This window comes from Streptomyces sp. NPDC040718, from assembly GCF_055593565.1.
Genome location: NZ_JBVIXO010000016.1, coordinates 57548 through 113780 on the forward strand (window position 1 = coordinate 57548; position 56233 = coordinate 113780).

Below are 56233 nucleotides of genomic sequence, written 5' to 3' on the forward strand. Positions count from 1 at the left end.
AATCCGCCGCGAGGCGGGCGCCGACGCCGCCGCGCTGCGCATCGAACGCACCCCAGGCAAGCTGACCAAGCTGCTCTCCGGCGGCGACGCCATCTACGCCAGCAGCTGGCGCTGCTCCCTCGGCTTCAACGTCCGCAGCGGGAGCAACTACTACATCCTGACCGCCGGCCACTGCACCGAGGGCGCCGGCACCTGGTGGACCAACTCCTCCCACACCACCGTCGTCGGCAGCACCGCCGGCTCCAGCTTCCCGACCAACGACTACGGGCTCATCAAGTACGCCAGCAACAGCCCGGTCCCGCCCGGCACCGTCGGCGGCCAGGACATCACCAGCGCCGTCAACGCCACCACCGGCATGTCCGTCACCCGGCGCGGCTCCACCACCGGTACCCACAGCGGCTCCGTGACCGGCCTCAACGCCACCGTGAACTACGGCGGCGGCGACGTCGTCTACGGCATGATCAGGACCAACGTCTGCGCCGAACCCGGCGACAGCGGCGGCCCCCTCTACTCCGGCAGCCGTGCCGTCGGCCTCACCTCCGGCGGCAGCGGCAACTGCTCCTCGGGCGGAACCACCTTCTTCCAGCCCGTCGTCGAAGCCCTGAACGCCTACGGCGTCAGCGTCTACTGACACCGCCGTCCCCCGGCGCAGGCACCCTGGACGTCCTCCCTCCTTCTGGGAGGATGTCCAGGATGTCCAGGGCGCCCACGGGGGAGGAGCTCGTATGAAGCGCATCGGAGTGACCGGCCACCGGTCGATTCCCGATGAGGTGCTCGGCCACGTGCAGGAGGGCCTGCGGGCCGCGCTCGCGGGCCACCAGGGCCCCCTGGAGGCCCTCTCCAGCCTCGCCGACGGAGCCGACCAGCTCTTCGCGGACATCGCCCTGGAACACGGCGCCGACCTCACCGTCGTGATCCCCAGCGGGGACTACGAGGACACCTTCGAGGACCCCGACGCCCTCGCCGGCTACCGGCGGCTCAGGCGCCGCGCCGCCCAGGAGGTCCGGCTGGACTTCGCCCGCTCCACCGACGAGGCCTACTACGCCGCCGGCACCTACATCGCCGACTGCTGCGACCGGCTCGTCGCCGTCTGGGACGGCCTCCCCGCGCGCGGGCACGGCGGCACCGGCGAGATCGTCGCCTACGCCCGGGCCCTCGGCAAACCCGTCACCGTCATCTGGCGCGAGGGCGTGACCCGAGCCTGAGCCACACCCCCTGCCGCCCCTGCCTCAACTGCTGTGCCGCGCCAGCCAGTCCGTGTGCTGCGGCGACACGTACCGCTCCGTCTCGTACACGGCGGACGGCCACTGCGACTCCGTGATGGTCGTCTGCATCACCACCATCATCGCCGCCAGGTCCTGCTCGATCAGCGTGTGCGCCTCGATCAGCGGATGGCGGCGGCGCACCTCGTTCCAGGCGATCCCCGCCGCCGCGGCCGCGCTCAGCAGCCCCGCCGCCCCCGCACCCGACCCCGAGCCGAAGGCACCCAGCACCGCCAGCAGCAGCGCCAGGCAGGTCAGCAGCACGATCGTCCACGACCACAGCGCCGTCGTCCGCCGCGCCCCCTCCGTCCTGCGCCGGTACCAGTTGCGCTGCTCGATCAGCCGGTCCCGGACGTACGTCTCCCGGCGCACCTGGTAGTCCAGCCCGCGCAGCCGCTGCATCGCCCCGGTGATCTCACCGCCCTCCGGCACCAGGCCCGCCGTCCGGGGATCCTCCCAGCCCATCTTGCGCAGTTCGTCCAGCCCCTTCTCCAGTCGCGCCCGGTACACCCCCTCCGGCCCGGCGACCTCGGATCCGAACGGCGCCCCGTGCACGGCGTAACGCCACGACAGGGACTTGATGAACTCGGCCGCGCTGCGGTTGAGCTGCCACTGCGGACGGGCCCGCCGGCTGCCCGCCCGTACGCCCACGGCCAGCACCCCCGCGTACGCCAGCGCGCTCAACGCCGCGAACACGTGCAGCCCGCCCACCGCCGGCCCGGACGGCAGGGCCGCGGCCCCGGCCGCCGCGACCAGCAGCAGCAGCTGCGCGCGGGTGGCCTGCGTCGACTCCCGCTGCCGGGAGACCGCCGCCTGATCGGTGTGGTGGAAGAGGACCGGCAGGTCCTCGTTGCGAAAGGTCATGCTGTCGGTCACGGCGCCCCCTGCGCTCGCTCCCGGGCGGCGGGGACGCGAAGCCCCGCCACCCGATGTCGGATCACACCGCGAGCGGCTCCAGGTCCCGGTGGACCCGCCGCTCGTCGCGGGCGTACCGGGTCAGACCGTGGTCCTCCCCGAGCAGCCGCGTCAGCTCGGACACCGCCTCCGCCCGCACCCGCGCCGCCTCCTCCTTGCGGCCCAGCATGTCCAGGCTGACGGCCATGTTCGACGCGCTCGCCAGGGTCTCCGGATGGTGCGCGCCCAGCGCCTCGCGCAGCCGCACCACCGCGATCCGCTCCAGCTCCAGAGCCCCCTCCGGGTCACCCAGGTCCGCCCGCGCGTTCGCCAGGTTCAGGTGCGCGAAGATCGTGTGCGGATGGTTGTCGCCCAGCACCTCGCGCATGCTGCGGATCGTCTGCCGCAGCATCGGATCCGCCGTCTCCGCGGCGCCCGTGCCCCAGTGGAAGACCGCCAGGTTGTTGACGGCCGCCAGGGTGTACGGGTGCTTCTCGCCCGGCACCTTCATGTACTCGTCCACCACCTCCTGGGCCAGGTCCCGCGCCGCCCCCGGATCACCCGTCGCGAACAGGTCCGACGCCAGGTTCAGCTCACAGGCCAGCAGGTCGGGATTGACCGAGGTGTACTTGGCCCGGTACCGGTTGCGGGTCGCCGTCGTCAGCCGCAGCGCGTTCTCCAGCTCCCCGGCCCGCCGCAGCGACACCGCCAGGTTCTTCGCCGCCGACAGCGTGCCCGGGAAGGCCCGGCCCAGCTGCCGCTTGTAGATCTCGTACGTCCGGCTCAGCAGCTGCACCGAATCGTCGTACCGGCCCACCTCGCGCAGGTCCCGGGCCAGGTTCTGCGCCGAGGACAGGGTGTACGGGTGGTCCGGGCCCAGCACCTCGGTGCGCCGGTCGAAGACCTCCTGGTCGATCTCCCGGGCCCGCGCGTACTGCCCGACCATGCGCAGGTTCAGCGCCAGGTTGTTCGCCGCCGCCAGGGTGCGCGGGTGCGCGTCGTGGAAGATCTGCCCGAAGCCCTCGTGCGCGGCCGTCGCCAGCTCCATCGCCTCCCCGTACCGGCCCAGCGCGCCCAGGTCCATCGCCAGACCGCTGGTGGTCATGTACGTGTGCGGGTGCGAGGGGCCCAGCGCGGCCCGCTGCCGCTCCAGCGTCACCTCGTCCAGCTCCTTCGCCTCCACGAACCGGCCCTGCGAGCGAAGGATGTTCGACAGGTGGAACCGCAGGTACAGGTACTGGAGGTCGTCGCTGCCCAGCATCTCCCGCCAGGACTCGCGCAGTTCCTCGCCCAGCGCGTACGCCGCCTTGAAGTCACCGCGCTTCCACAGGTAGCGCACCCGGTCGATCAGCAGCCGACGGGTCTCCGGCTCCGTGCAGAACCGGGCCTCGGACGGGCTCAGGTGCGGCCAGATCGTGTTGAACTTCGGCCAGGTCTCCGGGTTGTCTATCGGCTCGTCGTCGTCCGGCCGCGCCCCCGCCAGGATCCGGTGCACCGCGTGCCGCGCCTCGCGCTGCTCCTCCTCCGACAGCTGCGCCCGGATCACCGCCTGGACCAGCCGGTGCACCTGGATGCTGTTGCCGACCTGGTCGACCTTGGCCATGGCGAACCGGCCGATCTCCCGGATCACCCGGCCCAGCACCAGCTTCTCCTGGAGCGAGGCGTCGTACGGCTTGAGCGCGTCGATCATCTCCTTGCTGTAGAGGAGGTTCGCCGATATCGGCTCCGGCGCGAAGAAGGCGCACAGCTGGAGCAGCCGCACCGCGGCGGGGGAGCGGGACTGGAGCCGCTCGATCGACACGTTCCACGTCGCCGCCACCGGCTGCGGGTACCCGGCCGGCTGGTTCAGGCTCAGCACCCGCGCCGTCTGCTCGGCGAGCTGCTCCAGGTACGCGGACACCGGCGTCGCGGTCTCCGCGATCCAGGCGCCCGCCTGCTCGACGGCGAGCGGCAGGTCGCCCACCGCCACGGCCACCTGCTCGGCGTCCTCCTTGGCCAGCCCGGGAGCGCGCCGCTGGAGGTGCTCGATGGACTCCTCGCGCAGGAACACGTCCACCGGCAGCGAGTCCCCGTACTGGGACCACGACTGGTTGCGCGAGGTCACCAGCACGTGCCCCGGGCCGCCCGGCGGGAAGAACCGCTTGAGGGTCTCGGGATCGTCGGCGTTGTCGAAGACCAGCAGCCAGCGCGAGGAGGGCACGCCGCGCCGCAGCAGGTCGATCGCCTCCTGGGAGGCGGCCGCCATGTCCTCGCCGGTCTGCGCGCCCAGCCGTACGGCCAGCTCCGCGAGTGCCGCGACCACGTCGTCCGTCTGCTCCGAGGAGATCCACCAGACCAGGTCGTAGTCCGCCATGAACCGGTGCACGTACTCCAGCGCCACCTGGGTCTTGCCCACGCCGCCGAGCCCGTACAAGGTCTGCGGCTGCGGCAGCACCACGGCCATGCCGCCGCCGAGCTGGTCGCGCATCCGCTCCAGCACGATGGACCGGCCGGTGAAGCCGGGGTTGCGCGGCGGCGCGTTCCAGATCTTCGGGACCGTGCCCGGGAAGCGGGGGCCGGGCTGGGAGGCGCCGGCGACGGTGTCCGGCAGCGCCATCGGCCGCTCCACCGCGCGCAGCAGGGCGGCGGTCGCGTGCACCTCGTCGAGCCGGAACAGGTCCACCGGGTTCCGGTCGATGTAGGGCGTGGCCAGGCGTACGTCACCCACCCGCAGCGGCACCAGGTGGCGCCGGCCCCCGGTCGGGTCCTCGGCGGCGGCCCGGTTCCAGACGTCCACGGCGCGGGCCGACTTGAGATAGGCGCTGGAGAGCAGCACCACGGTCCGGGCGGCGGTGTCCACGCTGAGCCCCGCCCCGCCCAGGGTGTCGCCGGCGGCCGCGTCGGGCGCGCGCTCGGCGGACACGTCCTTGGGGACGACCCGGAAGCCGGCCCGGGTGAGCACCGATTCGATCCAGTCGGCCCACATCCGGTTCTCGGCGACGTAGGAGAGGAACAGGTCGGCGGGCAGCGCCGGGCGGCGCCGGGTGAAGGCGTCCCGGATCCGCAGCCGCACCTCCTCGCCGATCACCGGCATGGAGGTGACCTCACCGCCGGTGACCACCGTGGTGAGCCGTTCGAAGGCGGAGAGCAGGGAGTTGGTCAGCCCGGCCTCGTCGCCGAAGGTGGCCAGCGTCTCCTCGTACGCGTAGTAGGGGCGGTACGGGATCTCCACCGCACCCCAGTAGGAGGTCAGCTCGTCCCCGACGAGCCCGTTGGGGAAGCGGTCGAACCTCAGGCGGGCCAGGGCGCGGCCCGCGTCGGCCTTCTCCTTCTCGCCCTCGTCGATGCGCATGGGCACCGGGTAGATCTTGATGCCGCGGTCGTTGAACCGCTCGTCGATCTGCCGGGCCACCGAGGCGGCGCCGTCGATGGACTGGTCGGACAGCGTGAAGCAGTCGACCAGGACGTCGGGGAGGTGGACGGTGCAGATGTCGGCGATGTCGGACAGGCCGGTGCGGCTGTCGATCAGGACGTAGTCGTAGTTGGCCTTCATGTCGGCGCGCAGGGCGTCGAAGAAGAGGCCGCCGCCGAGCCGGTCGTAGAAGTTGTCCCAGTCGAAGGTGGACACGGTCGCCGAGTACTCGCGGTTCTGCCGGCCCGCCGAGACGAAGTCGAGGGTGCCGCCGTCCGGGAACTCCCACCCGTGGGTCTCCGGGGTGAGGGAGACCGCGTGCGGCTGGATCCGCGCGTAGTCCTTGTGCCAGTCGGCGGCGCGCTGCACGGGGCTGGTGGCGGCCCAGGCGTACTCGCTGATCAGGTCGATGACACCGGTGGTGGCCCCCAGGGTGGAGGGGTCCAGGAAGGGGTGGAAGAAGCGGTGCAGGCCCGGAGCCTCCAGGTCCCAGTCCACGGCGAGGACCCGCTTGCCGTTGGCGGCGAGGATCCAGGCGGTGTTGGCGAGGGCCATCGTGCGGCCGGTACCGCCCTTGTACGAGTAGAAGGTGACGATGCGTCCGTCTCGGCTGTCACGACTGGCTGTCATCCGCGTCCCCCCGGGTCTGTGTCGGTGCCTTCGCCGTACTCGTCGGGGTCGCCGTCCGGGCCGCTCCCGTCGTCGTGCCGCCGCGCGAGCGGGAAGGGGGCCGGCGGGGGTAACGGCGGCGGCCCGCCCATCCCCATCGGTCCCAGCAGCCGCGGGCGTTCGGTGGAGGTGTTCCCGGCGGGCAGGTACACCTGCGCGTGTCTGAGGTACTGCTGCGCGGCCGCCTCGACCACCTGCGGCAGGATCTGGCCGAGCGTCTCCATGCTGGCCACGCCGTTGGCCGCGGCCCGGCAGGCGGCCCGGCCCTGGCTCATCTTGACCGGAAGGGTCTCCTCCAGCCGTCGCGCGAGCTCCGCCTCCCTGGCCCGGCTCTGCTGGTCGTACCGGTTCCACGGCACGACCACGTTGATCCACGGGCGGTGCTCCTGGTCGAAGGCGGCCAGCCGCTGGCGGCGCTGCTCGTCCTCCACCGCCCAGCGGTCGACGATCAGGATCTCGGGGCGGGTGGGCGGCTGCTTGCTGTCGAAGTGGCCCGCCTCGTCGTCGAAGGAGGACATGGTCGTCTGGTAGTTGAGGTTCCTGACCAGGTCCTCGGCCACGTACGCGACGGGCCGCTGCGAGGCCGGGTGGTAGGGGTTCCAGTCCAGCGCGCTCTCCCCGTAGTACTCGGCGCTGCGGCCGTCCGGCAGGTCGTGGCGGGAGGCGGCGGCCACGGTCACGTGGAGGGTGCGGCTGGGGCTGCCGCCGGGAGCGGGGCCCTGGCCGCCGCTGTGACCGAAGGCGCTGGGCACCACCCGGTAGTCCAGCGGGCGCACCGGGTGCAGGCGCACGGTCTCGGCGACCCGGACGATCCGCCGGGCCAGTTCGTACACGGCCTGCTCGTACTGTTCGGCGTACCCGCGCAGTTTGATCAGCCCGTACAGCCCGTCGGTGACGTAGCGCTCGCCGAAGGTGTTGTGGTTGAACTGCAACCGCTCGGCCGGGCCCGGCAGTTGGGAGGGCGGTACCGGCACCCACAGGGCCGGGACGATGGCCTCGGCGGCCGGCTGGTTGCTGACCGCACCGTGCTGGATGGTGCGCTGCGCGAAGGCGAACCACTCCTTCCCGCACATCTCACTGGCGAAGTAGCGCGGCGAGAACAGGGGGACGAAGACCCGGCAGGTGGCGAGCGCCGCCCCGAGCCGTTCCGACCAGCCCTCGCCGCTGCGTATCTCCCGGTCCATGAAGCCGGCCTCGGACCCGGCGGGCAGGTCCGTGAGCGCCATGATGTGACTGCACAGGTCACGGAAGAGGCGCTCCACCCACATGTCGGGATCGGGTCCTCCAGGCCCGAACCTCGGTGTGTGGGCATAACTGAGAAAAAAGTACGGCTGCACTGATGCGGGCACACGACCCCCGTCCCGAAGCTGCGAGCGAAGAAACATCATTCCGGAGCTGCTTCGCCACATCCCCTCATCGTTCAGTCAATCAGCGTCTGTTTTCGGTCATCCAGGCCTGGGCGTGGTCCACGGCGTGCGGAATCGAGAAGAACGCGGCGGACACCCCTCCCACTCGTCCCCCGCGCACCAGCCGATCCGGGAACGCCCGGCCGATCTCCTCGAAATCCCCGTCGTCCAGCGCGACGTCCTCGTACGTCGTCCACTCACCCGCGCCGGAGCGCCCTCCCCGCCCCTCGTGCCCGCCCGGAAGGTTCACCTTCACCACGCAGTCGTACATACGCAAGGGGGGCTTCGGAATTCGATACTCCGCGAGATGGAAAGCAGTACAGGCCGAAAAGCCCACATTGATCATGAGTACCTGTCCTCCCTCCCAGCACAGCTTTCCCAGCGGGGAATCCTCACCCAGGTGGCTTTCGGTGCGGTGCCCCGCGCACAGCCGGTGCGCGTCCGCGCCGAGCGCGGCGAAGGAGGTCTGCGGGTGGCCGCTGCGGGCGGCGCCCGGGGTGGTGCGGACCACCTCGGCGAAGACGCCCACGCCCTGGCTCGGGGTGAGGCCCGGGTCGAAGGGCGGCATCCGCGCCCGGAAGGCCGCCGTCTCCGCCTCGCCGAGACCGGCGACGCGGGCCAGGTGGGCGGTGGAGGTGAGGGAGTTCTCCGCGGTGAAGGCCGGGACGAGCAGGGTGCCGCGCGGGCCGAGGACCCCGAGCAGGGCGTCGCGCAGCGTCTCGGCGCGCAGGCCGGTGCCGCCGAGGGCGGCGTGCACCAGCAGGCGCTGCCCGGGGCGCACGCCGATCAGCCGGAGCTGGGCGGCGAGCTGGTAGCGGCCAGGCGGGGCGGTAGGGGCGGGTGGGGCTGTCGGAGCGGCTGCCGGGGGCGGTGGGGCCGCCGGAGCGGCTGCCGGGCCGGGCTCCGGGCCGGGTGGGGCCGGTGGGGCGGCTGCCGGGGCCGGTGGGGCGGTCATGCGTCGACCGCCTTCAGCTCCCAGCGCAGCTCCTCCACCAGCCGCTTGCCGCTCACCGTCAGCTCCGCCGCCTCCGCCAGCCGGTCCAGCGCCCGGTGGATCCGGTCCGTGCCGCCCGGCTCCTGCGTGCCCGTGCCCCGGCGGTACGCCTCCACCACGACCCGCTCGTGCACGTCGGCCAGCAGCCGCGACACCGGCACCGGCCGGGTCCGCCAGGGCGAGGGGTGCTGCCAGGCCCCGTCCAGCGCGTAGAGGTCGGCCACCTCGGTCAGTTCCCGCAGCCGGGCCCGCCGCCGCCCCGTCAGCAGGGCCAGCGCGGTCTCCTTGACCCCGGCCGCGTACGGGACCCCGAGCGCGCCCGGCCCGTGCCGCCCGGCCTCGCCCCAGCCCCCGGCCCGCGGGCCGCCGGCGAGCGGGGTGAGGGTGCCCAGCCCGGCGGCGGCCGCCCGCGCGAACCCGGGGACGGTGCGCAGCAGCAGTGCCCGGGCCGCGTCGAGCCGGCCCCGCCACTCGTCGGCCTCCCCGGCGCCGAGCCGCAGCCGGGGCGGGCGGGCGAAGCAGTTGCGGTACGGGTCCAGGTCCTCCAGCGCCACCGCCGGCTCACCCGGCCCGGGCGACCAGGTCCGTACGGGCAGCCAGCGCGCGTCCCCCGCCGCCGGCCCGAAGCGGTGCTCGGTGCGCCCAGCCCGGACGACCGCGTACCCCTCGCCGGTGGCGTGCAGCAGGGCGCGGCCCCGGGTGCCGGGCTCCCCGAGGCGCAGCAGCCCCAGCGTCGGCAGGTACACCTCCCCGTCCCGGTAGGCCACCTCGGCCGGCAGCTCCAGCCCGCCCCGCAGCACGGCGGCGGCCGTCAGCGCGGCGAGCCGGCGAGCCGCGGCCGGGCCGTCCGGGCGCCCCTCCCGCACGGCGTCCAGGGCCTCCAGCACCCAGGTCCGGGTGAACGGGTGGCCCAGTACGGCGTCCAGCGCGTCCGCGCCCGCCTCGCCGGCCCCCTCCACCCCGGCCAGCAGCTCCCAGGCCCGCGCCCAGGCGGAGTCCCCCGCGAGGTCCCCGTGCAGCCGGGCCAGCAGGACCCGGGTCAGCTCCTCCTGGGACCGGGCCAGTTCGGCCGGGTCGCCCAGCTCCGGAGCGGTCTGCCGGTCGGCGGTCCGCCCCTCGACCCCCTCCACCAGTTCGCGCAGGTCGGAGCAGTACACGGAGGGGTTGTCGAAGCCGTTGCCCTCCCGGTAGCGGTGCGTGTAGAGGCCGCCGCCGCACGAACGTACGACAGGGCAGCGGCGGCACGTGCCGCTGACACCCGCGAGCCCGAGCTGCCGGGCCCGGACCCCGGGGTGCGCGGCGACCTGGTCGAAGGCGTGCTCGAAGACGTCGAACCCGGTGGCGGCGGCGCCGTCGAAGGCGCTCTTGAGGGAGTCGACCTGTTCCAGCGTTCCGTCCGTCTCCACCACGACGAGGTCGGTCGGGGCCAGCCCCAGGGACTCCGTCAGGCTGGGTCCGCCGCGCAGCGTGGACAGCAGGGACTCGAAGAGCCGTACGGGCACCGGCCGTTCCAGCTGCTCCCAGCGGTCGAAGACCCGCAGCAGCCAGCGCGCGTACGCGTCGGGCGCGCCCTCGGGGCGCTCCGGCGGGACCTCCCAGGTGGCGTGGGGGAGCAGGAAGTCCACCCGGGGCGGCTCCAGCGCGACCAGCGCGTCCAGTACGGCGACCGGGTCGTTCGCCACGTCCACGGTGCACAACAGGCCCTGGTAGAGGTGGCGGTAGGGCGCCGAGCGCAGCAGTTCCAGGGCGGCCAGGACCAGCGGGTGGCTGGAGCGGCCGTCGGCGAAGCGGCGGTGGCGGTCGTTGGCCGCGCGGTCCCCGTCGAGGGATACGCCGACCCGGACGCCGTACTCGGCGAAGAGGTCCAGGTAACGGCGGCTGAGCTGGAGCCCGTTGGTGTGGATCCGCAGATCGAGGTCGGCCGTGCCGGCGAGCGCGCGGGTGAACTCCTCGCACACGAGCCGCAGTCGGTCGGGGCCGGCCAGCAGGGGTTCCCCTCCGTGGAGGATCACCGTGACGGAGGGGAGTGCATGGTCACGGGCATGTTCGGCGAGCCGCGACGCGGTCTGGGAAATGACCTTGGGGGAGATCACCTTCGGCCGGGCTCGCCAGCTCTGATCTGCGTGTTCGTAGACATAGCAATGATCACAAGCAAGATCGCATCTGCTGTGAACCTTCAGGACGATCTCGCGGAAAGCGATCGTGCGGGTCATTCCACCAGTCTAGAGCTCATAACTGATCGTCAGAGCGCGGAGTTGAAGATCGGTGCCTGAACGCGACGACCGGATTCCGACGGGAGGACGCGCTCGAGCGCCGCGGCCGCGGAAGCGCTGCGGACGTCGATCTTCGCGAGGGGAACACGACGGTCCTTGACCGTGCTGGTCGGGGGGGTTGCGGAAGTGTTCACGACACCGTCCTCGGGGAGGCCATGTGAAATGGGAGGGAATGACATCAGCGCATCACTGCTGTCAAGCGTGGACTTTACTCGTCCACACCCCATTGGCAACCGAGGCATGACGCCTGGTCAAGCGTTCTATAGAAAGCGTGGTGCATTTATCGAGGGCCCGCATTCGGCCGTTCGCCGCAGCGCAAGCTCCAGTTTTCCGGGACCCGCCCCGGCCCGCGTCCGCGCAGGTGGGTAGCTTGGGCGGATGCCCGCCACACCCGTCGTCCTGCTGCTGTCCGGGAGCCTGCGCGCAGGCTCCTCCAACGAGGCCGTGCTGCGCACCGCGCGCTCCGTGGCGGCCGAGGCCGACCCGCCGCTGCGCGCCGTCCTCTACGAGGGCCTGGGGGACCTCCCGCACTTCAACCCCGATGACGACAAGGACCCGTTGCCGGCCCCGGTGGCCGCGCTGCGCGAGGCGATCGCACGGGCGTCGGCGGTGCTGGTCTGCGCCCCGGAGTACGCGGGCGGCCTGCCCGGCTCGTTCAAGAACCTGCTGGACTGGACGGTGGGCGGCACCGAGATCTGCGACAAGCCCGTGGCCTGGGTCAACGCCGCCGCCCCCGGCCGCGGCGGCGGCGCCGAGGCGGCGCTGAGGACGGTCCTGGGCTACACGGGCGCCACCGTCGTGGAGCCCGCGTGCGTACGGATCGGGCCGGTCCCCGGGCCGGCCGGCGCCGACGGGCTGATCGCCGACCCCGCCGTCCGCGAGCGCCTCGCCGAGGTGCTCGCGCTGCTCGTGGAGGCGGCCGCGGCGGACGCCTAAGCCGGCTGCTGCTCCCCCAGGGGCTCGCGCAGCAGCCAGGTGAGTACGTCGGGCAGCGCGCGCAGCGCCGCGAAGTGCGCGGCGTCCGGGTCGATGGCCGTCGTGGCGCCGGGGATGCGGCGGCCCAGCCAGCGTGCGTGGCCCACGGGGGAGAAGACGTCGAGCTCACCGTGCCAGATCAGCACGGGACAGCGGATGTCGGCGGGGTCGAAGCCCCAGGGGCTGCTGAAGGCGAGGATGTCGTCGATCCAGCCGTACGCCGAAGTGCGCACTCCCTCACGGTAGTTGCGCAGCAGCATCGACCGCAGGCCCGCGTCCGAGACGATCATGCGGTCGCTGGCGGTCAGCTCCCGGCGCAGCTCGTCCAGGAGCCGGCCGGGGTCCCTGGCGATGCCGGCGGCGCGCGGGATCAGCCGGGCCGCCAGCTCCTCCGGGTCGTCGGTGGCGGTGGTGTACTCCCGCACGTTCGAGGCGGCCATCCCGGCGAACCAGTCCAGGTCCTCCGCGTCCCGGGGGGCGAGGGGTACCAGGGCGGCGGTCCGCGTGACCCGCTCCGGCAGCAGGGCGGCGCAGGCCAGGGCGCCGGGGGCGCCGCCCGAGCGGCCGGCCACGGCGAAGGTGTCCAGCCCGAAGGCGTCGGCGATCGCCGCCACGTCCTGGGCCACGTCGGCGACGGAGCGGCCCGGGTGGCGTTCGGAGCCGCCGTAGCCGGGCCGGTCGTAGGCGATGAGCTGCATCCGCCGCTGGTAGAGGACCATGCCGCGGGGTGCCGGTCCCAGTCTGCTGCCGGGCATCCCGTGGAGCAGGAGGACGGGTTTGCCGTCCGGGTCCCCCCACTGCTGGGCCGTCAGGGCGCGGCCGTCCGCGGTGCGCACCTGTTTGCGCACGCGCTCCCTCCCTCACGTCCGACGCGGGTAGTCAGGCCGATTGTGCTCCCCGGCGGGGGAGCACGGTAGGGCGCACTCGGAGGGAAATCCTTCAGAAGGTTTCCACAAGCGCGTGGGTTCAGCGGTGCTCGATCAGCAGGGCAGCCGCCGAGCGCGCCCGCTCCAGGGCCCGTACCCGGTCCGCGTCCCGCTGGCCCAGCACCACCCGGGTGCTCAGCCCGTCGAGCAGGGCGAGCAGCTCCGAGGCGCGGGCGGCCGTGTCGGTCGGGGCGAACCGGCCCTGTTCGACGCCCTTCGCCAGCAGGGCGCCCAGGTCCTCGTGCCAGCCCGCGTCGATCTCCTCCTGGGCGGCGCGCAGGTCCTCGTTGGACGGCGTACGGGCCCACAGCTCGATCCACAGGGTCCAGCGCGGGTCGCGGGGGCCCCGGGGCAGGTACAGCTCCAGGAAGAGCTCCAGCTTGCGGGCGGCGGTGACCCGGCGGCGCAGCAGGGCCGCGCGTTCGGCCGCGAGCCGCTGCTCGCTCCAGCGCAGCGCCTCCAGCAGCAGCCGGTCCTTGCTGCCGTAGTAGTACAGGATGTGGCCGCCGCTGGTGCCGAGGCGGTCGGCGAGCTTGGACATGGTCAGCGCCGCGAGCCCGTCCTCGGCGATCGCCGTCATGGCCTCTTCCAGCATCCGCTCCTGGGCGATCTGCCCGTCGCGCCGCCGTGCCGCTCCTGCCACCGCTGCCGCCTCCCGATCTTCGTGGGCCGACCTTATCCCGGACAGGGTCTTGACGGGGGTCGGAAGCACCCCTCATCTTGAATGCCATTCAAGAACTTAGAACGCCATTCAAGATCAAGGGTGCGTGCACGATGAGTGACGAGATCTTCAGAGTCGAGACGCGCGGCATCGATCCGATCCCGGACGCCGAACGCCACGGCGGCGCGCGTGACCTCTTCTGGCTCTGGTTCGGCTCCAACCTGACCTTCACCTACGTGATCAACGGAGCCCTGGCCGTCGCCTTCGGCCTCACCTTCTGGCAGGCCACCGCCGTCGTCGTGGTCAGCGGACTGGCCTTCTTCGCCATCAGCGCCGCCGGACTGTCCGGCATCCGCACCGGCACCGCCACCCTGGTCATCTCCCGCGCCGCCTTCGGCGTCCGGGGAAACCTCCCCGCCGGAGTCCTCAACTGGCTCGTCGGCATCGGCTACACCATCCTCAACACCGTCGTCGGCACCCTCGCCCTGGAGGTCTTCCTGGAGGACCTGGGCCTGTTCCACGGCACCCCCGCCCGCGCCGCCGCCCTCTTCGTCACCCTCGCCCTGACCTTCGTCGTGGCCATGTGGGGCCACGCCACCGTCCAGTTCGCCGAACGCTGGATGGCGTACGTCCTCGCCGCCGGCTTCGCGGCCCTGCTCGCCTTCCTGATCCCCGGCGCCGACACCTCCGCCCCCGCGGCCACCGTGCCCGGCGCCTCCGGCTGGAGCCTGGCCTTCGTGATCATGCTGGCGGCTCCCTTCTCGTACCTGCCGATGCCCGCCGACTACACCCGCTACCTGCCCCGCACCACCTCGCTGAAGTCGATCACCTGGTACGGCGCCCTCGGCGGCTTCCTCTCCTCCGTCGCCCTCGGCGTCGCGGGCGTCGCCGCCGCCACCCGGACCGACATGACCGACGCCGTCGCCGGCACCGAGAGCCTGCTGCCCGGCTGGTTCCAGCCGCTGTTCCTGGCCCTCGTACTCGGAGGCTCCGTCACCAACTCGATCATCACCCTCTACTCGTCCAGCCTGAACCTCCAGGTCCTCGGCATCCCCTGGACCCGGGCCAAGGCCATCGTCGTCAGCGCCGCCATCACCGGAGCCGGCTCCCTCGCCGCGCTCTTCCTCACCGACTTCACGAGCGCGCTGACCTCCTTCCTCTCGCTCCTGATCATCGTCTTCGCGCCCTGGGGCGGGGTCTTCCTCGCCGACATGCTGCTGCGCCGCTGCCGCTACGACGGCCACGCCCTGCACACCACCGGCCCCGACGGCGCCTACTGGTACCGCTCCGGCTACCACCCGGCCGGCCTGGCCGCGCTCCTCGCCGGCATCACCTTCGCCGCCCTGACCTGCGACTCCGAGCTGTGGACCGGGCCGCTCGTGGCCCCGCTCGGCGGCGCCGACCTCACCCTCCTCGGCTCGGTCGTCTCCGGCCTCGTCTACGCCGCCCTGTACCGCCGGAACCCCGCCCCCGTCCCGGCCGCCGCCTGACCCCTCACACCACCGCGACAGGAGCACCACCCGTGAACCACCCCGCCGACCTGCTGCTCACCGGAGCCCACATCCACACCGTGGACCCGGACCTGCCCGAGGCCGAAGCCCTCGCCGTGCGCGACGGCCGCATCGTGTGGATCGGCCCCGGCCACGAGGCCGCCGCCTGGGCCGGGCCGGACACCGAACGGCTCGACGCGGGCGGCCGACTGGTCCTGCCCGGGTTCATCGACGCCCACAACCACGTCCGGCTCGGCTCCGACGCCGACTGCGTCCAGCTGGCGGGGGTGCGCACGCTGGAGGGCATCCACGAACGGATCCGGGCCTGGCGGGCCGAGCACCCCGGCGCCGAGTGGATCGAGGCCGAGGCCTTCGACTACTCCGCCATCCCGGGCGGCCGGATGCCGTGCGCCGCCGACCTCGACCCGGTCACCGGCGACGTACCGGCCATCGTGCTCTCGTACGACGTCCACACGGCCTGGCTGAACACGGCCGCCATGCGCCGCCTCGGCGTCACCCGCGACCGCACCGACCTGCCCTTCGGCACGGCCGCGACCGACCCGGAGACCGGCGAGCCCACCGGCTTCGTCAAGGACTTCGCCGTCAAGGGGCTCTCCCGCGCGGGCCACCGGGCGCTGCGCGAGCTCGGTGTGCCGTGGGCCTCGCCGGACCGGCAGTACGGGCGGCTCGCCAAGAGCCTCGACGACGCCGTCGGCTTCGGCATCACCACGGTGGTCGAGCCGCAGAACTCCCTCGACGACCTCGAACTCTTCGAACGGGCCAGGGCGGAGGGCCGGCTGCGCTCGCGGATCGTGGCGGCGCTGTTCCACCCGCGCGGCACCGGCGACGCCGACCTCGACGAGTTCGCCGACGCGGCCCGCCGCTTCGCGGACGACCGGCTGCGGGTCGGCCCGCTCAAGCTGTACATCGACGACGTGGTGGAGCCCCGTACGGCCGCCCTGCTGGAGCCGTACACCGGCTGCGGGCACCACCGCGGCGACACCTTCTACCCGGCGGAGGAGTTCGCGGAGCTGCTGGCGAAGCTGGACGCGAAGGGCTTCCAGTGCTTCGTGCACGCCACCGGCGACCGGGGCATCCGCACCGTCCTCGACGCCGTCGAGCACGCCCGGGCGGTGAACGGCCCGCGCGACGCCCGCCACCAGGTCGTCCACGTGGAGTGCCTGGACCCCGAGGACGTGCCCCGCTTCGCGGAGCTGGGCGTGGTCGCCTGCATGCAGCCGAGGCACTGCGCGCCCGAGATCGCCGGCCCGGGCCAGGACTGGGCCGAGAACGTGGGCGAGGAGCGCTGGCACAAGGCCTGGCCGATGCGGAGCCTGCACGGGGCCGGGGCGGTGCTGGCCTTCTCCAGCGACTGGAACGTCGCCGAGATGGACCCGATGATCGGCATCTACACCGCAGTCACCCGCTGCCCCCTGGGCGGGGGCGAGCCCTGGCGGCCGGAGGAGACGGTGGACGTGGAGACGGCGGTGTACGGCTACACGATGGGCTCCGCCCACGCCAACTTCCTGGAGCGGGAGCGCGGTTCCCTCACGGTGGGCAAGGCGGCCGACTTCGTGGTCCTGTCCCGCGACATCCTGCGCGTCGCCCCGGAGTCCATCCCGGGCACGGTGGCCGAGACGGTGGTGGTGGCGGGGGAGGTCGTCCACCGCGCGGGCTGACCGCCCGCGGACCCGGCGCTGAAGCCTCGGCGCCGGGTCCGGTACCAGAGGGGCCCGTCCAGCGGGCCCTCGCGCCCGGCCGCCTCCGTGCGGCCGGGCTCCTCGGGTCCGCCCGGTGCCCGCTCAGCGCGGTTCCGCCGCCCCGCTCGTGAAGCGGGGGACGGACGGGGCGTCGTCGGGGAGGCCGCTGCCCACCGCGGCTCCGGGGCGGCCGCGGCGCATGACCGCGCAGGCCAGGGTGATCACGGAGCCGGCCACCGCCCAGGCGGCCAGCACCAGCATGGGCCCGCCCGCGCCGTTGCCCTTGAAGTACGCGATGGAGCGCGCGGCGTACGTACCGGCGCCCGGCGGCAGGGCCGGGCCGATCGCCCGCCAGAACGGCGGCAGCAGCGGGTACGGGTAGGCGCCGCCGGCGCTCGGGTTGCCGAAGACCACGACCACCAGGATGGCCAGGCCGATGCCGACCACGCCCGCCACGCCCTGGAGGGCCAGGGTGAGCGCGCCGACGGCGAAGACGACCAGGGTGCCCAGTCCCCACAGGGCCGGCAGCGAGCCGGGCAGCGCGCCCAGCACCGGGCCGGCGATGACCGCGCCGAGCAGCCCGGCGGCGATCGAGTACAGGAGCAGCGCTCCGAGCCGGATGACCGCGCGGTGGATGTTGGCGGGCCGGGCGCCGGCGCTGATCGCGAGGATCGCGGCGCACAGGTAGCCGCCCACGCACCAGCCGACGACCAGGTAGAAGGAGCTCAGGCCGCGGCTGTCGCCCTTGTCTGCGGGGGCCACGTCGATGACCCGGACCGTGCGCCCCTGCGCCTTCTCGGCCAGGCCGACGATCTGCTCCAGGGCCTGGGAGAGCGAGGCCCCGGAGCCGCTCGCGACCAGCAGCCGGTCGGTGGTGCCGGCCGGGTCGACGACCAGGGCGCCGTCCACGTCCCGGTTCTCGATCTGCGCGAGCGCCGTCGCCTCGTCCTTGACCGCGCGGGGGTCGAGCGGCCCGCCGGGCAGGGCGTCGAGCCCCTTCGCGGTCTGCGCGGCGAGGGCTTCGGCGGGGGCGGCCACCGCGATCGGGATCCCGCTGGGCTTCGGGTGGTGGAAGGCCCCGATGTAGGAGGTGATGAACGCCAGCTGGAGGGCCAGCACCCCCACGACCAGCAGGGCTGCCCGGGCGGTCACGGCGTCCTTGATCTCGGCGAGGAAGCCGCTGCTCTTGGTGGGGTGGGTCATGGTGCCCACGCTCGGCGCGCGGGGGGTCCGGCGCAGCAGGGGAGGGGCGAATGGATGATCGAACAAGTGTTTCGCACGAATATTCGAATTGCTCTATGGTGGAGAAGGGGGAGGTTGAAGGTCGAGCGAAGCAGGAGGCCGCGGGTGCCTGGTTTTACGCATCTGCACACCGTTTCGGGGTTCTCCGTGCGGTACGGGGCCTCACACCCGGAGCGGCTGGCGGAACGAGCCGTCGAGCGGGGCATGGACGCCCTCGCCCTCACCGACCGCGACACCCTCGCGGGCGCGGTGCGGTTCGCGAAGGCTGCCGCCGGGGCCGGGATCCGGCCGCTGTTCGGGGTGGACCTGCCCGTGCCGCCGGCCGCGGGTGCCGCGGGTGTGGCGGCCCCGGGCGCCTCCGGCCCGGCCGGCGAGGCCTCGTACCGCAGGCGTACCCCCGTCAGGGGCGGGGCCTTCGTGGACGAGTCCGCCCCGCGCGCCGTCTTCCTGGCCCGGGACGGGGCCGCCGGCTGGGCGGAGCTGTGCCGGATGGTCACCACCGCCTTTGCCCCGGCCGGGCGGGGGGACGGGCGCGGGGCCGGTGGCCCCGGCCCGGGATCCGGCGCGGGCGGTCCGGCCGACGGGGTCCCCCTCGGCGGCGGGTCCGGCGGGGCCGCGCGGGCCGGGGGCGCGGGCTCCGGTGCGGGAGGCTCGGCCGGCGGGGCCGTGCCGGGCGGCTTCGGCGGCGACGGGTCGGCGGGGGTCGGGGCGGGGGTCGTCGGTGCCGGCCTCTCCGCTGCCGCCGGGCCACAGGGGCTGTCGTGGGAGGCGCTGCGGGGAGAAGGGGTGTTCGTGCTGCTCGGGCCCGGGTCCGAGGTGGGGCGGGCGCTCGCCGCCGGACGGCCCGACCGGGCCGCGCGGCTGCTCGCGCCCTGGCGGGACGTCTACGGCGACGCCCTGCGCCTGGAGGCCGTCCACCACGGCCGCACCGGCACCGGCCCCGGCTCGCTGCGCCTGGCCGCCCGTACCGTCGGCTTCGCCGCCGAGCAGGGCGTCACGGCCGTGCTGACCAACGCGGTCCGGTACGCCGACCCCGGCCAGGGCCCCGTGGCCGACGTCCTCGACGCCGCCCGCCGGCTCGTCCCCCTCGGCCCCCGGGGCGCCCGCGACAGCGGCGAGCGGTGGCTCAAGGACCCCGCCGCCATGGCCGAGGCCGCCGAGCGGATCGCCGAGGCGGCCGGACTGCGCGCCGCCGACGCCCGCCGGCTGCTCGCGCGGACCCGGGAGACCGCCGAGGCCTGCTCCGTGGACCCCGAGGACGACCTCGGCATCGGCTCCGTGCACTTCCCCGAGGCCCGCCTCGTCGGTGCCGCCCACCGCACCGCCCAGCGGGTGCTCGCCTCCCGCGCCTCGGCCGGGATGGTGCTGCGCGGCTACGCCGGGCGGCGCGCGTACTGGGACCGGATGGAGGAGGAGCTCGACGTCATCGCCCACCACGGCTACGCCTCGTACTTCCTGACGGTCGCCCAGGTCGTGGACGACGTAAGGGAGATGGGCATCCGGGTGGCCGCGCGCGGTTCCGGCGCGGGCTCCCTCGTCAACCACCTCCTCGGCATCGCGCACGCCGACCCGGTCGAGCACGGCCTGCTGATGGAGCGCTTCCTGTCCAAGCGCCGCCGCGTGCTGCCCGACATCGACATCGACGTGGAATCCGCCCGCCGGCTGGAGGTCTACCGCCGGATCATCGGCCGCTTCGGCGCCGAGCGCGTCGCCACCGTCGCCATGCCCGAGACCTACCGGGTCCGCCACGCCATCCGCGACGTCGGCGCCGCCCTGTCCATGGACCCGGCCGCCGTGGACCGGCTCGCCAAGGCCTTCCCGCACATCCGGGCCCGCGACGCCCGCGCCGCCCTGGCCGAACTGCCCGAACTCCGCGACGTGCGGGGGGAGGAGCACGGGCGGCTGTGGGACCTCGTCGAGGCGCTCGACGCGCTGCCGCGCGGGACCGCCATGCACCCGTGCGGGGTGCTGCTCTCCGACGCCTCGCTGCTCGCGCGCACCCCGGTGGTCCCCACCAGCGGCGAGGGCTTCCCCATGTCCCAGTTCGACAAGGAGGACGTGGAGGACCTCGGGCTGCTCAAACTCGACGTGCTGGGCGTGCGCATGCAGTCCGCGATGGCGCACGCGGTCACCGAGCTGAAGCGGGCGACGGGCCTCGACCTCGACCTCGACGACCCCGCGCAGGTGCCCCCGGGCGACGGGCCGACGTACGAACTGATCCGCTCCGCCGAGACGCTGGGCTGCTTCCAGATCGAGTCCCCCGGCCAGCGCGACCTGGTGGGCCGGCTCCAGCCCGACTCCTTCCACGACCTGGTCGTCGACATCTCCCTCTTCCGGCCCGGCCCGGTCGCCGCCGACATGGTGCGCCCCTTCATCGAGGCCCGGCACGGGCGGGCCCCGGTCCGCTTCCCGCACCCGGACCTGGCCGACGCGCTGCGCGAGACGTACGGGGTGGTCGTCTTCCACGAGCAGATCATCGAGATCGTGCACGTCATGACCGGCTGCGGCCGCGACGAGGCCGACCGGGTGCGGCGCGGGCTCTCCGACCCGGAGTCCCAGGGCCGGATCAAGGCCTGGTTCGCGGCGACGGCCGCCGGGCGCGGCTACGCGCCCGAGGTGATCGCCCGGACCTGGGAGATCGTCGAGGCCTTCGGCAGCTACGGCTTCTGCAAGGCACACGCCGTGGCCTTCGCCGTGCCCACCTACCAGTCGGCGTGGCTCAAGGCCCACCACCCGGCGGCCTTCTACGCCGGGCTGCTCACCCACGACCCCGGGATGTACCCGAAGCGGCTGCTGCTGGCGGACGCCCGGCGGCGGGGCGTGCCCGTGCTGCCGCTGGACGTGAACCGCTCGGCGGCCGCCCACCGCATCGAACTGGTGTCCGACGGCCCGGGCGGGCGGGAGCCGGAGCGGTGGGGGCTGAGGCTCGCCCTGTCCGACGTCCACGGCATCAGCGAGGCCGAGACCCGCCGGATCGAGGCCGGACAGCCGTACGCCTCCCTGCGCGACTTCTGGGACCGCGCCCACCCCGGCCGGCCGGTCGCCGAACGGCTGGCCCAGGTCGGGGCGTTGGACGCGTTCGGCGCCAACCGCCGCGACCTGCTGCTGCACTTGACGGAACTGCACGGCGCCCAGCGCGCCGCCGGCACCAGGGGAGCGGCCCAGCTGCCCCTCGGCGGCGGCCGGTCCGCCGCCCCCGTCGGGCTGCCCGACCTGACCGACGCCGAACGGCTCAGCGCCGAACTCGGCGTCCTCGGCATGGACACCTCCCGCCACCTGATGAACGACCACCACGCCTTCCTCGCCGAGCTGGGCGTGACCCCGGCCGCCCGCCTGCGGGACACCGGGCACGGCCGGACCGTACTCGTCGCGGGCGCCAAGGCCGCCACCCAGACCCCGCCGATCCGCTCCGGCCGCCGCGTCATCTTCACCACCCTCGACGACGGCACCGGCCTGGTCGACCTGGCCTTCTTCGACGACAGCCAGGAGGCCTGCGCGCACACCGTCTTCCACTCCTTCCTGCTGCTCGTACGGGGAGTCGTGCAGCGGCGCGGCCCGCAGAGCCTCAGCGTGGTCGGGGCCGCCGCCTGGAACCTCGCCGAGCTGGCCGAACTGCGCGGGCACAGCGGCCTGGAGGCGGTCACCGCCCGGCTCGCCGAACCCCTCGCCGAACCCCCCGCCGGGGACGGCACCGGCACCGGTACCGGCACCGGGCGCCGCATCCACCTCCCCACCGGCTACGAGATGAACCCCTGGGCCGACCTCCAGCCGCCCGGGGAACGCGCCGCCACCGGCCGCAAGCTGTGGCACTCCAGCCCGGGGAGCGCGGGATGAGCACCGTCAGGACCGCCGCCGGCGTACTGCACGTCCGCTGCGCCCCCGCCCTGTCGGGGGAGGGTTACCGCGAGGTGCTGGAGCTGCTGCGCGAGTTCTCCCCGCTGGTCCAGGCCCTGCCGCCGCGCGCCGCGCTGGTCCAGGTCCGCGGCGCCCAGCGGTACTTCGGCGCCGACCCCGCCCGCATCGCCGAGGTGGTCCGGCTGCGCGCGGTGGCCCGGCTGGGCACGGACGTCCGGATCGGCGTCGCCGCCACCTGGGCGGTGGCGGCCATGGCCTCCGCCCGGATCCCCGGACCCGGCGGGATCCTGGCCGTGCCCGGGGAGGCGGTGGCCGGCTTCCTGGACCCCCTCCCCGTGGAGGAGCTGTACGGGCTCGGCTCCCGGCATGCCGAGGCGCTGCGCCGGTACGGGCTGCACACCGTCGGGGCGCTCACCCACGTCCCGCCCGGGGTCGTCGAGCGGATCCTCGGCAAACGGGCCGGCCGGCTCGCGGCCGAGCGGGCCCGTGGGATCGACCCGCGCCCGGTCACCCCGCGCGACCTGCCCTCCTCGGCGGCCGCCCGGGCCGGGTTCACCCGCCAGGAGCTGGACGGCCCGCACGCCCGGGCCGCGCTGCTCGGCCTCGTGGTCCGGCTCGGCGCCACCCTGCGCGGACGCGGCCAGGCCGCCCGGTCCCTGTCCCTGACCCTCCAGTTCGCGGGCGGCACCCGGTGGGAGAGGTCCCGGCGGCTGGTGGAGCCCTCCGCCCACGACGAGGACCTGCGCACCCTCGCGTACCGCCTGATGGACGCGGCCGGCCTGCAACGGGCCCGGCTGACCGGGATGGTGCTGCGCGCGGAGGACCTCACCGGCGCGGAGGGCGTGACCCGCCAGCTCACCCTGGACCCGGTGCGCGAATCCCGGCTGACGGTGGAGGCCGCCATCGACCGCGCCAACGCCCGCTTCGGCCCCGGCACGGTCCGCCCCGCGTCGGTCGCGGGCCGGGTCGGGCGCTCAGACGCCGTCCAGCACCAGCCGGGCCGTCTCCGCGCGCGGCCGGACGGTGCGCTCGGCCAGGCGCGGGCCGAGGTCCTCGTACGGAGGTGACCGGAGGGGGAAGCCGGCGGTGGCGCGCGTCTTCCCGCCGGCGAGGTCCGGCAGCCGGTTCTCGCGCAGGGCGTCGCCCGCCGGGCCGGCTCCGGGGCCCTCTGCGTGGCGGGGCTCCGCCTCAAGTCCGTGTCCAGGGGAGTCCCTTGTTCCTGAGCGGTACTGGAGGAAGGGTCGACACGCCAGTTTTTACCGACGCGTAACTTCCAAGTTTCGCTACTGGACCGTAATTTGGCCACAGCAGCCCACCTTGTGATCCGGATCACGGGACGAACCCCCACGCATTCCCCTTGACCCGCAAGGAGATCACACGATGCTGCCCTGGAGACGCCTGCTCCGCCCGCTGGCCGTCCTCACCCTCACCGCAGCCGCCCTCGTCGCCCCCACCGGCGCCGCGCAGGCCGCGTCAGCCCCCAGCAGCGGCTGGAACAACTGGTCCTGCAAGCCGTCCGCCGCCCATCCCCGCCCCGTGGTCCTGGTCCACGGCACCTTCGGGAACTCCGTCGACAACTGGCTCGGATTCGCCCCCTACCTGGTCCACCGCGGCTACTGCGTCTACTCCCTCGACTACGGCCAGCTGCCCGGCGTGCCCTTCTTCAACGGGCTCGGGCCCATCGAGAAGTCCGCCGGCCAGCTCGACGCCTTCGTCGACAAGGTCCTCGCCTCCACCGGCGCCGCCGAGGCCGACCTGGTCGGCCACTCCCAGGGCGGCATGATGCCCCGCTACTACCTCAAGTTCCTCGGCGGCGCGGCCAAGGTCAACGCCCTCGTCGGCCTCGCCCCCGACAACCACGGCACCACCCTGTCCGGACTCACCCAGCTGCTCCCGTACTTCCCCGGAGCCGAGGACCTGATCAGCACCGCCACCCCGGGGCTCGCCGACCAGATCGCCGGCTCCGCCTTCCAGCAGAAGCTGAACGCGGGCGGCGACACCGTCCCCGGGGTGAAGTACACGGTCATCGCCACCAAGTACGACGAGGTGGTCACCCCATACCGGAGCGCCTTCCTGGACGGGCCGGACGTACGCAACGTCGTGCTCCAGGACCTGTGCCCGCTGGACCTCTCGGAGCACGTGGGCATCGGCCTGACCGACCGCATCGCCTGGCACGAGGCGCTCAACGCCCTCGACCCGGCGCACGCCGAACGGACCACCTGCGCCTCGGTCTTCGACTGAGACCGGGGCGCGGGCGGCGGCCCGCCGGCCGGCCGGCGGCTAGCGGCCGTGCCGGCCGGCCGTCGCGCGGCGGCGGGCCATGGCGAACAGCACGGCCGCACCGGCGGCGAGCGCTCCGGCCCCCGCGATCGCGATCACCGGCGTCGCGGAGCCGCCACCGGTCGCGGCGAGGTCCCCGGCCGTGCTGCCGCCGGCCGGCGAGGGCGCGGCGGAGGCCTGGCCGGAGGCCGGCGCGGCGGCGAGCGGGGAGGCGGCGGACCGGCCGTTCGTCTTCGGGTCGTTGTCGCCGTGGCCGTTGTGCTCGATCGTGGACTTGCCCGCGCCGTCGGAGATCTGCTGGTCCGTCGGCGCCTTCGGCGGCTCGACGGGCTTCGCGGAGGAGCCGGTGGAAGGCTGCGCCCCGGGCTTGCCGCCGGGGGTGGTCCCCGTACCGGGCACCGTACCGCCGCTGCCGCCGCTGTCCTTGCCGAAGACCACGTCCGAGCAGGTGTAGAAGGCCTCGGGGCTGTCCGAGCGCTGCCAGATGCTGTAGATCAGGTGGCGGCCGGTCTTCTTCGGGACCGTGCCGCTGAAGACGTAGTCGCCGTTCTGCATGCCCGGGTCGGCGGCCTTCGCGAACGGCGCGGGCTCCAGGTCGGACCACTTCAGCGGCTTCGACGGGTCGTAGCCGTCCTTCGTCACGTACAGCTCGAAGGAGCCCTTGTGCGGGGCGGTCCCCTTGTAGCGGAAGGTGTGAGCCCCGGCCGTCATCGGAGAGGCCGGCCAGTCGGCGCGGGCCAGGTCCAGCCCCTTGTACTTGGCGTTGCCCGCGGAGCACAGCTGCCCGTCCGGGATCAGCGACTTGCTCTGGCCGGCCGCGTTGGCGATGTTCACCCCGTTCCAGTCGTAGAACGCCTGCGGCCCGGCAGCCGTGACGGCCGCCTCGCACGCCGCCGACCTCGGGGCCTCCGGACCCTCCGCGTAGCACGCCGCCACCCGGCTGACGGGGTCCGTCATCGAACCGTGGGCGGCCGCCGGCCCGGCGGCGTACGCGGCCACCGCGAGCGGGGCGAGACCGGCGGCGGCGATACGGACGGCGGTACGGGCGCGGCGTGCGGACATGGGTGGATCTCCTTCGGGCGCAAGGCGGGGGAGCGCCAGCGGAACCGGCCGGCGGCCCTCCCTGGCCCCGCCAAGCTAGCCCGCCGACAGGCCCGTTCGGCCCGGTCGGGGCCCGGGGAGGAGATCCTTAGGCTCCGCTTAAGGAAGGCCTAAGCGGGTCCTCAGGAACCCCTACCCGAGGAGCCCGGCCAGCCCCTCCGGGGTGCGCGCCCGCTCCTCCAGGGCGTCCAGCGCCCGTACGGCGCGGGCCGCCGCCTCCGGGTCGCCGGCGGCCAGCCCGCTCGCCGCGAACTCGTCCTCGTCCAGCCGCAGGACCGACTTGCCGTCCGCCGACACCCACAGGTCCAGGTCCAGGTCGTCGACCACGATCTCGTCCCCGCGCACCACGGCGGGGCGCGTCACGTCGCAGTACCAGCCCTTGAGGACGCCCTCCCCGGTCCACACCTCCTTGACCGCGTACCACCGCGTCCGCCAGTAGTGCTCCACGAACACGTCGCCGGGCTCGAAGCGGACGAACCCGAAGTCCTTCACCCCCTCGGCCGCCCAGGGGGCGCGCACCGAGATCCGGTCCCCGTCGTCGGCCAGCCGCGCCGCCGGATAGCTGATCTTGGTGCGGCCGGCCTTGGTGAGGGTCACGGTCCAGGACTCGGTCATGCGGTGGCTCCCAGTTTCTTCGTGAAGCGCGTCTCGGTCGCGCAGATCTCGTACCCGAACCACGAGTTGATCGCGAGCATCGGGTCGTTCCCGGCGTCGTTGCCGGTGAACGCCTCGGTGTAACCGGCCGCGCGGGCCCGGTACAGGGAGTCGGTCTTGGCGAGCTTGGCCAGCCCGCGGCCGCGGAAGGCGCGCAGGGTGCCCGTCATCGCCGAGCCGTAGCGGGTCGCGCCGTCCGTCCGCGCCGCGGTGAAGGCCGCCACGGCCCCGTCGACGAGGACGACCGTCGTCAGCTCGTGGTCCAGGGTCGGCTGGTGCCAGACGCTGTCCAGCCAGTCCTGGTAGTCGTCCAGCTCCACCGGCACGTCGCCCGGCTCGTCGGCCGTGACCTCCGCGTCGGCCTCGTACAGCGGACGCGGGTCGGCGGCGAAGGCCGACCCGGGCCGCAGCTCCACCCCGGCCGGCAGCTCCCCGGGGAGCGGCGGCAGGGAGCCCGCCGCCAGGTCCAGCCGCAGGAAGTGCGCGGAGCGGCTGGGGCGGTAGCCGTGCCGCTCGGCGAAGCCCCGGTGCGCGGGCTCGTCCAGCACCCACGCGTACGCGTCCACCGCGCCCCGCGCCGCGAGGTGCTCCTCGGCGGCGCGCAGCAGCGCGGACCCGGCGCCGAGGCCCCGGTGCGCGGGGTCGACGTGGACGTTCACGAAGGACAGCCCCGGCTGCGGGCTGTCGTACGCGAGCCCGGCCTGCGCGGTGCCCAAGGGACGTCCGTCGGGGGTCTCGGCCAGGAGCAGCCGGTAGTGCTTCTCGGGGTTGGCGGAGACGAGTTCATGGGCGACGCCCGAGGAAGTGCTGATCATGTAGGGCAGTGCCGCACGGCGGATCCGTACGACGGCCTCGGCGTCGGGCAGGTCGTCGGGCCGGATGTCGCGGACATGGATGGTCATGGTGCGGACGTTACGGGCGGGGATCCCTGCGGCGCCTGCGAATTAAGCGCCGGATGGGGGAGAATCGGCCGCGTGACCTCGACCAACCTCAGGATCAGGATCGACGGCTCGGCCGGCTCGGCCGCCCCGTACGAACAACTGCGCGCGCAGATCGCGGACCGGGCCCGGTCGGGAGCGCTGCCGGCGGGCTACAAGCTGCCGACCGTGCGGGGGCTGGCGGAGGAACTGGGGCTGGCCGCGAACACCGTCGCGAAGGCGTACCGGGCGCTGGAGGCCGACGGGGTGATCGAGACGCGCGGCCGGAACGGAACGTTCGTCGCGGCGGCGGAGGGCTCTTCGCGCGAGGCGGCGACCGCCGCGCAGGCGTTCGCGGACCGGGCCCACCGGCTGGGCCTCACGGAGGCCGAAGCCCTCGCAGCCGCCACCGAAGCCATCCGCGCCCGCTACACCGCCTGAACCTTCCCGACGCGCCGCACTCCTTCCCGACGCGCCGCACTCCTTCCCGACGCGCCGCTCGCGCGGCTCGGCGCCGGGGCGCCTCCCCGGCTTCGCGCCGCTGCGCCGGCCTCCGGCCGTCGGACATGGGGCGGGGTTGCTCTTGGCGGCTGGGGCCGGTGGGTCGGGTGCGGGTGGTGTGCCGCTGCGCGGGGCTGTCCCCTACCCGCCCTTCCACCGTTCCCCGGGCTCCGCCCGGACTCCCGCGCGGCAGCACCGTGTCTGTAGCCGCGCCGACGACTGAGGCGAGAACGGATGAAGGGTGGGGAGGGGCAGGCCCCGCGCAGCGGCGACTCGGCGACCCCGCCCCGGCCCCGCCGGACGGAGTCCGGCGCAGCGGCGCGGAACCCGGGAAGCGCGCCGGCGCTGAGCGGTGCGAGCGGCGCGTCGAAAAGTCAGAGGTACAGGCCCGCCTCCGACGACGGCTGGGCCGGCAGCACCGCCGCCGGCCCCGTCCCGCGCCGGAGGGCGAAGAGTTCGGCCAGGGTGGCGCCCTCGCGGGAGACGCCCTCCTCCGTGCCGAGCCAGTCCACCGCCTCCCGGTGGGTCAGCCGGCCCACCTCGATGCGGGCCAGGCACCGCCCCGGGCGGACCACCGCCGGGTGGAGGCGTTCGAGGTCCTCGTTCGTCGTGACGCCGACCAGGACGTTGCGGCCCTGACCCAGCAGACCGTCCGTCAGGTTCAGCAGCCGGGACAGCGCCTGACCCGCCGTGTGCCGGGCCTCGCCGCGGATCAGTTCGTCGCAGTCCTCCAGCAGCAGCAGCCGCCACCGGCCCTTCGCGGTGCCCTCGTCCTCGCCGATGGCGATGTCCATCAGGTACCCCACGTCGTTGAACAGCCGCTCGGGGTCCAGGACGCAGTCCACCTGGCACCAGTCCCGCCACGACCGCGCCAGCGTGCGCAGCGCCGAGGTCTTGCCGGTGCCCGGCGGCCCGTGCAGCAGGAGCAGCCGGCCGGCGATGTCGTCCGGGGTGACTTTCATCAGCCGGTCCATCGCCAGCGCCACCGGCGTCGTGTAGTTCGGCCGGACGTCCTCCCACGTGCCCGCGGAGATCTGCCGGGTCGTGCGGTACGGGCCGCGGCGCGGGGAGACGTACCAGAAGCCCATGGTGACGTTCTCCGGCTGCGGTTCGGGCTCGTCCCGGGCCCCCTCCGTGGCCTCGCCGAGCACCTTCTCCGCGAGTTCGTCGCTGACCGCCGTCACGGTGACGTCCGCCCCGCGGCTCCAGCGGGAGACCAGTACCGTCCAGCCCTCGCCCTCGGCGAGCGTGGCGCTGCGGTCGGTGTCGCGCGCCGAGCGCAGGACGGTGGCGCGCGGGGGCAGCAGGGTGGCTTCCGCCTTCACCCGCTCGATCGTGACGCTCTGCGCGTACGGCTGCTCGCCCGTCGCGAACCGGCCGAGGAACAGCGCGTCGACGACGTCCGACGGTGAGTCGCTGTCGTCGACATGGAGCCGGATCGGCAGCGCGTCATGCGGGTCTGCTGGCATGGCGCCCATGATCCGGCACGAACTCCCCCCGTGCACCCGTGTTTCGCCGGATCGGGTGGACGGGTTCCCTCTTCAAACCCGGCGCGGGTGAAGATTCCCGCCCCGAACCTCCTTGGCATGGACACTTCCAGACAGCCCCGGCTGCTTGTACCACGGACTCAGTAGTAACCCCCCCACAAGGAGCCGCACACACATGAGCAAGAGAATGTCGCGTTTCGCCGCCTTGACCTCCTCCCTGTTACTCGCCGCGGGCGCCGCCCTCTTCGGCGCCGGCCAGGCGTCCGCCGCGCAGGCCGACTTCGGCTACGTGGCCCTCGGCGACTCGTACTCCTCCGGCGTCGGCGCCGGCAACTACGACAGCTCCAGCGGCAGCTGCAAGCGCACCACCCGCGCCTACCCGGCCCTGTGGGCCGCCGCCCATTCCCCGCAGACCTTCTCCTTCACAGCCTGCTCGGGCGCCCGTACCGGTGACGTCCTCGCCAACCAGCTCGGCCCCCTCAACTCCGGCACCGACCTGGTGAGCATCACCGTCGGCGGCAACGACGCGGGATTCTCGGACGTGATGACGACCTGCGTCCTGCAGTCCGAGTCCACCTGCGTCAGCCGGGTCAACGAGGCCAAGCGGTACGTCGACACCACCCTCCCCGGACAGCTCGACCAGGTCTACGACGCGATCCGCGGCCGCGCCCCCGCCGCCAAGGTCGTCGTCCTCGGCTATCCCCGCTTCTACAAGCTGAACGGCACCTGTGTCGCCGGCCTGACCGAGGGCGAACGCTCCGCCATCAACGGCGCGGCGGACTACCTCAACGCCGCCATCGCCAAACGCGCCGCCGACCACGGCTACACCTTCGCCTCGATCGTCGGAGCCTTCACCGGCCACGAGATCTGCTCCGGCAGCGCCTGGCTGCACAGCGTCAACTGGACCAACATCGGCGAGTCGTACCACCCCACCGCCGCCGGACAGTCCAGCGGCTACCTGCCCGTCTTCTCCGGCAAGGCCTGATCCCCGGGACACCCCTACGGGCTGACGCCCGCGCTCGGTGCGGGCGTGGGCGTCGGCGGCGGTGTCGCGGCCGGTGAGCCGGAGGGCCCGGGAGAACCGGGGGAGGAGGCCCCGCCCGTCGGGGTCTCCTTCTCGCACGTCAGGGAGTACTCCAGCCACGCCGACGCCGTCTGCGCGGGCGCCCGGACCTCCAGCCGGACCGCGTCGCGGGAGCTCGCGCCGGCCGGGTCCCCCGGCTCGGTGTGGTTCAGCTGACGGGTGCGCGCCCCGCCCTCCTCGTACACGATGCTCTGCCAGTCGGCGGCCGGCCCCCCGCCCGCGCCGCGCCTGACCCAGCGGTACTCCACCACCGCCGGGGTCCGGGCCACCTCGACGGTCCCGGTGAAGGCGGGCGCGGAGACCTCGGCCGGCGGGCAGCTCCCGCTGTACGAGGGGCGCGTGGCGTGGGCGTACAGGGTGACGCCCCGCGCGGCGGTGGCGCCGGCGGACGCGGAGGCCGGAGCGGACGCCGACGCCGACGCGGAGGCCGAGGGGGACGCGGAGGGGGACGCCGGGGGCGAGGGGGCGTCTCGCGGCCCCTCCCCGCCCCCGGTGTTCCGCACCAGCAGCCACCCCAGCAGGGCCAGCGCCAGCAGCAGCACCACGATCCCGAGGGTCAGCACCGCCCCCGCCGGCCCCCGGGAACCGCTCCCGGATTCCGGCGCGGGCGTCGGCGCCGGAACCGGCATCGGCGGGGTCCGTCCGGAGCCCGGCCCGTACCCGGCGTCGTACCCCGCCCCGGCGGGGACCGTGGGTGCGGCCGCCCCCGACACCGGCCCGCCGGGGTCCCGTACCGCCCCGCCCGCGCCGACGATCCGCAGCATCCGGGCGGCCTCGGCGGCGGACAGCCGCTCGGCGGGGTCCTTGCGCAGCAGCCCCTCCAGCACCGGCTCCAGCGGCCCGGCACGGCGCGGCGGGGGCAACTCGGAGTCCACGACGGCCCGGAGGGTGGACAGCGGGGTGTCCTTCCGGAAGGGCGAGACCCCCTCCACGGCCGCGTAGAGCATCACCCCGAGCGACCACAGGTCCGACTCCGGGCCGGGCTCGTTCCCCAACGCCCGCTCAGGGGCCAGGAATTCGGGGGAGCCGACCACCTCGCCGGCCATCGTGAGGGCGGGGGACCCCTCCAGGCGGGCGATCCCGAAGTCGCTCAGCACCACCCTGCCGTCGTTGGCGACCAGAACGTTGGCCGGCTTCACGTCCCGGTGCAGCACCCCGGCGTCGTGCGCGGAGCGCAGCGCGGCCAGTACCTGTTCGCCGATGTGCGCGGTCCGCTGCGGGGTCATCGGGCCCTCGCCCTCCAGCACCTCCGCCAGGGAGAGCCCGCGCACCAGCTCCATCACGATCCACGGGCGGCCCTCCTCGCTCGCGACGTCGTAGACCGTGACCACCCCGCGGTGCGAGACGCGGGCGGCCGCCCACGCCTCCCGCTCCAGCCGCCGGTACATGCGCTCGACCTCTGCCGCGTCCAGCCCGGCGGGGGCCCGTACCTCCTTGACGGCGACCTCGCGGCCCAGCACCTCGTCCCGGGCCCGCCACACCACGCCCATGCCGCCGCGCCCCAACTGGCCGAGCAGCCGGTACCGGCCGGCGATGACACGCCCGGCGTCCCCGCTTTCGCTACCGTTCACGCGAACCCCCCTGCGTCACCGGGTGATCACTCCAAGTTAGCGCAGTACCCGCCGGGCGGCCCCCGTCGTGACGACACTGTCACCGACCGCTGCGCAAGGCCCCCCAAGTCGGCCGATTGGCACGGAGAGTGACCGGCGACTCCGCTGAGTAATCGTCAACTACCCGTAATTACAGGGGTAATTCACACCACCGGGATACCCGAGGGCGTTGCGGGGGCGATAGGGTTACCCTGCCCGGGCCGGGTGCCCTCGTACGGGTGGGGAGAGACATGGAACAGATAACGATGCGCAGCAGGCCGCCCCGCGTGCCTGCCATCACCTGCGGCAGCAGCGCGGTCAGCTCGCGCCTCGACCGCCACCTCGCCGTGCTGGGCGGTCCCGCCGCCCCGCGCCACGAGGTCGCCGAGGCGACGCTGCTGATGCGCGAGCTCACCTCGCGCGACCACACGCACGTCCAGCGGAGCCGGAGCGCGCGCGTCGCGCTCTTCGCGCCGCTGCGCAGGCTGCGGCGCACGCTCTTCGGCAGCCGCCGCACCTGACGTCCGCGCAGCCGGCCCCCCGTCCGGCTGCGACCCGGCCCCGTCTCCCCGTCCGGCGTATTCCGGGAACCCCGGCGCCACCCCGGCCTCAGGCGACCACACCGTCCCGGCGCAGTGCCGTGATCTGCGCGTCCGTCATCCCCAGGGCGCGCAGCAAGGCGTCGGTGTGTTCGCCGAGCGCGGGCACCGCACCCATCCGCGGTTCCGTGCCGCCCGGCAGCCCGATCGGCGGGAGCAGCGCCCGCAGCGGGCCCGCCGGCGAATCCACCTCCCGCCAGCGGTCGCGCGCCGCCAGCTGCGGGTGCGCGGCCAGCTGCGCCACCGAGTTGAGCCGCGCGCAGGCGATCCCGGCCGCCTCCAGCCGCGCCACGGCCTCGTCCGCCCCGAGCCGGCCGAGGGCCTCGGCCACCACCGCGTCCGTCTTCTCCCGCCCACGGGTGCGGGCCGCGTTCGTCGCGTACGCCGGGTCCTCCGCCAGGTCCGGCCGTTCCAGCACCTGGACCGCGAGGCGCCGCCACTCCCGGTCGTTCTGCACCGACAGCAGCACCCGGTCCCCGTCGGCCGTCGCGTAGGCGTCGTACGGCGCGATCACGGCGTGCGCGAGACCGGTCCGTACGGGCTGCTCCCCGGCGTGCATCGTGTGGTGCAGCGGGTGCCCCATCCACTCCGCGAGCGCGTCCAGCATCGACACCTCCACCGGCCCGCCGCGCCCGGTGACGCCACGGCGCAGCAGGGCCGCGAGCACCCCCGAGAAGGCGTACATGGCGGCCGCGATGTCCGCCGCCGGGATCCCCGCCTTCACCGGCCGCTCGGGAGTGCCCGTCACCGAGACCAGCCCCGCCTCGCACTGCACGAGCATGTCGTAGGCGCGCTTGTGGGCGTACGGGCCCTCGGCGCCGTAGCCGGAGATGTCCACGGCGACCAGGCGCGGGTAGCGGGCGCACAGCGCGGCCGCGTCGATCCCGAGCCGGGCGGCGGCCCCGTGCGCGAGGTTCTGCACGAACACGTCGGCGCCGTCGAGCAGGCCGTGCAGCACCTCCAGTCCGCGCGGGTCCTTCAGGTCCAGGGTGAGGGACTCCTTGCCGCGGTTGGCCCACACGAAGTGCGAGGCCAGTCCTTGGGCCGCGGTGTCGTAGGCGCGCGCGAAGTCACCGCCGTCGGGCCGCTCGACCTTGATCACCCGGGCTCCGAGGTCGGCGAGCTGGCGGGTGGCGAAGGGGGCCGAGACGGCCTGTTCGACGGCGACGACGGTGAGGCCGGCGAGGGGGAGGGGTTCGGTAGCCATGGGGTCTGCCTACCGGGTGGAAGCCGGGTCTGTCACCCGTGTCCGGAGCCCAAGCCCAGCGGAATGTCCGGATTGCATGAGTAAGGTGCGGGCGTCCGCCGTCGCGCCGTACCGAAATCGCCCATGAGAGCCCCGACCGCCGCCGCATCCCCCGCCCGCTCCGCAGCCCGGCGAACGGCGGTCGTCGTGATAGCGCTGCTGGCGGGCGTGGCGGTGACGGCGGCTCCGTCCGGGGCCGCCGGGCGGGGCCCGGATCCGGTGACCGTGAGCGCGTCCGGTGCCGACGGCGTCGTGACGAGCGCGCCGGGTTGCCCGGCCGGGCCGCTCACCGACGGCCGGACGCTCGGCGGCGGCGCCGTGCTGAGCCCCGGCGCCTTCTCCTCGCTGCCCAGCCAGATGGCCGTCAACCTGCCCTTCCGGGTCGGCGGCACGCAGTCCGCGCTCCCCGCGGCCGACACCCAGGTGACCATCGCCAACGCGCGGGGGTTCGTGACGGTGCAGCTGGACGGGGGCACCTGCGACGCGCCCGGCCTCATGTACAACGGAGCCACGGCGTCGGGGGCCGGAACCTGGCACGTCGTGCCGAACGCCACCTCGACGAACTCCTACCGGGGTGCCTCGGGCAGCGGGTTCTTCAGCATCAACGCCGACGTCACCCCCGGCACCGACAAGCTGTGGGGTCTGGACCTCCTGGGGAGCGTATCGCCCCTCCAGCCGCAGGTGGCCGTGACCCACCGCGCCTACTGGGGCGGCATCGGCAACTACCTCACGCGCACGCTGAGCGTCGAGTACCGGATCCGGAACACGGGCTCCGGCGACGCCTTCAACGTCAAGCTCCTCGACGCCCTGCCGACGGGGTCCGGGATCACCCGTCTCGGCCCGGTGCCGCAGGCGGTGGGCTCGATCCGGTCCGGCGCCACCGCCTCGGTGGTCGTGCGCTACCGGGTGTGCGGCCTCTCCGTCATCGGCTGCCGCTTCACGGCCGGCACCCAGACGTCGTTGACGGACGCGCTCGACGGCAACCCGCAGACGGCGACGGTCCCGGTGACCGTGCGGGTGCCGGTCACGCCGGTGCCGTAACGCCCGTCGGCGACCGCGTCCTGACCGGTCCTCAGCCCTGGCCGCGTCCTGACCGGTCCTCAGCCCTGGCCGCGCGCGAACCGGCGCGTGGCCAGCGGCACGAACAGGGCCAGGAGCAGCAGCGACCACAGCACCGCTCCCGCCACCGGATGCGCCGCCGGCCAGGACGCGCCCGGTGCGGCCGCACCGCCCGCGTTCCCGCACAGCTCCCGTACGGCGGTGGCCGCGGCGCTGATCGGGTTCCATTCCGCGACGACCCGCAGCCAGCCGGGCAGTCCGGCCGTCGGCAGGTAGGCGCTGGACAGCATCGGCAGCACGAAGGTGGCACCGCCGAGCTGGCCGGCGGCCTCCTCGCTGCGGCTCACCAGCCCGAGGTACGTGCCCACCCAGGCGGTGGCGAAGCGGAACAGCAGCAGCACGCCGAGCGCCCCCAGCGCGCCGGGCAGTCCGTTCTCCACCCGCCAGCCCATCGCCAGCCCCACCAGCATCAGCGGCACCATCGACACGGCCGTGGTCAGCAGGTCGGCGGCGGTCAGCCCCAGCGGCAGCGCGGTCCGGCTCATCGGCAGCGTCCGGAAGCGGTCCACGACCCCCCGGTGGGCGTCCTGGGCGGCGGTGAACAACCCGGTCATCAGGCCGTTCGCGGCCGTCGCGGCGAGCAGCCCGGGCACCAGGAACTCGCGGTACTCGGCGCCCGGCATGGCGAGCGCGCTGCCGAACACGTAGCCGAAGAAGAGCAGCATCGTGATCGGCATCGTCTGGGTCAGGATCAGCAGGGCCGGGGCGTGCCGGGCCTTCTGGAGCTGGCGGGTGAGGATGGCGCCGCCGTCCGACAGCAGGGTGGTCATGCCGCGTGCTCCTTGTCGTCCGCGGGGGCGGAAGGGGTTCGGGTGAGGCGCAGGAACACCTCGTCGAGGGTGGGCGGGCGCAGGCTCGCGTCGGTCACCGGGATCCCGGCGGTGTCGAGCTCGCGGATGATCCGGGGCAGGGTGAGCCCGTCGTCGAGCACGGTCACGCCGACGGTGAGCCGCTCCTCGTCCAGGGCGGGCCGTCCGCCCGTGAGCTGGTCGAGGACCGCGGCCGCCCCCGCGAGGGCGGCCCGCTCGGCGACGGCGACCTCGGCACGCGCGCCGATCCGGGCCTTGAGGCCGGCCGGGGTGCCGGTGGCGACGGCCCGGCCCCGGTCCACGACCACGATGTCGTCGGCGAGCCGGTCGGCCTCCTCCAGGTACTGGGTGGTCAGCAGCACGGTGGTGCCCCCGGCGGCGAGGCCGCGCACCGCCGACCAGATCTGTTCGCGGGCCGCCGGGTCGAGGCCGGTGGTCGGCTCGTCGAGGAAGAGCACCCGGGGGCGGGTGACCAGGCCGGCGGCCAGGTCCAGGCGCCGCTTCATGCCGCCCGACCAGGTGGAGGCCACCCGGTCGGCGGCCTCTTCGAGGCCGAAGCGCTCCAGCAGCTCGTCGGCACGGGTGCGCCCGGCCCGCCCCCGCAGTCCGGCGAGGCGGGCGAACAGCCGGAGGTTCTCCCGGCCGGTCAGGTCCCCGTCGACGGAGGCGTACTGGCCGGTGGCGCCGATGGCGCGGCGTACGGCGGCCGGGTCGGCGGCGACGTCGTGGCCGGCGACCAGGGCGCGTCCGCCGGTGGGGGCGGTGAGCGTGGTGAGGATCCGCACGGCGGTCGTCTTGCCCGCGCCGTTGGGGCCCAGCAGCCCGCAGACGGTGCCTTCCGGCACTGCCAGGTCCAGCCCGCGCAGGGCGTGCACCTCGCCGTAGTGCTTCTCCAGACCCTCACTAAGTACAGCGTACGTAGTTGTCATATGGCGCACCCTACCGTACTACGTACGGCGTACGTAACTAAGATGGTGCGGAGACGACGACGAGGTGATGTGACCGATGACAGCCGGCGGGCGCCCCGCTGAACCCGAAGTGATCTGGGCCCGCCCGCAGCGGGCCGGCCGCGGGCCCCGGCCCGCGCACAGCCGCGAGTCGATCGCGGCCGAAGCCGTGCGGATCGCCGACGCGGAGGGGATCGAGGCCGTATCCATGCGGCGGGTGGCGGCCGGGATCGGCGCCGGGACGATGTCGCTGTACAACTACGTCCCCCGCAAGGAGGACCTGTACGAGCTGATGGTCGACGCGGTCAGCGCGGAGTACGACCTCACCCCGCCGACCGGCCACTGGCGCGCCGACCTGCTCGCCCTGGCCCGGCAGACCCGGGACGTGATGCGCCGCCACCCCTGGCTGCCCCGGCTGCTGAGCCCGGTCTACGGCTTCAGTCCCAACGCCCTGCGGTACCTGGAGCACAGCCTGGCCTGCCTGGAGCCCCTGGAGGTTTCCGGGGCCGAGAAGCTGGAGCTGATCGCGTCCGTCAACGGCATGGTGGCCACCTTCGTGGCGGGGGAACTGGCCCTGGCCGAACGGGCCCGCTCGCTGCCCTGGAGCGAGGCCGCCGAGGAAGGCGTACGAACGGCCTGGCTCGGCTCGCGGCTGGCGACGGGGGAGTACCCGAGGCTCACGGCCGCCCTCACCGAGGGCACCCCGGTGACCGCCGCCGGGACGGACATGACGGAGGTGTTCGACCGCGCGGTGTCCCGGCTGCTGGCGGGGTGGGTCTGAGCGCCCGTCGTCAGAGCAGCGCGAACTGCCCGCCCGGGCCCTCCTCCTGGTGGTCCAGCACCGACGCCGGACGCCGGGCCCAGCGCGGCGGCGGCAGCACCCCGGCGGCCTCCAGCTCCCCGGCCCGCAGCAGCGGCCCGGGGGTGAACGCCTCCCGCTCCGGCACCAGATCGGCCAGCAGCGCCAGGGTCGTCACCAGGGCGAGCAGCTCGGAGGTCCAGGACTGCGGCCACTCGGCCGGCCCCAGCCCCTCCAGGCCGCCCGCCTGCGGGTCCCGGTGCGCGCACCGGGCGGCGAACCACGCCTCCAGCACCCGGGCGCCCTGGACCTCGTACTCCCAGGCCCCCGGCGGGACGGGGGAGACGGCCCCGTCCCCGAGGGTCAGCGTCTCGCCCTCCGGGTCGTAGCCGAGCCCCTCCGGCCAGGCCGTGACCGCCGCCCGGACGTAAGGCCGCCGCCCGCCGGGCAGCCGGGGCGGCTCTCCGCCGCGCGCGCCGCGCAGCTGGACGGCCAGCAGCCGGTGGCCCAGCTCCAGGCCGGCCCGCCAGCGCTCCGGGTCCGCCGCGAGCGGGACCTCGTACCCCCGGGGGCCCGGCCGGCCGGCGGCGAGGATCCAGCACAGCACGTCCTCCGGGGTCACCCAGCCGCCGTGGCGCCCGCCCAGCAGGGGCAGCAGGCCCGGCGCGAGGTTCGGCTCGGCCCCGCCGGGGCGCCGGTGCAGTGGGCGGATCCGGCCCAGCCGGCCCGCCGGGAGGTGGGCGGTGGCCAGCAGGCCGGGCGCCTCCAGCAGGAACACCTGCTGCGCGTCGCGCACCCGCCACAGCTCGGGGCGGGCGGAGTCGATCAGCCGCTGGTCGGGCAGCAGCCACTGCTCGTCGAAGGGTGCGCGGAGCACCCGTACGGGGTCCGGGAAGGCGCCGGGCGCGTCGGCGAAGCGGGCGGTGGCCGAGCGCTGGCCGGGCAGCGCGGCAGCCCCGGCGGACGGCGTACGGGCCCGGCTCGGGCGGAACAGCCGCTCCCGCTCCGCCCCTTCGGCTTCGGTCAGGGCCGTCCAGCGGGCGCGCAGGGTGGCGGGATCGGGCGCCGCCACCCAGTCCCGGCCCAGGCGCAGGCCGCCCACGGCCCAGGGCATCAGATCGTCCAGCAGCGGTACGTCAGCGCTCACCCGGCAGATGGTAGCGACGGCCCGCAGGGGCCGGGCCGTGTCCCGGCCGAAGCGTTACGCTCCTTGTATGTGTATACGTCCCGTACGTACGCACCCGTTCCGACCGAGGAGCCGGTCATGAGCATGTACGACGAGTATTCGACCCCGTCGCAGGCCGAGGGCGAGCGGCTCGACGAGGACATGGACGAGCGGGAGAAGATGCAGCGGCACCCGCAGACCATGCGCACCACGCCCTCCCAGGCCGAGGGCGAACGCGTCACAGAAGAGAACGAGCAGCAGAAGTAGGAGGTTCCCGGATCCGGACCCCGGGCCCCGGACCCGGACCCCGGGCCCCGGACCCGGACCCCGGATCCGGACCCCGGATCCCGGATTCCGGATTCCGGTCGCCGGAGCCCGCTCAGGGTGCTTCGACGGTCACCGTGAAGGAGAACCGGTCGCCCCGGTACCGGATCCGGGCCACATCGACGACCCGCCCGTCCTCGTCGTAGGTCACGCCGGTGTAGTGCAGGATCGGGCTCAGCAGGGGCACCTCCAGTAGCTCGGCCGTGACCGGATCGGCCAGCCGCGCCTCCACGGTGTCCGTGATCCGGCTGATCCGTACACCGACCACGTCGCGCAGCACCTTGGTCATCGGCCAGCGCTCCAGGTCGGCCAGGTCCACGGCGTCGGCGAGCTCCGGACGGACCGCGTTCTCCGCCCAGTTGGTGGGCTCCCCGCTCTCGCCGTCGCGCCGGAGCCTGCGGTACGTGACCACCTCGGCGGTGTCCGGGAAGTGCTCCAGCAGCTCCCCGGACACGGGCGTGCGCTCATGGCCCAGCACCGTCGTCAGATCGCCCGACTGTTGGGCCACGATCGCGTCCACCGAGCCCAGCAGCCGTACCGGCGCACTGCGCATCGCGCCCGGCTCGATGAAGGTCCCGCGCCGCCGGTGCCGGCTGATGAGGCCCTCGCCCTCCAGCTCCTTGAGCGCCTGGCGCATGGTCAGCACGCTCACCCCGTAGTGCTCGGCGAGCTGCTCCTCGGTCGGCAGCCGCAGCGAGGCGTCCGGAGTGCGCCCCAGTATCGAGGCGCGCAGGGACTGGGACACCTGGTACCAGAGCGGCAGCTTCCGGTTCAGTACCAGGGAGTCGGGGGCGAAGGCGGTCACGGGTCGTTCTCCGTACGGGCCGGCTGTCATCAGCCGAAGGGGCGGGGCGGTGCGCAGGGGACACCGGCATGTTAGGCACGGAAGTGGCGCTGGAGACCCTCCCATACGTCGTCGTATCCGCGCTGGAGGTGCTCCGCCACCGCGGCCTGGGGGGTGGCGGTGATCGGCCAGCGGGTCTCGAACATGAAGGCCAGGCCGTCGTCGATCTTCTGCGGCTTCAGCTCGGCGGCGCTGGCCTTGTCGAAGGTCTCCCGGTCCGGGCCGTGCGCGGACATCATGTTGTGCAGCGAGCCGCCGCCCGGCACGAACCCCTCGGCCTTGGCGTCGTAGGCGCCCTCGATCAGGCCCATGTACTCGCTCATCACGTTGCGGTGGAAGTACGGCGGGCGGAAGGTGTCCTCGCCGACCAGCCAGCGCGGGGCGAACACCACGAAGTCCACGCCCGCCAGGCCCGGGGTGTCGGACGGCGAGGTCAGCACGGTGAAGATCGACGGGTCGGGGTGGTCGTAGCTGATGGACCCGATCACGTTGAACTTGCGCAGGTCGTAGACGTACGGGACGTGCGTGCCGTGCCAGGCGACCACGTCGAGCGGCGAGTGGCCGTAGGTCGCGGACCAGAGGTTGCCGCAGAACTTGTTGACCACGTCGGTCGGGCGCTCCACGTCCTCGTACGCGGCCACCGGCGCCCGGAAGTCCCGCGCCGCGGCCAGGCCGTTGGCGCCGATCGGGCCGAGGTCCGGCAGCTCGAAGGGCTGCCCGTAGTTCTCGCAGACGTAGCCGCGGGCGTCGCCGTCCAGCAGCTCGACGCGGAAGCGGATGCCGCGCGGGATCAGCGCCACCTCGCCGGGGCCCGCGCTCAGCAGGCCGAGCTCGGTGCGCAGCAGGAGGCCGCCCCGCTCGGGGACGATCAGCAGCTCGCCGTCCGAGTCGCTGAAGACCCGGTCGGTCATGTCGGCGTTGGCGGAGTAGAGGTGGACGGCCATGCCGGTGCGCTGGGTGGCGTCGCCGTTGCCGCCGAGGGTCCACAGGCCGGCCAGGAAGTCGGTACCGGGGGCCGGGTCGGGCAGCGGGTTCCAGCGCAGCCGGTTGGGGTCCGGGACGGCGTCGGTGAAGGGCGCGGTGCGCAGGGCGCCGTTGTCCACGCGGGTGAAGGCCGGGTGCGCGGCGGAGGGGCGGATCCGGTAGAGCCACGACCTGCGGTTGTGGCGGCGCGGCTCGGTGAAGGCGCTGCCGCTGAGCTGCTCGGCGTAGAGGCCGAGGGCGGCGCGCTGGGGGGAGTTGCGGCCGAGCGGGAGCGCGCCGGGCACGGCCTCCGAGCCGTGCTCGTTCCCGAAGCCGGTGAGGTACTCCAGCGCCTCCGCCGTCTTCCTGGCCTGCTCACTCATGGGCTGCTCCCGCTCCGTCGAAGGAATCCTATGGTCGACAGTAGGATTCCCGGCCCCTCCCCGTCAACGCCGTCTTGCGGCCACCGTCCGAAATCCCCCGCCGGGCGGCCGGGCGGGTCGGGGGCCGACGGGCACTGGCGCGCGGGCCGGGGTCTGGCGGGGGCGGGCGGTCGCAACGATCCGGTCAACGCGCCGCGGGAATCCGCGCGAGGGGATCCCAAAAGATGAACATTGCTCTACTCTCTCGCGCATGTCGTGGACCCGCAGGTTCCCTGCCGTGCCGGCGGCGCTCCTCGCCGCCCTCCTCGCCCTCCTGTCCCTCCTCGCCGCAGCGCCCGCCGCCCGCGCGCACGAGGAGCGCCCCGTCGCCCTTCCCGACGGCACCGGATCCGTCCCCGTCCACCGGGCGGCGGCCGAGCCCGACCTGCTGGTCTGCAAGACCGACCGGCCCGCCTTCGAACGCCGAGTGGCCGGCTTCCCGCAGGAGCTCCGCCGGCGCAACCTCGACCTCTACGAGCGCTGCGAGAAGAGCGGCTACCGCCACCTCCAGCAGGCCGTGGACGCCGTCGACCGGCCGGGGATGAACATCGCGATCCTGCCCGGCCTCTACGAGGAGGAGCCCTCCCTGCCCGCGCCGGCGGGGGAGTGCGCGAACCTCAAGGCCCCCAACTCCTCGCTGGGCTACCAGATCCTGTCCTACGAGCAGCAGGAGAAGTGCCGCCACAACCAGAACCTCGTGGCCATCCTCGGCAAGACGAACCTGCAGATCGAGGGCACCGGCGCCGCCCGCACGGACGTCGTCATCGACGCCAAGTACCAGAAGCTGAACGCCATCCGCGCCGACCGGTCCAACGGGATCTACTTCCGGAACTTCACCGCGCAGCGCACCACCTTCAACTCCCTGTACGTGCTCGCCGGCGACGGCTTCGTCATCGACGACGTCCTGACCCGCTGGAACGACGAGTACGGCTTCCTGACCTTCGCCAGCGACCACGGGCTCTACAAGAACTGCGAGTCCTACGGCAACGGGGACTCCGGGATCTACCCCGGGAGCGCCTCCGACATCAACGACGGCCGCGGCTACGACGTGCCCCGCTACTCCATCGAGATCACCGGCTGCCGCAGCCACCACAACATGGTCGGCTACTCCGGCACCGCCGGGGACTCCGTATGGGTCCACGACAACGAGTTCGACCAGAACATGGGCGGCGCCTCGATGGACAGCGCCTTCCCCGGACACCCCGGACTCCCGCAGAACCACGCCCGCTTCGAACGCAACCTGATCCACGACAACAACGCCGACTACTACCACTACGTCGCCGACGGCACCTGCGCCAAACCGCCCGTCGAACGCGGCTACGAGCAGGGGGTGGTCTGCCCCCAGATCTCCATGCCGCCCGGCACCGGCATCATCACCGCCGGGGGCAACTGGAACCTCTACGAGGACAACTGGGTGTACGGGCACCGGCGCGCGGGCTTCTTCCTCAGCGCCGTCCCGGCCTTCATCCGGGGCGAGGAGCGGTGGTCCAAGCAGACCGACACCTCCCACCACAACCGGTACGCGGGCAACGTGCTCGGCAAGGACAGGTCCGGGGCCTCCCGGCCCAACGGCACCGACGTGTGGTGGGACGGCCAGGGCAGGGGGAACTGCTGGCAGGACGGCCCCGACGGCTCCACCCCCGGCACGCTCCCGCAGTGCGGGAAGGAGCGCGGACAGGTCAGCGGCTCCTCGGCCCGGCTGGTGGGCGAACCGGTGAAGCTGACCCAGCTGATGGTCTGCGCCGACTACAGCGTCCAGGCCCGCAAGCTCCCGGCGGGCTGCGACTGGTACGGCGCCCGGGGCCTGGAGCGGGTGGAGACGCAGATCGCGGTGGCCGTGGCAGCGGTGCTGCTGCTGGTCGGCGGCACGCTGTGGTGGCGGCGCCTGCGCGGCTCCCGGCTGGGCACGGTGGCATCGCTGACCGGCCTGGCCGGGCTCGCCCTCGACGTGGCCGGCTCCACGACGCCCCTGGTGGACACCCCCGTCCCGGCCCTGGCCCTGCTCCTGCTCGGCCTGTGGTGGACCGGGGCCGGCCTGGCGCTGCGCCCCGAACGCCCCTGGCTGGCGCGCCTCACCCTGCTCCTGGGCGCCCTGACCCTGCTGGACGCCTTCGACAAGGCCGTGCTGATGATCCCGTGGATCCCGCTCAGCCCCGCCTGGGTACGGGCCCTGGCCGCGGTGGTGTGGGTGCTGTGGGCGGTCGTCGCGTCGGCCCGCCCGGGCCCGGCCGCCCCCGCCCGCCCCGCCGGCCCGGGCGACGACCCCGCCGGCGACCGCACCCCCGTCCCGGCGGGCCCGGCCCCGGCCCTGAGCGCCACCGCCGACACCCCGGCCCCCGCCCCCCACCCCGACGGCGGCCCCGCCTGACCCCCGGCCCCACCCGCCACCACGGCGGGGGCCCGCCACCACGGCCCCCGCCCCACGGCGCCGCCGCACGCCCGGCCCCGCCGGGGCTCCACCACCCCCGCCCGGCCACGGCGGCCCGCCCCACGACCGGAGGCCCGAAGTGAACGTGCCCGCAGAGACCCGCATCCGGTGCGACGTGTGCCGGACACCCGCCCCCCGGACCCGCCCGCACCGGCGCCCCGCCCGCACGGCGGCGCTGGTGACCCTGCTCCTGCTGCTCGCGGGCGGTGCGGCGACGGGCTGCGGCGGCCGGGCCACCACCCACCACAAACCCGGCACCACCCACGAACAGGCCTCGGGCAGCGCGGGCACCCTCCTCGAAGCCCAGGACGGCGGCGGCCACCGCCTGCGCGAGGTCCCGGCCCAGGGGGCGCCCGAGGTGAAGCTCACCGCCCGCCCCGACTCCGAGGACGGCTGGAACCTCCAACTGGCGGTGGCCAACTTCCGCTTCACCCCCGACAGCGTCGGAGGCGCCGCGCTGACCGGCGCCGGCCACGCCCACCTGGAACTCGACGGCCGCAAGCTGGCCCGCGTCTACGGCCCCTGGTTCCACCTGCCCTCGGCGCAGGTGCCCGAGGGCGCGCACACCCTGACCGTCCGCCTGTACGCCGACGACCACACGGCCTGGGCCGTGGCCGGCAAGCCGGTCGAGGCGGCGGCCGCGCTGACCGCGGGCCCCCCGGGCCAGGGAACCCACAGCCACCCCGCGCCCACCCCGACCGGCTCCCCGGCAGCGCCCACGCCACAGGACGCCCCAGCCCCACCGGTCGACCGGACCGTCACCCTCACCGTCCGGGACGGAAAGGTGGTGCCCGCCACCGGCCGTACCGAACTGAAACGGGGCGAGCGCCTCGCCCTGCGCGTCACCAGCGACCGCGCCGACACCCTGCACGTCCACGGCTACGACAAGGAACTCGCCCTGCCCGCGGGCCAGGAGGCCACCCTGGTCCTGACGGCCGACCGCACGGGCCTCTTCGAGGTCGAGACCCACGAATCCCGCCTCGTCCTGACCCAGCTCCTCGTCCGATGACCCCGACGCTCCCCGCACCCCCGACGCTCACCGTGCCCCCGACGGCCCCGGCGGCCTTCACGGCGCCGCAGCCGGGCCCCGGGCCGGGCCAGGGCGTGGTCCTTCACCCGGCCGACCCGTCAACCTTGCTCGCACACGGGATCGGCTCCCAGCACGACCTGCCGATCTCCCCCTTCTACGCCTTCGCCGGCGCCTTCACGGCGCTCTTCGTCTCCTTCCTCGCACTCGGCCTCCTCTGGTCCGTCTCCCGCTTCCGCGGCGACCGCTCCGGCCTCGCCCTGCCCGCCGGGATCCAGCGGGTGGCCGACGCGCCGGCCACCCGCACCGCCCTGCGCGGACTGGGCCTGGCCGCAGCCCTCGCCGTGCTCCTCCACCTCCTCCTCGGTCCCGACGACCCCGACCGCAACCCAGCTCCCGGCGCCGTCTACGTCCTGCTGTGGGTCGGGATCGTGCCCGCCTCCCTTCTCCTCGGCCCCGTCTGGCGCCTCCTCAACCCGCTGCGCACCCTGCACCGCCTGCTCGCCCGGGTCCGCCGCCACCCGCCCGGGGCCGGCCGGCCCCTGCCGCCCCGGGTCGGCCAATGGCCGGCCGCAGCCGGGCTGTTCGGCTTCACCTGGCTCGAACTCGTCGCTCCCGATCCCGCATCGACCACCACCCTCCTGTCTGCCCTCACCGCCTACGCCGCCGCCCACCTGCTGCTCGCCGCCCGCTTCGGCGAGAGCTGGTTCGCCGAAGCCGACGCCTTCGAGGTCTACTCCGGCCTCCTCGCCAGGCTCTCCCCCCTCGGCCGCCGCAGCGACGGCCGCCTGGTCCTGCGCAACCCCTTCCACGGACTCGACGCGACGCCCGAGCGGCCCGGACTCGTCGCCACCGTCTGCGTCCTGCTCGGCTCCACCGCCTACGACGGCTACTCCGACAGCCCCGCCTGGATCAACACCCTTCAGACCTCCCCCCTCGGCCGCACCCCCACGGCCACGCTCGGACTGCTCGCCTCCGTCGCCCTCGTCGCCACCCTGTACTGCCTGTGCGCCGCGGCCACCCGCCTCGTCAGCGGCCCGCACCCCCGACCGCTGACCGCCTTCGCGCACTCACTCGTGCCGATCGCCCTCGGCTATCTCACCGCCCATTACTTCTCCCTCCTCGTCACCGAAGGACCACGCACAGTAAGCATGGCACTCGGCACTGACAACGCCCCCGATCCCAGTCCCCCCTTGGGCCAGGGCGGTCTCGCCGCCCTCCAGGTGATCGCCGTCGTCGCCGGCCACGTACTCGGTGTGATCGCCGCCCACGACCGCTCCGTACGCCTCTTCCCGCCGGCGAAGGCGGTGGCCGGCCAGCTGCCCCTGTTCGCCCTGATGATCACGTACACGATCGGCGGGCTGACGCTCCTCCTGAACTGAGGACCGAGGCCCCGTACCGCTGGACCCGCGAGCCAGGAGCGGCATGATGGACCCCGTGCCTCCCGCCCACCCCCTGCGCAGGACCCCGGTCCAGCAGCGCAGCGCCGACCGTCTCGCCCGGATCCTCGACGCCTGCGCGGAACTCCTCGACGAGACCGGCTACGAGAACCTCAGCACCCGCGCCGTCGCCCTGCGCGCCGGCGTGCCCATCGGCTCGGTCTACCGCTTCTTCGGGAACAAGCGGGCCATGGCCGTCGCCCTGGCCCAGCGCAACCTGGAACAGTACGCCGAGGGCATCGAGCGGCGGCTCGCGCTGCTGCCGGCCGCGCACTGGCGGCCCGTCGTGGACGCCGTGCTGGACGAGTACCTGGCCATGAAGCGCAGCGTCCCCGGCTTCGCCCTCGTGGACTTCGGAGTCCCCGCCCCGCCCGCCGACGGGCCCGCCTCCGACCCCAACCACCTGGTCGCCACACGCCTGACCGGGATCCTGTGCGCCCACCTCGAACTCGCCCCCCGCCCCGAACTGTCCCGCGCCGTCCTGGTGGCCGTCGAGGCGACCGACGCGCTGGTCCAGCTGGCCTTCCGGGCCGACCCCGCCGGCGACCCCGGCATCGTCGCCGAGACCCGGGCGATGATGCACGCCTATCTGGCCCGCGTCCTGGACTGACCCCGCGGGGGCCCGGTCCCTCCCGGACCCGACGGGCCGCCGCAGACCCCTCCCCACCGTGCCTACCGGTCGGTATGCTCGGGGCGCCCGCCGCGCCCGCGCCGCGGCCCGCCGCCCCCAGGAGGGCCCATGCCCCGCACCGCCCCGCGAATCTGCCCCCTCTGCGAAGCCACCTGCGGCCTCACCCTCACCATCGACGGCACCACCGTCACCGGCGCCCGGGGCGACCGCGACGACGTGTTCAGCCGCGGCTTCATCTGCCCCAAGGGGGCCGCCTTCGGCGCCCTCGACGCCGACCCCGACCGGCTGCGCACCCCCCTCGTCCGCCGCGACGGGCAACTCCGGGAGGCCACCTGGGAGGAGGCCTACGACGCCATCGCCGCCGCCGTCCCCGCCCTCGTCCGGGAACACGGCGCCCAGTCCGTCGGCATCGTGCTCGGCAACCCCAACGTCCACACCATGGCCGGAGCCCTCTACCCGCCGCTCCTCGTCAACACCCTCGGCACCCGCAACCTCTTCACCGCCAGCACCCTCGACCAGATGCCCAAGCACGTCTCCAGCGGGCTCCTGTTCGGCGACCCCTTCGCCATCCCCGTGCCCGACCTCGACCGCACCGACTTCCTCCTCCTGATCGGCGCCAACCCGGTCGAGTCCAACGGCTCCCTGTGCACCGCCCCCGACTTCCCCGGCAGACTCAAGGCCCTCAGGGCCCGGGGCGGCACGCTCGTCGTCGTCGACCCGCGGCGCACGCGCACCGCCAGGCTCGCCGACGAGCACCTCGCGCCGCGCCCCGGCAGCGACGCCCTGCTGCTGGCCGCCCTCGCCCACACCCTGCTCGCGGAGAAGCTCGCCGACCCCGGGGCGCTCACGGAACACACCGAAGGACTCCGGGAACTCTCCGACGCCCTCGGGAGTTTCACTCCTGAGGCGGTCGCCCCCGCCTGCGACCTGCCGGCCGACCGGATCCGCGCCCTCGCCCGGGAGCTGGCGGCCGCGCCGACCGCCGCCGTCTACGGACGGATCGGCAGCTGCACCGTCGAGCACGGCACGCTCGCCAGCTGGCTGGTGGACGTACTGAACATCCTCACCGGCAACCTCGACCGGCCGGGCGGAGCCCTCTTCCCGCTTCCGGCGACCGGCCCGCGGCCCCGGCCCGCCGGGCCCGGCAGGGGGTTCGCCCTCGGCCGCTGGCGCAGCCGGGTCAGCGGGCACCCCGAGGTCAAGAGCGAACTGCCCACCGCGGCCATGGCCGAGGAGATCGAGACCCCGGGAGAGGGACGCATCCGCGCCCTGATCGCCATCGCGGCGAACCCCGTGCTGTCCGCCCCCGACGGACGGCGGCTCGATGCGGCACTCGCCGGGCTCGACTTCATGGTCAGCGTCGACCCGTACCTCAACGAGACCTCGCGCCACGCCCACGTCGTCCTGCCCCCGCCGCCGCCCTCGCAGAGCGCGCACCACGACTTCGCGTTCAACGGGTTCGCCATCCGCAACCAGGTCCGCTACACCCGCCCCGCCGTCCCCCTCGAAGCGGACCGGCTCGACGAGTGCGAGATCCACGCACGGCTCGTCCTGGCCGTCTCGGGCATGCACGGCTCCGCCCAGCCGTCCGCCGTCGACGACATGGCGATCCAGGGCGCCCTCGCCAAGGAGACCGCCGACCGCCGCTCCCCGCTCCACGGAGCGGACCCGGCCGCCCTGGCCGCGCTCCTCACCGGCGAGTCCGGTCCGGAGCGCAGGCTCGACCTGATGCTGCGGCTCGGCCCGTACGGAGACCTGTTCGGCGCCGGCGGCCGCCCGGACGCGACCGCCGCAGGGGACGCGGGCGCCGACGACGGTACGCGGACCCGTGCGGGCGCGCCCGGGGAGACGGCCGGGCTCAGCCTGGAGCGGCTCCTCGCCCACCCGCACGGAATCGACCTGGGCCCGCTGCGGCCCCGGCTCCCGGGCCTGCTCCGCACGAGCAGCGGCAGGATCGAGCTGCTCCCGGAGCCGATCGCGGCCGAGCTCCCCGGGCTGCGCGCGGCGCTCGCCGCCCGCCCCGCCGCCCTGGTGCTCGTGGGCCGCCGCCACCTGCGCTCGAACAACAGCTGGTTGCACAACGTCCCGGCCCTCACCGGGGGTTCCAACCGGTGCATCCTCCAGGTCCATCCCGTCGACGCCGGCCGGCTCGGCCTCACCGACGGGGGCCGGGCGCGGATCACCGCCGACGGGGGCAGCCTGGAGGCGCCGGTGGAGGTCACCGACGCCGTCCGCGCCGGTGTCGTCAGCCTCCCGCACGGCTGGGGCCACGACCGGGCCGGCACGCGGCTCGCGGTGGCCGGTGCCGAACCGGGGGTCAACGTGAACCAGCTGCTCGACGGCACCCGGCTCGACCCGCTGTCGGGCACGGCGGTGCTCAACGGCTTCCCCGTCACCCTGACACCCCTGCCCTGAGCTGGGGTTTTGCTCGTATTGCTCACACGTGGACGTCTTGTTGGCGCAAGGAGGCGGCACCTACCTTCCCTGCATGCTGACCTTCCTCGGCTTCGCCATGATCGCGACCTTCCTGGTCCTGATCATGCTGAAGAAAATGTCGCCCATCGCGGCGCTCGTCCTCATCCCCGCGCTCTTCTGCGTGTTCGCCGGAAAGGGCGCGCACCTGGGGGACTACGTCATCGACGGCGTCGGCAAGCTCGCACCGACCGCCGCCATGCTGATGTTCGCCATCGTCTACTTCGGCGTGATGATCGACGTCGGCCTGTTCGACCCGATCGTCCGGGGCATCCTGCGCTTCTGCAAGGCGGACCCCATGCGGGTGGTGGTCGGCACGGCCGTCCTCGCCGCGATCGTCTCGCTCGACGGGGACGGATCGACCACCTTCATGATCACGGTTTCGGCCATGTACCCGCTGTACAAGCGGCTCGGGCTGAGCCTGGTGGTCATGACCGGTGTCGCCGCGACCGCCAACGGCGTGATGAACACCCTGCCCTGGGGCGGCCCCACGGCCCGCGCGGCCACGGCCCTGAAGCTCGACGCGGCGGACATCTTCGTCCCGATGATCCCGGCCCTCGCGGTCGGCCTGCTGTTCGTCTTCGTCCTGGCCTACGCCCTCGGCGTCAGGGAGCGCCGCCGGGTCGGAACCCTGCTGCTGCCGGGCACGGAGACCGCCGAGGAGCCCCTGGTGGCGGCCGGCGCCGGGGAGGCCGCCGCTGCCGCCCGCACCTCCGGCTCCGTTCCCGCCCCGGGCGCGGCAGCCCCGGACTCGGAGTCCGGCCCGGGGGCGGCCGCCGCCGAGGTCGCCGAGGCCGCCGGAGCCGCTGCCGCGCCGGCCGACGGCGACGGGTTCCAGGGGCTGGATCCCCGGCGCGCGACGCTGCGTCCCCGCCTCTACTGGTTCAACGCGGGCCTCACCGCCGCCCTGCTCACCGCGATGATCATGGAGCTGCTGCCCATCCCGGTGCTCTTCCTGCTCGGCGCGGCCCTCGCCCTCACCGTGAACTTCCCCCACATGCCCGACCAGAAGGCCCGGATCGCCGCCCACGCGGACAACGTCCTCAACGTCGCCGGCATGGTCTTCGCCGCCGCCGTCTTCACCGGCGTCCTCACCGGTACCGGCATGGTCAAGCACATGGCCGACTGGCTCGTCGGGGCCATCCCCGAAGGGATGGGCCCGCACATGGCCCTGGTCACCGGCCTGCTCAGCCTCCCCCTCACCTACTTCATGTCGAACGACGGCTTCTACTTCGGCGTCCTGCCGGTACTGGCCGAGGCGGGCGCCGCGCACGGGGTCTCCCCGCTGGAGATCGCCCGCGCCTCCCTGGTCGGACAGGCCCTGCACATGTCAAGCCCGCTGGTTCCGGCCGTCTACGTCCTCGTCGGCATGGCCAAGGTCGAGTTCGGCGACCACACGCGGTTCACCGTGAAATGGGCGGCCCTCACCTCCCTCGTGGTCCTGGGGGCAGGGATGGTTTTCGGCATCATCTGACCGTCGGGGCCCCTGGCGGACCGAAAACTACCGACGCTAGTTTGTAGGGTGTGTCGACGAGGTCAGGTCCACGCGCTCGTAGGTGCTCGGGAGGAATGCCATGAAGGCCCACGACGGGATGTACATCGGCGGGGAATGGCGGCCCGCCGCCGGAACCGGCCGGATCGAGGTGGTCAACCCGGCCGACGAGCAGGTCATCGGCGCCGTTCCGGCCGGGACGGCCGAGGACGTGGACGCGGCGGTACGCGCGGCCCGCGCGGCCTTCCCCGGCTGGGCGGCCACCGCCCCGTCCGAGCGGGCCGCGCTGATCGGCGCCCTGCGCGACGCGCTCGTGGCCCGCAAGGGCGAGTTCACCGAGACCATCACCGCCGAGCTCGGCTCCCCGCTCGGCTTCGCGGAGCTCGTGCACGTCGGGGCCCCCGTCGCGGTGGCCTCCTCGTACGCGGAACTCGCCGCCTCCTACGCCTTCGAGGAGAGGGTCGGGAACTCCACCGTCTTCATGGAGCCGGTCGGCGTGGTCGGGGCCATCACGCCCTGGAACTATCCCCTGCACCAGGTCGTTGCAAAGGTGGCACCCGCTCTCGCCGCCGGCTGCACCGTCGTCCTCAAGCCGGCCGAGGACACCCCGCTGACCGCACAGCTCTTCGCCGAAGCCGTGCACGAGGCGGGCATCCCGGCCGGAGTCTTCAACCTGGTGACCGGCACCGGCCCGGTCGCCGGCCAGGCGCTGGCCGAGCACGAGGGAGTCGACCTCGTCTCCTTCACCGGCTCGACCGCCGTCGGCAAGAAGATCGGCGCCATCGCCGGTGCCGCCGTCAAGCGCGTCGCCCTCGAACTGGGCGGCAAATCGGCGAACGTCATCCTGCCCGGGGCCGATCTGGCCAAGGCCGTCGCGGCGGGCGTCGGGCACGTCATGAACAACACCGGCCAGAGCTGCAACGCGCTCACCCGGATGCTCGTCCACCGGGACCAGCACGAGGAGGCCGTCGCCCTCGCGGCCGCCGCCGTCGCCGCGTACCCCTCGGGCGACCCCCGCGACCGGGCCACCCGCCTCGGGCCGGTCGTCAACGCCACCCAGCGCGACCGCGTGCGCTCGTACATCCACAAGGGCGTCGCGGAGGGCGCGCGCCTCGTCGCGGGCGGCCTCGACGCGCCCCACGAGCGCGGGTACTTCATCGCGCCGACCGTCTTCGCCGACGTCACCTCCGACATGACCATCGCCCAGGAGGAGATCTTCGGCCCCGTGCTGGCGATCCTCCCCTACGAGGACCACGACGACGCCCTGCGCATCGCCAACGGCACCGTCTACGGGCTGGGCGGCGCGGTGTGGGCGGCGGACGAGGAGACGGCCGTGGCGTTCGCCCGCCGGATGGACACCGGCCAGGTGGACATCAACGGCGGCCGGTTCAACGTGCTCGCGCCCTTCGGCGGCTGCAAGCAGTCGGGCGTCGGCCGAGAACTGGGCGCGCACGGCCTGGGGGAGTACCTCCAGACCAAGTCCCTGCAGTTCTGACCCCCGGGACTCCCGCAGTCCCGGAAGCCCCGCAGTCCCGAAACCCCCGCAGTTTTGAAGACATGGAGACGACGACCATGGTCCGCGCCGCCATCCTGCCCGCCGTCGGAGCCCCGCTGGAGATACGGGACATCGTGCTGCCCGCTCCCGGACCCGGGCAGGTCCGGGTGCGGCTGGCCGCGGCCGGGGTCTGCCACTCCGACCTCTCCCTCACCGACGGCACCATGCGGGTGCCCGTCCCCGCCGTCCTCGGCCACGAGGGCGCGGGGACGGTCCTCGCTGTCGGCGAGGGGGTTACCCACGTCTCCCCGGGCGACGGGGTGGTGCTCAACTGGGCGCCGTCCTGCGGGGAGTGCCACCACTGCCGGATCGGCGAGGTCTGGCTCTGCTCCGAGGCCCTGGCCGGTGTCGGCGCGGTCTACGCCCATGACGCCGAGGGCAACGAGCTGCACCCCGGGCTCAACGTCGCCGCGTTCGCCGAGGAGACCGTCGTCGCGGCGAACTGCGTGCTGCCCGCGCCCGCCGGGATCCCGCTCCCCGAGGCCGCCCTCCTCGGCTGCGCCGTCCTGACCGGCTACGGCGCCGTGCACCACAGCGCCCAGGTCCGCCCGGGCGAGTCGGTCGCGGTGTTCGGTGTCGGCGGGGTCGGCCTCGCGGCCCTCCAGGCCGCCCGGATCGCCGGCGCCGGGCCGGTCGTGGCCGTCGACGTCTCCCCGGCCAAGGAGGAACTGGCCCGCGCCGCCGGGGCCACCGACTTCGTCCTCGCCTCCGACACCACCGCCAAGCAGATCCGCGGCCTCACCGGCGGGCAGGGCGCCGACGTGGCCGTGGAGTGCGTGGGCCGCGCCGGGACCATCCGTACGGCCTGGGAGTCCACCCGCAGGGGCGGGCGCACCACGGTCGTCGGCATCGGCGGCAAGGACCAGCAGGTGGCCTTCCACGCGCTGGAGATCTTCCACTTCGCCCGCACCCTCAGCGGCTGCGTGTACGGCAGCAGCGACCCCGCCCGCGACCTCCCGGTGATCGCCGAACACGTCCGGGCCGGCCGCCTCGACCTGGGCTCCATGGTCACCGACCGCATCACCCTGGACGGCATCCCGGCCGCGTTCGACGCGATGGTCGCGGGCAAGGGCGGCCGCTCGCTGGTGGTCTTCTAGCACGGAGGGCGGGGGGCGCGCGGGCCCCGGCCTACACCCCCGGCGCGCCCGCCCGCAGGGCCTCGTACTGGAGGGTCAGGCCGTCCAGGAGAGCCGTCAGGCCCGTGTCGAAGGCACCCTCGTCCACCTCCCGCCGGCGTTCCGCCAGCAGGTGGGCCTGGCCCAGGTGCGGGTAGTCCGCCGGGTCGTACGCCGTCTCGTCGTCCACGAAGCCCCCGGCGAACGAGGCCACCGCCGAGCCCAGGATGAAGTACCGCATCAGGGCGCCGATCCGGGTCGCCTGGGCCGGGGGCCACCCCGCCGCCGTCATGGCGCCGAACACCGCGTCCGCCAGCCGCAGCCCCGCCGGGCGCCGGCCCGGCCCGCGGGCCAGGACGGGCACGATGTTCGGGTGGTCCGCCAGGGCCTCGCGGTACGAGTGCGCCCAGTCGTACAGGGCGCCCCGCCAGTCCTTGCCGCCGTCGAACATCGACAGGTCGACCTTCGCGCTCACCGCGTCCGCGACCGCCTCCAGGATCGCGTCCTTGGTCCGGAAGTGGTTGTAGAGCGAGGGCCCGCTGACCCCGAGGGCAGCGGCCAGCCGCCGCGTCGAGACCGCTTCCAGCCCTTCCTCGTCCACGAGCGCGCCCGCCGCCTCGACGATGCGGTCTCTGCTGAGGAGGGGCTTGCGCGGTCTGGCCATGCGCCACATAGTAGGCCCTGCCCCGCCATAAACTACCGCCGCTAGTTTAAGAGCCCGAGAGCGGCCGGACCACGCCCCGGAGGGCCCCGTGAACCTGGAGCTGAGCGAGGAGCAGGAGGCCGTGCGCCGCCTCGCCCGCGCCTTCACCGACCGCGAGATCGCCCCGTACGCCGCCGAGTGGGACCGCGCCGAGAGCGTGGACCGCTCCATCGTGAAGAAGCTCGGAGACCTCGGCTTCCTCGGCCTCACCGTCCCCGAGGGGTACGGGGGCTCGGGCGGCGACCACCTCTCCTACGTCCTCGTCACCGAGGAGCTCGGCCGCGGGGACTCGGCCGTGCGCGGCATCGTCTCCGTCTCCCTCGGGCTGGTCGCCAAGACCGTCGCCGCCTGGGGCAGCGAGGAGCAGAAGCGGGCCTGGCTGCCCCGGCTGTGCTCCGGCGAGGCGCTCGGCTGCTTCGGCCTGACCGAGCCCGGCACCGGCTCCGACGCCGCCGCCCTCACCACCCGCGCCGTGCGCGAGGGGGACGCGTACGTCATCAGCGGCAGCAAGATGTTCATCACCAACGGCACCTGGGCCGACCTCGTCCTCCTCTTCGCCCGGACCGACCCCGCGACCCCCGGCCACCGGGGGATCTCCGCCTTCCTCGTCCCCGCCGACAGCCCCGGCCTGACCCGCCGGGAGGTCCACGGCAAGCTCGGCCTGCGCGGCCAGGCCACCGCCGAACTCACCCTCGACGGCGTCCGCGTCCCCGCCTCCGCGATGCTCGGCCCCGAGGGCAAGGGCTTCTCCGTGGCGATGTCGGCCCTGGCCAAGGGGCGGATGTCGGTGGCCGCGGGCTGTGTCGGCATCGCCCAGGCGGCGCTGGACGCGGCGGTCTCGTACGCCGCCCGGCGCGAGCAGTTCGGCAAGCCGATCGCCCAACACCAGCTGGTCCAGGAGCTGATCGCCGACATCTCGGTCGACGTGGACGCGGCCCGGCTGCTGACCTGGCGGGTCGCCGACCTGATCGACCGCGGGCGGCCCTTCGCCACCGAGTCCTCCACCGCCAAGCTCTTCGCCTCCGAGGCCGCGGTGCGCGCGGCGAGCAACGCCCTCCAGGTGCACGGCGGCTACGGCTACGTCGACGAGTACCCGGCCGGGAAGCTGCTGCGTGACGCCCGCGTCATGACCCTCTACGAAGGCACCAGTCAGATCCAGAAGCTGCTCATCGGCCGCGCCCGCACCGGGGTCTCCGCCTTCTGACCCCGCCGAGGGCGGGCGACGGCTGAGTACCCGTCTGAGTACGCGCGCGGATGTGGTCCGCGTCGCGGCGCCGGATGCTGGGGCCATGAACGAGACACCGGTCAAGCAGCAGAACACGGGGGCGTACTACGGCCAGGCCGTCGCCTCCTTCGGCATCGCCCTGGCCGCCGTGGCCGTGGGGATCTACAACATGGACGTCGACGGCTGGGTCCGGGCCTTCCTCGGGATCGCCGTCCTCTACCTGACCACCTCCGCGTTCACCCTGGCCAAGGTGGTCCGAGACCGGCAGGAGGCGACGCAGATCGTCAGCCGTGTCGACCAGGCGCGGATGGAGAAGATGATGGCGGAGTACGACCCCTTCTCGCCGAAGTAGCCCCCGCTGCCGCTGCCGCTGCCGGTCCGGTCCGGTCCGGTCCGGGCCGAAAGGCGGGCCTAAGCGCTTGCTCACCCTCCGGTAAGCTGGTGTCTTCCTACAGGACGAAGAGGGTGGGCGAGCGATGGACAGCGCGGCGGAGACGACCGGCGGCTACCAGCCGTGGTCGGAGGTCACCCCCGACGCCGCGCGGCGGCTGCTCGTGGCGGCCGTCGACGCCTTCGCGGAGCGCGGGTACCACGCGACCACCACCCGCGACATCGCCGGCCGTGCCGGCATGAGCCCGGCCGCGCTCTACATCCACTACAAGACCAAGGAAGAGCTGCTCCACCGGATCAGCCGGATAGGCCACGACAAGGCGCTGGAGATCCTGGAGACCGCCGCCTCCGGGCCGGGGACCGCCGCCGACCGGCTGGACGCGGCCGTGCGGTCCTTCGTGCGCTGGCACGCCGCGCACCACACCACCGCCCGCGTGGTGCAGTACGAGCTCGACGCGCTCGCCCCGGAGCACCGCTCCGAGATCGTCGCCCTGCGCCGGCTGAGCGACGCCGCCGTGCGCCGGATCCTCGCCGAGGGCGTGCGGGCCGGGGAGTTCGACGTCCCCGACGTCCCGGGCACCACCCTCGCCGTGCTGTCGCTGTGCATCGACGTGGCCCGCTGGTTCAGCACCGCCGGACAGCGCACGCCCGACGAGGTCGGCGGGCTCTACGCCGACCTCGTGCTCCGGATGGTGGGCGCGCGCCCGGCCGCCGGGGCGGCTCAGAAGTAGTAGCGGGACACCGACTCCGCGACGCACACCGGCTTCTCGCCGCCCTCGCGCTCCACGGTCACCGTCGCCGCGACCTGCACGCCGCCGCCCGCCTCGGTGACCGCGGTGATCACGGCGGTGGCGCGCAGCCGCGAGCTGACCGGGACCGGGGCGGGGAAGCGCACCTTGTCCGTGCCGTAGTTGATGCCCATCCGCATGCCCTCGACCCGCATGACCTGCGGCACCAGGCTCGGCAGCAGAGACAGCGTCAGGTAGCCGTGCGCGATGGTGGAGCCGAAGGGCCCGGTGGCGGCGCGCTCCGGGTCCACGTGGATCCACTGGTGGTCACCGGTCGCGTCCGCGAAGAGGTCGATCCGCTTCTGGTCCACCTCCAGCCACCCGCTGGGGCCGAGCGGCTCGCCGATGCCGGCTCGCAGCTCCTCGGCGGATGTGAAGAT

At 74.1% G+C, this 56233-nt stretch carries 47 protein-coding genes (2 of these 47 cut by a window edge); 25 read left to right on the forward strand and 22 right to left on the reverse strand.

The annotated features are described in order from the left end of the window. Window positions 1–631, forward strand: the 3' portion of a protein-coding gene (locus ACZ597_RS30015; RefSeq protein WP_471336610.1) for a S1 family peptidase. Its footprint begins 254 nt before the window's first position; the window shows 631 of its 885 coding nt (coding positions 255–885); the start codon falls outside the window, past its left edge; it ends in the stop codon at window positions 629–631. A 94-nt stretch (window positions 632–725) separates the two neighbouring features. Then, window positions 726–1205, forward strand: coding sequence for an OTU domain-containing protein (locus ACZ597_RS30020; protein WP_471336612.1), 480 nt, complete (start codon window positions 726–728; stop codon window positions 1203–1205). Between the two features lie 24 nt (window positions 1206–1229). On the opposite strand, the gene ACZ597_RS30025 is transcribed toward ACZ597_RS30020, so the two are convergent. The 6 genes from ACZ597_RS30025 to fxsA all read right to left on the reverse strand — a co-directional run bounded on the left by ACZ597_RS30025 (window position 1230) and on the right by fxsA (window position 11131). After that, entirely contained in the window at window positions 1230–2126 is an 897-nt protein-coding gene (locus tag ACZ597_RS30025) for a DUF4231 domain-containing protein (RefSeq protein WP_471336852.1), read from the reverse strand. Window positions 2127–2199: 73 nt separating this feature from the next. Next, window positions 2200–6177: an FxSxx-COOH system tetratricopeptide repeat protein gene (gene fxsT, locus ACZ597_RS30030; RefSeq protein WP_471336615.1), complete on the reverse strand. Its 3978-nt coding sequence runs from the start codon at window positions 6175–6177 to the stop codon at window positions 2200–2202. Beyond that, window positions 6174–7601 (reverse strand): TIR-like protein FxsC, encoded by a 1428-nt coding sequence (locus ACZ597_RS30035; protein ID WP_471336855.1) that lies wholly within the window; start codon window positions 7599–7601, stop codon window positions 6174–6176. The genes fxsT and ACZ597_RS30035 overlap by 4 nt, the downstream gene beginning before the upstream one ends. Window positions 7602–7644: 43 nt before the next feature. Further along, window positions 7645–8403: an AAC(3) family N-acetyltransferase gene (locus ACZ597_RS30040; RefSeq protein ID WP_471336618.1), complete on the reverse strand. Its 759-nt coding sequence runs from the start codon at window positions 8401–8403 to the stop codon at window positions 7645–7647. 170 nt (window positions 8404–8573) lie between these two features. Continuing rightward, window positions 8574–10829, reverse strand: a complete 2256-nt coding sequence (gene fxsBH, locus ACZ597_RS30045; protein WP_471336621.1) for a radical SAM/SPASM protein FxsBH, inactivated beta-hydroxylase extension form — start codon at window positions 10827–10829, stop codon at window positions 8574–8576. 29 nt (window positions 10830–10858) lie between these two features. After that, window positions 10859–11131, reverse strand: a complete 273-nt coding sequence (gene fxsA / locus ACZ597_RS30050) for an FxSxx-COOH cyclophane-containing RiPP peptide (RefSeq protein WP_471336624.1) — start codon at window positions 11129–11131, stop codon at window positions 10859–10861. Window positions 11132–11267: 136 nt separating this feature from the next. Here fxsA and ACZ597_RS30055 point away from each other — a divergent pair, with 136 nt between their 5' ends. Next, a complete protein-coding gene (locus ACZ597_RS30055; protein ID WP_471336627.1) occupies window positions 11268–11825 on the forward strand; it encodes an NADPH-dependent FMN reductase in 558 nt (185 codons plus the stop codon). Here the strand turns inward: ACZ597_RS30055 and ACZ597_RS30060 are convergent. Together ACZ597_RS30060 and ACZ597_RS30065 are read right to left on the reverse strand one after the other, a co-directional pair. Beyond that, window positions 11822–12712 carry an alpha/beta fold hydrolase gene (locus ACZ597_RS30060; protein WP_471336629.1) on the reverse strand — a complete coding sequence of 297 codons (891 nt, stop codon included), beginning with the start codon at window positions 12710–12712 and terminating at the stop codon, window positions 11822–11824. The two genes, ACZ597_RS30055 and ACZ597_RS30060, sit on opposite strands and share 4 nt — an antisense overlap. Window positions 12713–12830: 118 nt before the next feature. After that, window positions 12831–13433: a TetR family transcriptional regulator C-terminal domain-containing protein gene (locus ACZ597_RS30065; protein WP_471336632.1), complete on the reverse strand. Its 603-nt coding sequence runs from the start codon at window positions 13431–13433 to the stop codon at window positions 12831–12833. Between the two features lie 131 nt (window positions 13434–13564). Between ACZ597_RS30065 and ACZ597_RS30070 the strand changes: the two genes are divergently transcribed. Continuing rightward, window positions 13565–14941, forward strand: coding sequence for a purine-cytosine permease family protein (locus ACZ597_RS30070; RefSeq protein WP_471336635.1), 1377 nt, complete (start codon window positions 13565–13567; stop codon window positions 14939–14941). A 32-nt stretch (window positions 14942–14973) separates the two neighbouring features. Further along, window positions 14974–16620, forward strand: a complete 1647-nt coding sequence (locus tag ACZ597_RS30075; protein ID WP_471336638.1) for an amidohydrolase — start codon at window positions 14974–14976, stop codon at window positions 16618–16620. A 123-nt stretch (window positions 16621–16743) separates the two neighbouring features. On the opposite strand, the gene ACZ597_RS30080 is transcribed toward ACZ597_RS30075, so the two are convergent. Next, window positions 16744–17844 (reverse strand): DUF3533 domain-containing protein, encoded by a 1101-nt coding sequence (locus tag ACZ597_RS30080; protein ID WP_471336641.1) that lies wholly within the window; start codon window positions 17842–17844, stop codon window positions 16744–16746. 144 nt (window positions 17845–17988) lie between these two features. Here ACZ597_RS30080 and ACZ597_RS30085 point away from each other — a divergent pair, with 144 nt between their 5' ends. The 3 genes from ACZ597_RS30085 to ACZ597_RS30095 all read left to right on the forward strand — a co-directional run bounded on the left by ACZ597_RS30085 (window position 17989) and on the right by ACZ597_RS30095 (window position 23979). Then, complete coding sequence (locus tag ACZ597_RS30085) at window positions 17989–21717, forward strand: DNA polymerase III subunit alpha (protein ID WP_471336644.1); 3729 nt, start codon at window positions 17989–17991, stop codon at window positions 21715–21717. Next, on the forward strand, window positions 21714–22805 hold the full coding sequence (locus ACZ597_RS30090) for a DNA polymerase Y family protein (RefSeq protein ID WP_471336647.1): 1092 nt from the start codon (window positions 21714–21716) through the stop codon (window positions 22803–22805). Before ACZ597_RS30085 ends, ACZ597_RS30090 begins: the two co-directional genes overlap by 4 nt. A 313-nt stretch (window positions 22806–23118) precedes the next feature. Beyond that, window positions 23119–23979, forward strand: a complete 861-nt coding sequence (locus ACZ597_RS30095) for an esterase/lipase family protein (protein WP_471336649.1) — start codon at window positions 23119–23121, stop codon at window positions 23977–23979. 39 nt (window positions 23980–24018) lie between these two features. Here ACZ597_RS30095 and ACZ597_RS30100 read toward each other — a convergent pair whose 3' ends face one another. The 3 genes from ACZ597_RS30100 to ACZ597_RS30110 form a co-directional block, all read right to left on the reverse strand. Continuing rightward, window positions 24019–25080: a lytic polysaccharide monooxygenase auxiliary activity family 9 protein gene (locus ACZ597_RS30100; RefSeq protein WP_471336652.1), complete on the reverse strand. Its 1062-nt coding sequence runs from the start codon at window positions 25078–25080 to the stop codon at window positions 24019–24021. A gap of 171 nt (window positions 25081–25251) precedes the next feature. Then, a complete protein-coding gene (locus ACZ597_RS30105) occupies window positions 25252–25734 on the reverse strand; it encodes a ribonuclease FAU-1 family protein (protein ID WP_471336654.1) in 483 nt (160 codons plus the stop codon). Further along, window positions 25731–26675 (reverse strand): GNAT family N-acetyltransferase, encoded by a 945-nt coding sequence (locus ACZ597_RS30110; protein WP_471336657.1) that lies wholly within the window; start codon window positions 26673–26675, stop codon window positions 25731–25733. The genes ACZ597_RS30105 and ACZ597_RS30110 overlap by 4 nt, the downstream gene beginning before the upstream one ends. A gap of 72 nt (window positions 26676–26747) precedes the next feature. On the opposite strand from ACZ597_RS30110, the gene ACZ597_RS30115 reads away from it, so the two are divergent. Further along, window positions 26748–27131 (forward strand): GntR family transcriptional regulator, encoded by a 384-nt coding sequence (locus tag ACZ597_RS30115; protein ID WP_471336661.1) that lies wholly within the window; start codon window positions 26748–26750, stop codon window positions 27129–27131. A gap of 434 nt (window positions 27132–27565) precedes the next feature. Here the strand turns inward: ACZ597_RS30115 and ACZ597_RS30120 are convergent, their stop codons facing one another. Further along, entirely contained in the window at window positions 27566–28696 is a 1131-nt protein-coding gene (locus tag ACZ597_RS30120) for a DUF5925 domain-containing protein (RefSeq protein WP_471336664.1), read from the reverse strand. A gap of 157 nt (window positions 28697–28853) precedes the next feature. Between ACZ597_RS30120 and ACZ597_RS30125 the strand changes: the two genes are divergently transcribed. Continuing rightward, the gene (locus tag ACZ597_RS30125; protein ID WP_471336667.1) at window positions 28854–29663 is read left to right on the forward strand and encodes an SGNH/GDSL hydrolase family protein; all 810 of its coding nucleotides are present in this window, start codon (window positions 28854–28856) and stop codon (window positions 29661–29663) included. 14 nt (window positions 29664–29677) lie between these two features. Here the strand turns inward: ACZ597_RS30125 and ACZ597_RS30130 are convergent, their stop codons facing one another. Further along, window positions 29678–31252, reverse strand: coding sequence for a serine/threonine-protein kinase (locus tag ACZ597_RS30130; protein ID WP_471336858.1), 1575 nt, complete (start codon window positions 31250–31252; stop codon window positions 29678–29680). Between the two features lie 350 nt (window positions 31253–31602). On the opposite strand from ACZ597_RS30130, the gene ACZ597_RS30135 reads away from it, so the two are divergent. Continuing rightward, the gene (locus tag ACZ597_RS30135) at window positions 31603–31872 is read left to right on the forward strand and encodes a hypothetical protein (protein ID WP_007263256.1); all 270 of its coding nucleotides are present in this window, start codon (window positions 31603–31605) and stop codon (window positions 31870–31872) included. Between the two features lie 88 nt (window positions 31873–31960). Here the strand turns inward: ACZ597_RS30135 and ACZ597_RS30140 are convergent, their stop codons facing one another. Further along, on the reverse strand, window positions 31961–33157 hold the full coding sequence (locus ACZ597_RS30140; RefSeq protein ID WP_471336670.1) for a CaiB/BaiF CoA transferase family protein: 1197 nt from the start codon (window positions 33155–33157) through the stop codon (window positions 31961–31963). Window positions 33158–33280: 123 nt separating this feature from the next. On the opposite strand from ACZ597_RS30140, the gene ACZ597_RS30145 reads away from it, so the two are divergent. Continuing rightward, the gene (locus tag ACZ597_RS30145; protein ID WP_471336673.1) at window positions 33281–34237 is read left to right on the forward strand and encodes a hypothetical protein; all 957 of its coding nucleotides are present in this window, start codon (window positions 33281–33283) and stop codon (window positions 34235–34237) included. Between the two features lie 59 nt (window positions 34238–34296). On the opposite strand, the gene ACZ597_RS30150 is transcribed toward ACZ597_RS30145, so the two are convergent. Both ACZ597_RS30150 and ACZ597_RS30155 read right to left on the reverse strand, forming a co-directional pair. Beyond that, window positions 34297–35085: an ABC transporter permease gene (locus ACZ597_RS30150; protein ID WP_471336675.1), complete on the reverse strand. Its 789-nt coding sequence runs from the start codon at window positions 35083–35085 to the stop codon at window positions 34297–34299. Then, complete coding sequence (locus tag ACZ597_RS30155; RefSeq protein ID WP_471336680.1) at window positions 35082–36053, reverse strand: ATP-binding cassette domain-containing protein; 972 nt, start codon at window positions 36051–36053, stop codon at window positions 35082–35084. Before ACZ597_RS30155 ends, ACZ597_RS30150 begins: the two co-directional genes overlap by 4 nt. Before the next feature lie 76 nt (window positions 36054–36129). On the opposite strand from ACZ597_RS30155, the gene ACZ597_RS30160 reads away from it, so the two are divergent. Beyond that, window positions 36130–36852 (forward strand): TetR/AcrR family transcriptional regulator C-terminal domain-containing protein, encoded by a 723-nt coding sequence (locus tag ACZ597_RS30160; RefSeq protein ID WP_471336683.1) that lies wholly within the window; start codon window positions 36130–36132, stop codon window positions 36850–36852. Between the two features lie 10 nt (window positions 36853–36862). Here the strand turns inward: ACZ597_RS30160 and ACZ597_RS30165 are convergent, their stop codons facing one another. After that, entirely contained in the window at window positions 36863–37984 is a 1122-nt protein-coding gene (locus tag ACZ597_RS30165) for a type ISP restriction/modification enzyme (protein WP_471336861.1), read from the reverse strand. 150 nt (window positions 37985–38134) lie between these two features. Here ACZ597_RS30165 and ACZ597_RS30170 point away from each other — a divergent pair, with 150 nt between their 5' ends. Further along, complete coding sequence (locus tag ACZ597_RS30170) at window positions 38135–38302, forward strand: hypothetical protein (protein ID WP_427715691.1); 168 nt, start codon at window positions 38135–38137, stop codon at window positions 38300–38302. A gap of 112 nt (window positions 38303–38414) precedes the next feature. On the opposite strand, the gene ACZ597_RS30175 is transcribed toward ACZ597_RS30170, so the two are convergent. Further along, window positions 38415–39164 carry a GntR family transcriptional regulator gene (locus ACZ597_RS30175; protein WP_471336690.1) on the reverse strand — a complete coding sequence of 250 codons (750 nt, stop codon included), beginning with the start codon at window positions 39162–39164 and terminating at the stop codon, window positions 38415–38417. A 71-nt stretch (window positions 39165–39235) separates the two neighbouring features. Beyond that, a complete protein-coding gene (gene hmgA / locus ACZ597_RS30180) occupies window positions 39236–40549 on the reverse strand; it encodes a homogentisate 1,2-dioxygenase (protein ID WP_471336693.1) in 1314 nt (437 codons plus the stop codon). A 250-nt stretch (window positions 40550–40799) separates the two neighbouring features. Here hmgA and ACZ597_RS30185 point away from each other — a divergent pair, with 250 nt between their 5' ends. The 8 genes from ACZ597_RS30185 (at window position 40800) to ACZ597_RS30220 (ending at window position 52729) form a co-directional block, all read left to right on the forward strand. Beyond that, entirely contained in the window at window positions 40800–42956 is a 2157-nt protein-coding gene (locus ACZ597_RS30185; protein ID WP_471336696.1) for a right-handed parallel beta-helix repeat-containing protein, read from the forward strand. A gap of 175 nt (window positions 42957–43131) precedes the next feature. Next, the gene (locus ACZ597_RS30190) at window positions 43132–44025 is read left to right on the forward strand and encodes a cupredoxin domain-containing protein (protein WP_471336865.1); all 894 of its coding nucleotides are present in this window, start codon (window positions 43132–43134) and stop codon (window positions 44023–44025) included. A gap of 95 nt (window positions 44026–44120) precedes the next feature. After that, window positions 44121–45425 carry a hypothetical protein gene (locus ACZ597_RS30195; protein ID WP_471336868.1) on the forward strand — a complete coding sequence of 435 codons (1305 nt, stop codon included), beginning with the start codon at window positions 44121–44123 and terminating at the stop codon, window positions 45423–45425. 46 nt (window positions 45426–45471) lie between these two features. Continuing rightward, on the forward strand, window positions 45472–46092 hold the full coding sequence (locus ACZ597_RS30200; RefSeq protein WP_471336699.1) for a TetR/AcrR family transcriptional regulator: 621 nt from the start codon (window positions 45472–45474) through the stop codon (window positions 46090–46092). A 129-nt stretch (window positions 46093–46221) separates the two neighbouring features. Then, window positions 46222–48528, forward strand: coding sequence for a molybdopterin-dependent oxidoreductase (locus ACZ597_RS30205; RefSeq protein WP_471336702.1), 2307 nt, complete (start codon window positions 46222–46224; stop codon window positions 48526–48528). Between the two features lie 73 nt (window positions 48529–48601). After that, window positions 48602–50059: a CitMHS family transporter gene (locus ACZ597_RS30210; protein ID WP_471336705.1), complete on the forward strand. Its 1458-nt coding sequence runs from the start codon at window positions 48602–48604 to the stop codon at window positions 50057–50059. A 100-nt stretch (window positions 50060–50159) separates the two neighbouring features. Next, window positions 50160–51572, forward strand: a complete 1413-nt coding sequence (locus tag ACZ597_RS30215; RefSeq protein ID WP_471336708.1) for an aldehyde dehydrogenase family protein — start codon at window positions 50160–50162, stop codon at window positions 51570–51572. A gap of 77 nt (window positions 51573–51649) precedes the next feature. Further along, the gene (locus tag ACZ597_RS30220) at window positions 51650–52729 is read left to right on the forward strand and encodes a Zn-dependent alcohol dehydrogenase (protein WP_471336871.1); all 1080 of its coding nucleotides are present in this window, start codon (window positions 51650–51652) and stop codon (window positions 52727–52729) included. A gap of 31 nt (window positions 52730–52760) precedes the next feature. Here ACZ597_RS30220 and ACZ597_RS30225 read toward each other — a convergent pair whose 3' ends face one another. Then, the gene (locus ACZ597_RS30225; RefSeq protein WP_471336711.1) at window positions 52761–53411 is read right to left on the reverse strand and encodes a TetR/AcrR family transcriptional regulator; all 651 of its coding nucleotides are present in this window, start codon (window positions 53409–53411) and stop codon (window positions 52761–52763) included. Between the two features lie 88 nt (window positions 53412–53499). Between ACZ597_RS30225 and ACZ597_RS30230 the strand changes: the two genes are divergently transcribed. The 3 genes from ACZ597_RS30230 to ACZ597_RS30240 all read left to right on the forward strand — a co-directional run bounded on the left by ACZ597_RS30230 (window position 53500) and on the right by ACZ597_RS30240 (window position 55796). Next, window positions 53500–54654 (forward strand): acyl-CoA dehydrogenase family protein, encoded by a 1155-nt coding sequence (locus ACZ597_RS30230; protein ID WP_471336714.1) that lies wholly within the window; start codon window positions 53500–53502, stop codon window positions 54652–54654. A gap of 85 nt (window positions 54655–54739) precedes the next feature. Then, window positions 54740–55027: a YiaA/YiaB family inner membrane protein gene (locus ACZ597_RS30235; RefSeq protein WP_405981429.1), complete on the forward strand. Its 288-nt coding sequence runs from the start codon at window positions 54740–54742 to the stop codon at window positions 55025–55027. A gap of 124 nt (window positions 55028–55151) precedes the next feature. Then, the gene (locus ACZ597_RS30240; protein ID WP_471336718.1) at window positions 55152–55796 is read left to right on the forward strand and encodes a TetR/AcrR family transcriptional regulator; all 645 of its coding nucleotides are present in this window, start codon (window positions 55152–55154) and stop codon (window positions 55794–55796) included. Here the strand turns inward: ACZ597_RS30240 and ACZ597_RS30245 are convergent. Further along, window positions 55787–56233 carry the 3' portion of a MaoC family dehydratase gene (locus tag ACZ597_RS30245; RefSeq protein WP_471336720.1) on the reverse strand. It continues 15 nt past the right edge of the window, so the window shows 447 of its 462 coding nt (coding positions 16–462); its start codon lies off the right edge, out of view — the gene reads right to left on this strand; it ends in the stop codon at window positions 55787–55789. The genes ACZ597_RS30240 and ACZ597_RS30245 overlap by 10 nt on opposite strands.

What these genes read in the sequence shown, in the direction of transcription:
- ACZ597_RS30240 (WP_471336718.1), top strand. Translation starts at nt 55,152, where the DNA reads ATGGACAGCGCGGCGGAGACGACCGGCGGCTACCAGCCGTGGTCGGAG.
- fxsT (WP_471336615.1), bottom strand. Translation starts at nt 6,177, where the DNA reads ATGACAGCCAGTCGTGACAGCCGAGACGGACGCATCGTCACCTTCTAC.
- ACZ597_RS30205 (WP_471336702.1), top strand. Translation starts at nt 46,222, where the DNA reads ATGCCCCGCACCGCCCCGCGAATCTGCCCCCTCTGCGAAGCCACCTGC.
- ACZ597_RS30035 (WP_471336855.1), bottom strand. Translation starts at nt 7,601, where the DNA reads ATGTTTCTTCGCTCGCAGCTTCGGGACGGGGGTCGTGTGCCCGCATCA.
- ACZ597_RS30105 (WP_471336654.1), bottom strand. Translation starts at nt 25,734, where the DNA reads ATGACCGAGTCCTGGACCGTGACCCTCACCAAGGCCGGCCGCACCAAG.
- ACZ597_RS30165 (WP_471336861.1), bottom strand. Translation starts at nt 37,984, where the DNA reads ATGCCCTGGGCCGTGGGCGGCCTGCGCCTGGGCCGGGACTGGGTGGCG.
- ACZ597_RS30080 (WP_471336641.1), bottom strand. Translation starts at nt 17,844, where the DNA reads ATGACCCACCCCACCAAGAGCAGCGGCTTCCTCGCCGAGATCAAGGAC.
- ACZ597_RS30100 (WP_471336652.1), bottom strand. Translation starts at nt 25,080, where the DNA reads ATGTCCGCACGCCGCGCCCGTACCGCCGTCCGTATCGCCGCCGCCGGT.
- ACZ597_RS30070 (WP_471336635.1), top strand. Translation starts at nt 13,565, where the DNA reads ATGAGTGACGAGATCTTCAGAGTCGAGACGCGCGGCATCGATCCGATC.
- ACZ597_RS30110 (WP_471336657.1), bottom strand. Translation starts at nt 26,675, where the DNA reads ATGACCATCCATGTCCGCGACATCCGGCCCGACGACCTGCCCGACGCC.
- ACZ597_RS30160 (WP_471336683.1), top strand. Translation starts at nt 36,130, where the DNA reads ATGACAGCCGGCGGGCGCCCCGCTGAACCCGAAGTGATCTGGGCCCGC.
- ACZ597_RS30155 (WP_471336680.1), bottom strand. Translation starts at nt 36,053, where the DNA reads ATGACAACTACGTACGCTGTACTTAGTGAGGGTCTGGAGAAGCACTAC.
- ACZ597_RS30095 (WP_471336649.1), top strand. Translation starts at nt 23,119, where the DNA reads ATGCTGCCCTGGAGACGCCTGCTCCGCCCGCTGGCCGTCCTCACCCTC.
- ACZ597_RS30025 (WP_471336852.1), bottom strand. Translation starts at nt 2,126, where the DNA reads ATGACCTTTCGCAACGAGGACCTGCCGGTCCTCTTCCACCACACCGAT.
- hmgA (WP_471336693.1), bottom strand. Translation starts at nt 40,549, where the DNA reads ATGAGTGAGCAGGCCAGGAAGACGGCGGAGGCGCTGGAGTACCTCACC.
- ACZ597_RS30225 (WP_471336711.1), bottom strand. Translation starts at nt 53,411, where the DNA reads ATGGCCAGACCGCGCAAGCCCCTCCTCAGCAGAGACCGCATCGTCGAG.
- ACZ597_RS30020 (WP_471336612.1), top strand. Translation starts at nt 726, where the DNA reads ATGAAGCGCATCGGAGTGACCGGCCACCGGTCGATTCCCGATGAGGTG.
- ACZ597_RS30125 (WP_471336667.1), top strand. Translation starts at nt 28,854, where the DNA reads ATGAGCAAGAGAATGTCGCGTTTCGCCGCCTTGACCTCCTCCCTGTTA.
- fxsBH (WP_471336621.1), bottom strand. Translation starts at nt 10,829, where the DNA reads ATGACCCGCACGATCGCTTTCCGCGAGATCGTCCTGAAGGTTCACAGC.
- ACZ597_RS30130 (WP_471336858.1), bottom strand. Translation starts at nt 31,252, where the DNA reads ATGGGCGTGGTGTGGCGGGCCCGGGACGAGGTGCTGGGCCGCGAGGTC.
- ACZ597_RS30210 (WP_471336705.1), top strand. Translation starts at nt 48,602, where the DNA reads ATGCTGACCTTCCTCGGCTTCGCCATGATCGCGACCTTCCTGGTCCTG.
- ACZ597_RS30135 (WP_007263256.1), top strand. Translation starts at nt 31,603, where the DNA reads ATGGAACAGATAACGATGCGCAGCAGGCCGCCCCGCGTGCCTGCCATC.
- ACZ597_RS30145 (WP_471336673.1), top strand. Translation starts at nt 33,281, where the DNA reads ATGAGAGCCCCGACCGCCGCCGCATCCCCCGCCCGCTCCGCAGCCCGG.
- ACZ597_RS30090 (WP_471336647.1), top strand. Translation starts at nt 21,714, where the DNA reads ATGAGCACCGTCAGGACCGCCGCCGGCGTACTGCACGTCCGCTGCGCC.
- ACZ597_RS30200 (WP_471336699.1), top strand. Translation starts at nt 45,472, where the DNA reads ATGGACCCCGTGCCTCCCGCCCACCCCCTGCGCAGGACCCCGGTCCAG.
- fxsA (WP_471336624.1), bottom strand. Translation starts at nt 11,131, where the DNA reads ATGCCTCGGTTGCCAATGGGGTGTGGACGAGTAAAGTCCACGCTTGAC.
- ACZ597_RS30235 (WP_405981429.1), top strand. Translation starts at nt 54,740, where the DNA reads ATGAACGAGACACCGGTCAAGCAGCAGAACACGGGGGCGTACTACGGC.
- ACZ597_RS30185 (WP_471336696.1), top strand. Translation starts at nt 40,800, where the DNA reads ATGTCGTGGACCCGCAGGTTCCCTGCCGTGCCGGCGGCGCTCCTCGCC.
- ACZ597_RS30170 (WP_427715691.1), top strand. Translation starts at nt 38,135, where the DNA reads ATGAGCATGTACGACGAGTATTCGACCCCGTCGCAGGCCGAGGGCGAG.
- ACZ597_RS30220 (WP_471336871.1), top strand. Translation starts at nt 51,650, where the DNA reads ATGGTCCGCGCCGCCATCCTGCCCGCCGTCGGAGCCCCGCTGGAGATA.
- ACZ597_RS30215 (WP_471336708.1), top strand. Translation starts at nt 50,160, where the DNA reads ATGAAGGCCCACGACGGGATGTACATCGGCGGGGAATGGCGGCCCGCC.
- ACZ597_RS30055 (WP_471336627.1), top strand. Translation starts at nt 11,268, where the DNA reads ATGCCCGCCACACCCGTCGTCCTGCTGCTGTCCGGGAGCCTGCGCGCA.
- ACZ597_RS30150 (WP_471336675.1), bottom strand. Translation starts at nt 35,085, where the DNA reads ATGACCACCCTGCTGTCGGACGGCGGCGCCATCCTCACCCGCCAGCTC.
- ACZ597_RS30140 (WP_471336670.1), bottom strand. Translation starts at nt 33,157, where the DNA reads ATGGCTACCGAACCCCTCCCCCTCGCCGGCCTCACCGTCGTCGCCGTC.